This window comes from Haloferax sp. ATCC BAA-644, from assembly GCF_000336975.1.
GTDB classification, from domain to species: domain Archaea; phylum Halobacteriota; class Halobacteria; order Halobacteriales; family Haloferacaceae; genus Haloferax; species Haloferax volcanii.
This window is the reverse complement of the sequence record NZ_AOLF01000003.1, coordinates 115344-169150: the sequence shown is the minus strand read 5'-3', so window position 1 is coordinate 169150 and position 53807 is coordinate 115344. Positions and strand designations below refer to the sequence as shown.

General features: G+C 65.7%; 43 protein-coding genes and 1 pseudogene. 12 read left to right on the top strand and 32 right to left on the bottom strand.

The features are described from left to right. A pseudogene (locus C458_RS03490) lies at positions 1 to 245 on the bottom strand (hypothetical protein); the annotation flags it as partial. A gap of 125 nt (positions 246 to 370) precedes the next feature. On the opposite strand from C458_RS03490, the gene C458_RS03485 reads away from it, so the two are divergent. Then, positions 371 to 685, top strand: a complete 315-nt coding sequence (locus C458_RS03485; protein WP_239638793.1) for a hypothetical protein — start codon at positions 371 to 373, stop codon at positions 683 to 685. 45 nt (positions 686 to 730) lie between these two features. Here the strand turns inward: C458_RS03485 and C458_RS03480 are convergent, their stop codons facing one another. From C458_RS03480 to C458_RS03470, 3 genes are all read right to left on the bottom strand, one after another. Continuing rightward, entirely contained in the window at positions 731 to 1984 is a 1254-nt protein-coding gene (locus C458_RS03480; RefSeq protein ID WP_008573240.1) for a PQQ-binding-like beta-propeller repeat protein, read from the bottom strand. Next, on the bottom strand, positions 1974 to 3164 hold the full coding sequence (locus C458_RS03475; protein ID WP_008573239.1) for a PQQ-binding-like beta-propeller repeat protein: 1191 nt from the start codon (positions 3162 to 3164) through the stop codon (positions 1974 to 1976). Before C458_RS03475 ends, C458_RS03480 begins: the two co-directional genes overlap by 11 nt. 268 nt (positions 3165 to 3432) lie before the next feature. Continuing rightward, positions 3433 to 4191, bottom strand: coding sequence for a helix-turn-helix domain-containing protein (locus tag C458_RS03470; RefSeq protein ID WP_008573238.1), 759 nt, complete (start codon positions 4189 to 4191; stop codon positions 3433 to 3435). Between the two features lie 60 nt (positions 4192 to 4251). Here C458_RS03470 and C458_RS03465 point away from each other — a divergent pair, with 60 nt between their 5' ends. The 4 genes from C458_RS03465 (at position 4252) to C458_RS03450 (ending at position 8576) form a co-directional block, all read left to right on the top strand. Continuing rightward, positions 4252 to 5070 carry an alpha/beta fold hydrolase gene (locus C458_RS03465; protein WP_008573237.1) on the top strand — a complete coding sequence of 273 codons (819 nt, stop codon included), beginning with the start codon at positions 4252 to 4254 and terminating at the stop codon, positions 5068 to 5070. A gap of 154 nt (positions 5071 to 5224) precedes the next feature. Continuing rightward, positions 5225 to 6091, top strand: coding sequence for a hypothetical protein (locus C458_RS03460; protein WP_049897098.1), 867 nt, complete (start codon positions 5225 to 5227; stop codon positions 6089 to 6091). 86 nt (positions 6092 to 6177) lie between these two features. Beyond that, positions 6178 to 6954 (top strand): ABC transporter ATP-binding protein, encoded by a 777-nt coding sequence (locus C458_RS03455; protein WP_008573234.1) that lies wholly within the window; start codon positions 6178 to 6180, stop codon positions 6952 to 6954. Next, complete coding sequence (locus C458_RS03450) at positions 6951 to 8576, top strand: hypothetical protein (protein ID WP_008573232.1); 1626 nt, start codon at positions 6951 to 6953, stop codon at positions 8574 to 8576. The genes C458_RS03455 and C458_RS03450 overlap by 4 nt, the downstream gene beginning before the upstream one ends. A 57-nt stretch (positions 8577 to 8633) precedes the next feature. Here the strand turns inward: C458_RS03450 and C458_RS03445 are convergent, their stop codons facing one another. Together C458_RS03445 and C458_RS03440 are read right to left on the bottom strand one after the other, a co-directional pair. After that, complete coding sequence (locus tag C458_RS03445; protein WP_008573229.1) at positions 8634 to 9863, bottom strand: PQQ-binding-like beta-propeller repeat protein; 1230 nt, start codon at positions 9861 to 9863, stop codon at positions 8634 to 8636. A 118-nt stretch (positions 9864 to 9981) separates the two neighbouring features. After that, positions 9982 to 10845, bottom strand: a complete 864-nt coding sequence (locus tag C458_RS03440) for a DUF6293 family protein (RefSeq protein ID WP_008573227.1) — start codon at positions 10843 to 10845, stop codon at positions 9982 to 9984. Between the two features lie 726 nt (positions 10846 to 11571). On the opposite strand from C458_RS03440, the gene C458_RS03435 reads away from it, so the two are divergent. Next, entirely contained in the window at positions 11572 to 14418 is a 2847-nt protein-coding gene (locus C458_RS03435; RefSeq protein ID WP_008573225.1) for a TIM-barrel domain-containing protein, read from the top strand. Between the two features lie 595 nt (positions 14419 to 15013). Here C458_RS03435 and C458_RS03430 read toward each other — a convergent pair. Together C458_RS03430 and C458_RS03425 are read right to left on the bottom strand one after the other, a co-directional pair. Then, entirely contained in the window at positions 15014 to 15421 is a 408-nt protein-coding gene (locus tag C458_RS03430; protein ID WP_008573223.1) for a PPC domain-containing DNA-binding protein, read from the bottom strand. 575 nt (positions 15422 to 15996) lie between these two features. Continuing rightward, a complete protein-coding gene (locus C458_RS03425; protein ID WP_008578674.1) occupies positions 15997 to 16722 on the bottom strand; it encodes an SDR family NAD(P)-dependent oxidoreductase in 726 nt (241 codons plus the stop codon). 120 nt (positions 16723 to 16842) lie between these two features. Here C458_RS03425 and C458_RS03420 point away from each other — a divergent pair, with 120 nt between their 5' ends. Then, positions 16843 to 17796 carry an LLM class flavin-dependent oxidoreductase gene (locus C458_RS03420; protein ID WP_008573221.1) on the top strand — a complete coding sequence of 318 codons (954 nt, stop codon included), beginning with the start codon at positions 16843 to 16845 and terminating at the stop codon, positions 17794 to 17796. Positions 17797 to 17877: 81 nt separating this feature from the next. Continuing rightward, positions 17878 to 18702, top strand: a complete 825-nt coding sequence (locus tag C458_RS03415) for a polysaccharide deacetylase (RefSeq protein WP_008573220.1) — start codon at positions 17878 to 17880, stop codon at positions 18700 to 18702. Positions 18703 to 18729: 27 nt separating this feature from the next. Here C458_RS03415 and C458_RS18830 read toward each other — a convergent pair whose 3' ends face one another. From C458_RS18830 to C458_RS03395, 4 genes are all read right to left on the bottom strand, one after another. After that, positions 18730 to 21315: an ABC transporter ATP-binding protein gene (locus tag C458_RS18830; RefSeq protein ID WP_008573219.1), complete on the bottom strand. Its 2586-nt coding sequence runs from the start codon at positions 21313 to 21315 to the stop codon at positions 18730 to 18732. A gap of 180 nt (positions 21316 to 21495) precedes the next feature. Continuing rightward, the gene (locus C458_RS03405) at positions 21496 to 22476 is read right to left on the bottom strand and encodes an ABC transporter permease (protein ID WP_008573218.1); all 981 of its coding nucleotides are present in this window, start codon (positions 22474 to 22476) and stop codon (positions 21496 to 21498) included. Continuing rightward, positions 22469 to 23476 (bottom strand): ABC transporter permease, encoded by a 1008-nt coding sequence (locus tag C458_RS03400; protein WP_008573217.1) that lies wholly within the window; start codon positions 23474 to 23476, stop codon positions 22469 to 22471. Before C458_RS03400 ends, C458_RS03405 begins: the two co-directional genes overlap by 8 nt. 60 nt (positions 23477 to 23536) lie before the next feature. After that, the gene (locus tag C458_RS03395) at positions 23537 to 25123 is read right to left on the bottom strand and encodes an ABC transporter substrate-binding protein (RefSeq protein ID WP_008573215.1); all 1587 of its coding nucleotides are present in this window, start codon (positions 25121 to 25123) and stop codon (positions 23537 to 23539) included. A 221-nt stretch (positions 25124 to 25344) separates the two neighbouring features. On the opposite strand from C458_RS03395, the gene C458_RS03390 reads away from it, so the two are divergent. Then, positions 25345 to 26049 carry a creatininase family protein gene (locus C458_RS03390; protein WP_008573214.1) on the top strand — a complete coding sequence of 235 codons (705 nt, stop codon included), beginning with the start codon at positions 25345 to 25347 and terminating at the stop codon, positions 26047 to 26049. Positions 26050 to 26133: 84 nt separating this feature from the next. On the opposite strand, the gene C458_RS03385 is transcribed toward C458_RS03390, so the two are convergent. Further along, a complete protein-coding gene (locus C458_RS03385; protein WP_008573213.1) occupies positions 26134 to 27546 on the bottom strand; it encodes an amidohydrolase in 1413 nt (470 codons plus the stop codon). A 364-nt stretch (positions 27547 to 27910) separates the two neighbouring features. On the opposite strand from C458_RS03385, the gene C458_RS03380 reads away from it, so the two are divergent. Beyond that, positions 27911 to 28675 (top strand): IclR family transcriptional regulator, encoded by a 765-nt coding sequence (locus C458_RS03380; protein WP_008573211.1) that lies wholly within the window; start codon positions 27911 to 27913, stop codon positions 28673 to 28675. Positions 28676 to 28809: 134 nt separating this feature from the next. On the opposite strand, the gene C458_RS03375 is transcribed toward C458_RS03380, so the two are convergent. The 13 genes from C458_RS03375 to rhcC all read right to left on the bottom strand — a co-directional run bounded on the left by C458_RS03375 (position 28810) and on the right by rhcC (position 44249). After that, positions 28810 to 30759: an archaea-specific SMC-related protein gene (locus C458_RS03375; protein ID WP_008573209.1), complete on the bottom strand. Its 1950-nt coding sequence runs from the start codon at positions 30757 to 30759 to the stop codon at positions 28810 to 28812. A 79-nt stretch (positions 30760 to 30838) separates the two neighbouring features. Continuing rightward, positions 30839 to 31462, bottom strand: a complete 624-nt coding sequence (gene rdfA / locus C458_RS03370) for a rod-determining factor RdfA (protein ID WP_008573207.1) — start codon at positions 31460 to 31462, stop codon at positions 30839 to 30841. 782 nt (positions 31463 to 32244) lie between these two features. Beyond that, a complete protein-coding gene (gene rhcB / locus C458_RS03365; protein ID WP_049897096.1) occupies positions 32245 to 33042 on the bottom strand; it encodes an L-rhamnose 1-dehydrogenase in 798 nt (265 codons plus the stop codon). 51 nt (positions 33043 to 33093) lie between these two features. Next, positions 33094 to 33945, bottom strand: coding sequence for a 2,4-diketo-3-deoxy-L-rhamnonate hydrolase (gene rhcF, locus C458_RS03360; RefSeq protein WP_008573203.1), 852 nt, complete (start codon positions 33943 to 33945; stop codon positions 33094 to 33096). Positions 33946 to 34044: 99 nt separating this feature from the next. Further along, positions 34045 to 34803: an IclR family transcriptional regulator gene (locus tag C458_RS03355; RefSeq protein ID WP_008573200.1), complete on the bottom strand. Its 759-nt coding sequence runs from the start codon at positions 34801 to 34803 to the stop codon at positions 34045 to 34047. A gap of 223 nt (positions 34804 to 35026) precedes the next feature. Then, complete coding sequence (locus C458_RS03350) at positions 35027 to 36055, bottom strand: TIGR03560 family F420-dependent LLM class oxidoreductase (protein WP_008578673.1); 1029 nt, start codon at positions 36053 to 36055, stop codon at positions 35027 to 35029. 2 nt (positions 36056 to 36057) lie between these two features. After that, positions 36058 to 37263, bottom strand: coding sequence for an L-rhamnonate dehydratase (gene rhcD, locus C458_RS03345; RefSeq protein ID WP_008573197.1), 1206 nt, complete (start codon positions 37261 to 37263; stop codon positions 36058 to 36060). An 87-nt stretch (positions 37264 to 37350) separates the two neighbouring features. Further along, complete coding sequence (rhcE, locus tag C458_RS03340) at positions 37351 to 38385, bottom strand: 2-keto-3-deoxy-L-rhamnonate dehydrogenase (protein WP_008573196.1); 1035 nt, start codon at positions 38383 to 38385, stop codon at positions 37351 to 37353. Between the two features lie 169 nt (positions 38386 to 38554). Beyond that, on the bottom strand, positions 38555 to 39742 hold the full coding sequence (locus tag C458_RS03335; RefSeq protein WP_008573194.1) for an ABC transporter ATP-binding protein: 1188 nt from the start codon (positions 39740 to 39742) through the stop codon (positions 38555 to 38557). Between the two features lie 94 nt (positions 39743 to 39836). Beyond that, positions 39837 to 40808 carry a carbohydrate ABC transporter permease gene (locus C458_RS03330; protein ID WP_008573193.1) on the bottom strand — a complete coding sequence of 324 codons (972 nt, stop codon included), beginning with the start codon at positions 40806 to 40808 and terminating at the stop codon, positions 39837 to 39839. After that, complete coding sequence (locus C458_RS03325) at positions 40808 to 41734, bottom strand: carbohydrate ABC transporter permease (protein WP_008573192.1); 927 nt, start codon at positions 41732 to 41734, stop codon at positions 40808 to 40810. The genes C458_RS03330 and C458_RS03325 overlap by 1 nt, the downstream gene beginning before the upstream one ends. 58 nt (positions 41735 to 41792) lie before the next feature. Continuing rightward, positions 41793 to 43166, bottom strand: a complete 1374-nt coding sequence (locus tag C458_RS03320; RefSeq protein WP_008573191.1) for an ABC transporter substrate-binding protein — start codon at positions 43164 to 43166, stop codon at positions 41793 to 41795. A 213-nt stretch (positions 43167 to 43379) separates the two neighbouring features. Continuing rightward, on the bottom strand, positions 43380 to 44249 hold the full coding sequence (rhcC, locus tag C458_RS03315) for an L-rhamnono-1,4-lactonase (protein ID WP_008573190.1): 870 nt from the start codon (positions 44247 to 44249) through the stop codon (positions 43380 to 43382). 79 nt (positions 44250 to 44328) lie between these two features. On the opposite strand from rhcC, the gene C458_RS03310 reads away from it, so the two are divergent. Then, a complete protein-coding gene (locus C458_RS03310; RefSeq protein ID WP_008573189.1) occupies positions 44329 to 44631 on the top strand; it encodes an L-rhamnose mutarotase in 303 nt (100 codons plus the stop codon). Positions 44632 to 45174: 543 nt separating this feature from the next. Here C458_RS03310 and C458_RS03305 read toward each other — a convergent pair. Next, entirely contained in the window at positions 45175 to 46272 is a 1098-nt protein-coding gene (locus C458_RS03305; protein ID WP_008573187.1) for a Gfo/Idh/MocA family protein, read from the bottom strand. 101 nt (positions 46273 to 46373) lie between these two features. Beyond that, complete coding sequence (locus C458_RS03300; RefSeq protein WP_008573186.1) at positions 46374 to 47441, bottom strand: glycoside hydrolase family 105 protein; 1068 nt, start codon at positions 47439 to 47441, stop codon at positions 46374 to 46376. Positions 47442 to 47628: 187 nt separating this feature from the next. Here C458_RS03300 and C458_RS03295 point away from each other — a divergent pair, with 187 nt between their 5' ends. After that, a complete protein-coding gene (locus C458_RS03295) occupies positions 47629 to 48402 on the top strand; it encodes an IclR family transcriptional regulator (RefSeq protein ID WP_008573184.1) in 774 nt (257 codons plus the stop codon). Positions 48403 to 48423: 21 nt separating this feature from the next. Here the strand turns inward: C458_RS03295 and C458_RS03290 are convergent, their stop codons facing one another. The 4 genes from C458_RS03290 to C458_RS03275 form a co-directional block, all read right to left on the bottom strand. Beyond that, positions 48424 to 49875, bottom strand: coding sequence for an aldehyde dehydrogenase family protein (locus tag C458_RS03290; RefSeq protein ID WP_008573183.1), 1452 nt, complete (start codon positions 49873 to 49875; stop codon positions 48424 to 48426). A 140-nt stretch (positions 49876 to 50015) separates the two neighbouring features. After that, positions 50016 to 50924: an AEC family transporter gene (locus C458_RS03285; RefSeq protein WP_008573181.1), complete on the bottom strand. Its 909-nt coding sequence runs from the start codon at positions 50922 to 50924 to the stop codon at positions 50016 to 50018. Positions 50925 to 51022: 98 nt separating this feature from the next. Then, complete coding sequence (locus C458_RS03280; protein WP_008573179.1) at positions 51023 to 52057, bottom strand: SGNH/GDSL hydrolase family protein; 1035 nt, start codon at positions 52055 to 52057, stop codon at positions 51023 to 51025. 644 nt (positions 52058 to 52701) lie between these two features. Beyond that, entirely contained in the window at positions 52702 to 53640 is a 939-nt protein-coding gene (locus tag C458_RS03275) for a dihydrodipicolinate synthase family protein (protein WP_081603286.1), read from the bottom strand. Between the last annotated feature and the right edge of the window lie 167 nt (positions 53641 to 53807).

The following is a 53807-nucleotide window of genomic DNA, read 5'->3' as shown; positions in this document are numbered from 1 at the left end:
GTATAAGAGACAGGTCGGACGGCGCGGTCATCGTCGGTGAGAAACGGCGTGACGGCGGGGAGGAACGACTCGAACGCAGTCGGGCGGTCGTCGGCGAGGCGTCGAAGCTCTCGGAGCGCCTGTTTTCGGTCCTCGGCCGACGCCGTTCGGAGCTCCACGAGCGACCCGCTCACCGCCTCGTAGGCGCGGTTTTCGACTGATTCGACGAGGCGCTCCAGCGGGGGCGCGTGACGTGTGTCGTCCATCGGTTCGTGCTCCTCGTTAGCGAAGTATCTCCTCGGTACGTCAATAAGTTGGTGGGAGACCGCGTCGTCGACACCGAACAGAACAGACAAAAAGACTACATTTTTTGCGGAGCGACGACAGAACCGTGAGCCCGATTACACTTGCCGTGGCGGCGCTCCTTGGGAGTGTGGCCGCGGCCGCGACGTATCGACACGCGAGACGCCGCGACCGAAACCCGACGAGGTGGAGCGCGGAGGTCGGAGCGACGTTCCTGCTCGCGCCGCTTCTCGCGGCCGAAGTGGGACTCGACGCCGTCCGAACAACGCTGGTCGCCACGTCCTCGGCTGGGGTCGTCGAGGCGGTCCCTCCGGTGGCGTTCCACGGCGTGACTATCGCTGTTGGGCTGGTCGCCGGTGCGGCGGCACTCGTCCACTACCGGCGTGCCGCGGTGGCCGCGTAGCCGAGCCGAAGCGACGCGAGGCGACGAACCGCGTCGTCCTCGCGGTCACTCCAGCGGGAACCGCGCGACTGCGCCGTCGTCGACGTACGAGGCGAACACCGACGCCGACTCGACGCGGAACGAGAGCCGACTGGATGATTCCGGTTCGTACGACCACCGCGACGCGCCGGTGTCTCGGGCCAGCACCTCGAAGCCGCGGTCCCAGACGGCGACGACACGAGAGTCAGTGACGCCGAGCGAGTCGACGGACGGGAGTCCGGTCACGGTCTGCCACCGCCGCGTCCCGTCGAGGTCGAAGCAGTCGATTTGACCGAGAACCCCGCCGTCGGGGTCGTCGACGCGGGTCCCGACGAACACCGCGTCGTCCGTGGCCTCGACCGCCCGAATCTGGTAGCCGGTGGGGTTCGCCCACAGATGCTCGCCGGTCTCGCGGTCGAACGCGAGCAGTTCCTGCCGCCCGTCCCCACGGCGGATGAGGTACGCCTGCGACCCGAGCACTATCGTCCGACCCACGTCGCCGATGGGGACGCGCCACCGAGCGCTCCCGTCTGACGGCTCGTAGGCTGCCAGCGTCCCGTCTCTCGCGGCGACGACGAGCCGAGAGTCCACGACTACGTTGGAATACCACCGTCGGGGCTCGGTTCGCCACCGGACGCTCCCGTCCGCCGGCGAAAGCGAGACGACGCGCGAGTCGCTCCCGCCCACCGGCACGGGAACCACGACCGAGTCGTCGGTGACGCCGTTGAGGAAGTGCGAGGAAACAGCCCGGTCGAAGCGTCGGTCACCGGTCTGGGGGTCGTAGCCCGTGAGCGTGTTCTCGGGGCCGGCGAAGTCGAGTTCAGCGACGAGCGAGTCGGTGCGGACGAGTCGCGCCCGGCGCGCCGTGCCCTCGTCGCGCCACAGTTCGTCGCCCGCCGCATCGACGGCGTAGAGGTCGCCGTCGGTGCTGTGGACGTGGTACGGGCCGCCGGACGAAGGGGCGACGGGTCGCGTCTCTATCGGGCCGCCCGTTTCGAACCGGACGGCGGTCGACCCGTCTTCGCGTCGCAGGCCGTACAGCGCCTTGTCCTGCATCCCGACGAGAACCAGTTCGTCGGTGATGGCGGGCGGGCCGGCCATGTACGAGCCGTCGATGTCGCGTCGCCAGACGGGCCGTCTCCCGCCGAACCCGGGAATCGAACCGCAGCCGGCGACCGCGAGCGAACCGACGGCCGCGAGCCCGCCGAGCACCGCGCGGCGGGAGACGTGTCGGTTCCGATTCCCGGCCGAACCCGTCCGTTCCGGCGGCTCACTCGGCATCGAGCACCTCCGGGGCGAGGCGAGCGAGTTGCCATTCCTGTCCGACGTAGACGCCGCCGCCCGCGGCGACAGCCCAGTTCACTCTGCCGCCATCGGGAGTTCGCTCGAACAGCTGTTCGTCGACGAGCGTCCCATCGGTCGCGTGGACGTACAGCGCGGTCGGGTCGAACGGGACGGTCCCGCTGTGCCCCCGGACGAGGATGTTCGACCCCGCGACGGTCACCAAGCGGTTGCCGACGCGGGTCGGCCCACGGGTCACGGGGGCGGCGAGCTCGTCCCGCCACAGTCGGGTGCCGGACGCGGCGTCGAAGGCGTAGAGGAAGTAGTCCGCGCCGCCGACGTACACGCGGCCGTCGGAGACGAGCGGCCGGGCGAACGCGGTGTTTCGGAGCGGCGCGCGCCACCGAATCTCGCCGGTCGCCGCGTCGAGCGCCAACAGTTCCTCGGTCGCGCTCCCGACGAAGACGGTGTCGCCGGCGACCGTCACCGACGACGGCGACGGGCCCACGTCGACGCGCCACGATTCGGAGCCGTCAGTCGCGAACCGGCGAAGCGTCCCGTCGAGGACGGGCGCGACGACGCCGGCATCGGAGCCGTCGCCGGCGGATGCAGAGGCGGGCGCGCCGGCGAGCGACGCCGGCAGGTCGGCGCGGAAGCGTCGGTCGCCCTCCTCGCGGGACAGCCCGAGCAGCCGGTCCACAACGTCGTGTTCCACGCCCGAGATGGGGAAGACGACGGTGTCGCCGGCGGCGACCGGCGGGTACTGAACGACGCCCGGGTCGGCTCTATCGACGCCCGTCAGTTCGGTGGTCCACGCTCGCTCGCCCGCCTCGTAGTCGACCGCCGTGGCCCGCTCCGCCCTCGAAAACAGGTAGGCGTGGCGGTCGTCGAAGCCGAGGGGCGACCGGCGGCCTTTGCCACCGGTCACCGCCCAGCGCTCCTCACCGGTCGCGGGGTCGAGAGCGGACACCATCGGGTCGCCACGAAACGAGCTCTCAGTCCCGACGAGCAGGGGGCCGGACGGCGGTCGAACGGCGCGGGTCGGAGTCCGCACGTCCACCGTCCACGCGGTCGGCATCGGAAGCGAGTCGTCGCGGCCCGTGAGACTCGCACAGCCGGCGAGACCGGCGGCGAGCGCCGGAATCGTCTTCAGCGCGTCGCGTCTCGAATAGGAGGGCATCGCGGGGACGTGTGTACCGATTGATAATACTCCTGTTGGTTCCGACGGCGGCGCGGTCGGCCGTGGCCGGCGTGTCTCCGAGTCGGGAGCCACGAAACCTTTTATGCCGCGCCGAGACGGCGGACGTATGCTCTCCAGACGAGAGGTGCTGGCCGCGGGTGGAGCCGCGCTCGTGAGCGGGGTCGCTGGCTGCGGCGGTTCGTCGACGGACGCGACTCGGTCGGTTGGGTGGTCGAGCGGGTAGTCGGGCGGTCCGTTCCGCGGTTCGTCAGTTCGGAAGCGGCGGCCACGTCGTCGCGACCGTCTCGGCGATGAGCCGGGTCTGCGCCCGCCGGAGTCGCTCGGAGGCCGAGGACGCGGTGATGCCGAGTTCGGCGGCGACCTCCCGCAGGGTGGCCCCGCGGGGGATGTCGAAGTAGCCCAGTTCGTACGCCGTCCGGAGCGCCTCGTTCTGTCGGTCGGTGAGTCCCTCGCCCGGCGGTTCGGGGTCGCCGTCGCGGGCGAGTCGTCGGAGTTCGAAACCGGCGTTCCGCCGCCAAAACGACGCGAATCGCCCGAATTCGTCGCGGTCCGCGAACCACCCGGTCTGCCGCCAGCCCGCCGGTCTGACCTCGATGCGCTCGATGATGGCGTCGGCGGTGGCGAGGGCCTCCAGTCCGGCGAGGTCGTCGAGGCTGTCTCCGAGCTGTTCTTCGAAGCTCCGCGCCGGGGCAGCCTGATACCGGCGCGTCTCGCCCGACTCACCGATTCGCGTCCAATCGGCCACGTCGAAGGCGTCGTCCACGGCGCTTTCGAGCGCCCGCGTCTCTCCCCCGGTGACCGTCACGATGAACATCGGCCGCTCGCCGTGGTTGTACTGGAGTTCCAGCGCGAGCGTCGCCTCCGGGACCGCCGCCGCGACCCCGGTCAGCGGGAGCGCGTCGCAGTCGATGTCGAACTCGGCGATGAGCCCCATACGTCCGCTCTCTCGGCGGTCGGTCATGGGCGTGTCGAAGCGGCCGAGGCGGTCTCCGTCTTCAGCCCCCATGTAAACGGCCGCACGGCTGAGAGTGCGACTTAGCCGACGCCGGCGATAAGTGAGGGTGCGATGCAACCGATTCGATTCGAACCCGGAGCCGAACTGTCCGACGAACGATTCGGAGACGACACGCCGCTTCTGTGCTGTCACGGCGGGATGGCACCGCCGGCGTTCTGGGACCCGGTCGTCCCGCATCTCGGGGACTACGAGGTCGTCGTCCCGGAGCGCCCCGGTTTCGGCACCCGTCTGGACGACGCCGAGACGACGCCCGCCGAGGCGGTGCTGGAGCGCGAGGCCGAGTGCGTCCGCGAACTCGTCGACGAGATTCGCGCGGCGACCGGGCGCGACCCGGTGCTGTTCGGTCACTCCTACGGCGCGCTCACTGCCCTCGAAGCGGCGACCGACGCGCGGGTGGCCGCCGTCGCCGCCTACGAACCGGCGGTGCTCCCGGAAGCGAACCGAACCGAGGCGAACCTCTCGGAGCGCATGGCCGCGCTCGTGGAGGCGGGACAGCGGCGCGAGGCGGTCAAACGCTACGTCGAGCAGGTGCTCCACCCCGACGGCATCGACGACCTCGACGCGTGGCTCGACGAATGGCCCGTCTGGCCCGACTGCGTCGCCCTCGCCGAGGAGGTCGTCCGGATGAACCGCGCGGTCGAGCAGTACCGGCTTCCGGCCCGCTTGGACGTGGACGCGCCCGCCGTGGTCTTGGCCGGCACCGACGGTCCCGACTTCCTCCGCGAGAGCGCCCGAAACGTCCACGACGCCCTCCCGACCAGTCGGTTCGTCGAGTTCGACGCGCTCGGCCACGGCGGCCCCGGCGACGACCCCGAGCGGGTGACGGCCGCGGTCGACGCGTTCCTTCGTGACCGAGTCGGTCTCGCGTGAAAGCGCCGATTACACGGGTACACGCGTAATCGCGGTCTCGGCAACACGGGCCGCCTCCCGTTCGTCAACGACCGAGTTGTGGGTCGGAGACCGGATGCGGGAGAGACGACCTGTCAACCCAACATTCTTTGTGCGGTACCGCGACGTGGGCGGTATGGCAGCCCTCCAATCCATCGGTACAGCCGCCGGGTCCCTCAGACGGAACCCGATACTGTTCGTCGTCGCCATGGCGTTCAGCCTCGTCCAACTCCCGTCGCTGTTCGCACAGGCGGTCGCCCCGCTCGTCGGCGGCATCGTCTCGCTGGTCTTCAGCGGGGTCACGATATTCGTCATCCCGTTTTTCCTCGGCGGGGTCCTCGGCATGGCCAACGAGGCCATCGACGGTCGCACCTCGCTCGGCACGCTCGTCAGCGAGGGGAAGTCGCACTACGTCTCGCTGCTCGTCGTCTACTTCGGCCTGCTCGTCGTCAACCTCGTGTTGTCGTTCGTCGGCGGCTTCGCCGCGGTGTTCGTCGGCATCGCCGTCCTCGGGAGCGGAATCGAGTTGGGCACGGTCGGGCTCGCGATTCTGGCCATCGTCGTCCTCGTCGTCGTGCTCACCTACCTCGCCGTGGCGTTCGTCGTGCAGTTCTTCGGCCACGCCATCGTCATCGACGACCTCGGCGCGGTCGACGGCGTCAAGCGGAGCGTCGCCTGCGTCAGAAACAACCTCGTATCGGTCTTCGGCTACTCGGTCATCGTCGGCCTCGGCGGCCTCGTCGCCGGCGCGTTCGGCGGCGTAGCCTCGCTCCTTCTCACCCCGTCGCTCCGGCATCAGGGGACCGCGGTGGCCGGCGCGGGAAGCGGTGCGCCCGCCGCGTCGGCGTTTTCGAGCCTCCCGGCAATCGGCGTCGTCGGCATGGTCGCCGTCGCGGTCGGACTCGTGCTCGTCAGCGGCCTCATCGGCGGCTTCTTCGCCGCGTACTCGACCGCGTTCTATCGGTCGATTCGCCCGGCGAACCCCGAGGCGACGACTCCCTGAGACGGCGGGCGAATCGACGCGTTTCTGTTGCCCGTGTATCAAGTCGCAACCATTACGCGTCCGGAGAGTGAATCGGGGGTCGTCCCATGCCCTCCACGAACGCGGACGCCGCGGTCGAAGCGACCGACCTCAGGAAGGCCTACGGCTCCGAGGTCGCGCTCGACGGCGTCTCGCTGTCGATTCCGAGCGGAACGGTGTACGGCTTTCTCGGGCCGAACGGCGCGGGGAAGACGACGACGATGCGAATCCTGACGGGACTTTCACAGCCCACCTCGGGGTCGGTCCGCATCTGCGGCCTCGGCGTGAGCGACCGCGGGAAACTCGCGCCGCACGTCGGCTACCTCCCGGAGACGCCCCCGCTGTACGACGAGTTCAGCGCCCGCGAGCAGCTCGACTACGTCGCTGACCTCCGCGACATCCCGTCGGAGACCGCCGAGGCGCGCATCGACGACCTGCTCGATACGTTCGGCCTCGTCGGCGACGCGAACAAGCGCATCGGCACGTACTCCAAGGGGATGAAACAGAAGACCGCGTTCATCCAGAGCGTGCTCCACGACCCGGACGTGCTGTTTCTCGACGAGCCGACCTCGGGGCTGGACCCCCGCGCAGCGCGGCAGATTCGGACCTCCATCGGCGACGTGGCCGACTCGGGGGCGACCGTCTTCCTCTCGACGCACATTCTGCCCGTGGTCGAGGCCGTCGCCGACGAGGTCGGCGTCCTGTTCGACGGCCGCGTCGTCGCCGAGGGGACGCCCGACGAGGTGAAATCGCGCGCCCAGACGGGCGGCGAAGGCTCGCTCGAAGACGCGTTCCTCGCGGTCACGAGCGACGAACCGCAGCTGTCGGGTGCCACCGACGAATGAGCCTCCGACGAGACGTTCGCCACGGACTCCGAATCGGGCGCGCCGAGTTCGTTCGGAGTATCCGGGGGTACACCTCCGAGACGCGCCGAGTCGTCGGCCTCTTGTTGCTCCTGTTGTTCTTCGGGAGCAGCCTCCTGTTTTCGCTCCCGGCCGTCTACGTCGCCGGTCGGAGCGCGCAGTCCGTGACCGAGATTCCCCTCTTCGGCCTCGTCGCCACCGCGGTACCCGTTGTGCTCACGCTCCTCGCGACGTTCCGAACGCTCGAACGAATCGGCCGCGTCGAACACGAGTCGCTCGTACTGACCACGGTTCACCCGCGGGCCGTCGTCATCGGACTCATCACGGCCGAAATCGCCCGACTCGCCCTTTGGTTCGGACTCCCGATTGCGGTCGTCGCCGCGACGTTCACGGCCGGGCTCGGCGCGCCGTCGCTGCTGCTCACGACGACTGTCGTCGTCGTCCCGCTCGCGTGCTGTACGACCGTCTGGGGCTACGCCGCCGGCGTTGCCGTACTCCGCGGCTTCAAGCGTCTGCCCGGCGTCCGGCGCGTTCTCAAGGTCGTCGGCTTCGTCGCGATGGCCGCGTTCGTCCTCGTCTCGCAGGCGTTCGGCCGGTTGCTGGGCGATGGGTCGCTTCCGGTTGACACGCTGGCGGCGACGCTGACGTTCGGTCCGCTCACCGACTACCTCGCGCTCGCATTCGTCGGCACCCCGCTCGCCCGACCGTTCTCGGCGGCCGCCGTCGCCACCTTCGCGGCCATCGTCGCGCTCACGCCTCTCGGCCTCGTCGTCGCCACCCGGCAGGCGAGCGCGCTCTGGTTCACCGACCGCGCGCCCGGGGGCGACCGAGGCTCGGCGGCGAGCGCAAAGGCCGACGGGTCTGCCGGCGGCTTCTCGACGCCGAAGCCGCTCGCGGGGACGAACGGCGGCAACGTCGCGTGGGGCCTGCTCGTCCGCGGCGTCCGCCACCCCCAGCAGTTCACGCACCTCGTCATGCTGGTGTTCTTCCTCGGCCCGCTCGGGACGACCATCGTCCAGTCCTCGGCCGACGGCCTCGGACCGATACTCGCCGCGAGCGGTGCCGGCCTCGGAACCTATCTCGCGGGCGCGACGTTCGGCCTCAACCCCGTCGGCGACGACCGCCCGCAGTTCCCGATGTTGCTGTTGACCGCGACTGCGCCGCGAACGCTGGTCCGCGGACGCGTCCTCGCCGGTGTGCTTCTCGGCGCTCCGGTCGCGGCGGCGCTCCCGCTGGTGACCGTCGCCCTCGGTACGTCGCCGCTGTCCGCGGTCGGCTTCGCGCTCGTCGGCGTGTGCATGTGCCTCGCCGCGGCGGCCTTCTCGGTCGGCATCGGCGCGGCGTACCCGATATACGAGGAACGCGAGTTCTGGGGTGCGACCACGGTCGTCCCCTCGACGCTCGTGCTGATGGCGTTCATGTTCGTCGTCGGCCCCGGAACCGTCATCGGCCTCGTCGCGACGTGGTTCGGCGTCACCGGGCACCTCGCTCCGACGCCGCTTCTCGCCGCCGGAGTCGGGCTGTACCTCCTGGTGACCGTCGGCGTCTCCTACGGCTCGTACCGCTACGCGATTCGACGATACCGGACGTACACGTTCGACTGACGGGAGGTGGCATCGTCGGTCGGCGCGGAACGCAATCGCGGCGGCGACGAGTGGGCGTCAGTCCGCCACGCGGAACACGCCGGGGTTCCGACCCATCCCGGCGAAGTAGAGTTCAGACCCGCGGACCGACAGGCCGCCCGACGGTCGGGCGTCGAGCGCCGTCGACCACAGGTTCTCACCGGACGCCGCCGAAACCGCGTAGAGACGGTCGTCGCTCCCCACGAAGCGGGTGTCGCCGGCGACGACCGGCGGTCGGGCGAACGTATCCGCATCGAGCGACAGCGTCCATTTCGTCGCGCCGTCGGCGGCGTCGAACGCGGCGAGGCTCCCCCGCGAGGTCTGGGCGTGGACCGTGTCGCCCGCGACGGCGGTCCGCGGGCTGCCGTTCTCCGGGAGCGGAATCGACGCCTGCCACTGCGTCGACCCGTCTTCGAGGGCGAGAGCGAACACGTTCCCGCGGTGGGCGTTGTAGTACAGGTGAGAGTCGCCCACCGCGAGCGGGACGCCGCTCTGCGGGAGGTCCTCGCGCCGCCACCGCTCCTCGCCGGTGGCGGCATCGAGCGCGGCGACGCCGGTCTGTTCGTGGTCGACGCCGATTGGCGTGTAGACGACGCCGTCGCGGGCGACGAGTCCGGGATACGCCTCGCCGGCGTCGTAGCTCCATTGCTCCGCCCCAGTCGCGGGGTCACGCCCGAAGACGGGCGCGCTCCCGCCGTCGACGAGCGTCTCCGCGGCGAGCACCGGCGCGTTTTCGGGGGTCCCGTAGCCACCGTTGCTCGTCCGCCAGCACCGCTCGCCGGTCCGGGCGTCGTAGGCCGCGACGAACTCCGCGGTCGAGACGAACATCGCGTCGCCGGCGAGCGTGGGCGTGGACTTACCGTACGCGTAATCGATGGTCCACGCGTCGTCGGACTCGGCGGGGGCGGTTTCGGAATCGAGGTCGAGCGCGCGGTAGACGCCGTCCTCGCCGTCGCCGTCGCTGTGGCCGAGCACGCCGCGCCCGTCGGCGAGGGCGACCGACGTGGCGAGCGCGGCGTCGCCCGACGCGATTCGTTCGACGCTCGCGTCAGCCGAGGGGCCGGAGTCGGTCGTGTAACCGGTGTTGGCGAAGTCGTGCTGGGCGGTCGGCCACGCGCCCGTCACGTCGCCGACGGGCGCGTCGCGTCGGTAGTCTCGCTCAAGGTCGAGGGCACCGAGCGCGCGGCCGACACAGCCAGAGAGCGACGCCAGAGCGGTCGCCCCGCCGGCCGCGAGAACGGCTCTGCGCGTGTGCATGTTGGAGGGCATACATATCTGTCTCTCGTCGCGACCGTACTAACAGTTCCCCTCGAAGCGGCGGGGGCGGCCGGGGAGCGGCGGGGGCGGCCGGGGAGCGGCGGAGGCGCAACCGCGAGGGTAACTCGCCCTACCGATTCTCCACGAGGGCGTCGACCGGGTTGTCGAGGGCGAAATCGACGCTCTCGGACGGGTCGTCGGTCCGCGCTTCGAGGTCCGAGACGACCGATTCGGCCCGGTGGCGGAACGCGCGGAGCGTCTGTCGCCCCTCCTCCGTGAGTTCGAGGTAGCGGCGAGTACCGCGCTGGGTGACCGTGACGTAGCCCTGATGTTCGAGCGTCGCGGTGACGCGGTTGTCGAGAACGTTGTAGTCGCCGGTGACGGGGTCGTAGTCGTCGGCGTCGCCGTCGACGCGGCCGCGCATGAAGTCGAGGCCGTAGCGGGCCGCCTCGGTGATGAGCGTCTTCTTCTTCGCGTGCTTGGCGTCGGTGTCGTGGGCCTCGATGATGGCGAGCGCGGCGACCTGGTCGGGGGACGGCGAGTCGATTTGGTAGGTCGTCAGGAGCGACGCCTGCGCGAAGCCCTCCGTGACCGGCGCATCGAGGCCGTGCGGCCGGACCTCGGGGTCGACGACGTACGGTTCGGCGTCGGTGTGTTCGTCCATGCAGGCCATCGTCGCGCCGACGGCCGCGCGCTTGGTGCCGGCGGTGACGTTGACACGGACGAAGTCGTCGGGGTGCCAGTCGGCGATGGTCGTAATCGCGCCCATCACCTCGTACATATCGAAGAGGTCCAAGTATTCGACGTCCGGCGGAGAACCGACCACGTCGGCGATGCGGTCGACGACCGCCTCGTGGTAGGTCGGGCGCTCGACCGCGGAGTCCTCGTGTTCGAGGAGGTAGACCTTGTCCGGTCGGTCGTCCTCGATGGGACCGACGATGCGGTCGTGTTCGCGCCACAGGGGGACGATGTGAACGCGGAGGTGTCGTTTCATCTATCACTCTCGGCCACGACCCCCCGCGTCGAAAGTCATTCGATTGGGGGACGTGGCCACGAGTCGGGATTACCGCTGACGTTTTTTGGCTGACTGGGTCCTCGAGCGAGCCAGAATGTCGGGGCGAGCTACTGGAGTAGAAACTATTCGTGACCCCAGAAGGTTTTACAGGTCCGTGCGGACCCCTGTCACATGTACGATCACGGCGAATCCGGCAGCGCGGCGTAGAGCGTACGAGGACGATTACGAGCGACTGGGGCACCCTCTTCTGCGTTCACACAGCGACGCCCCTCTAACGTCCCCACCTCGATAGCAATCTCACGACGCCCGGCGTTGGCATCGGCTGTCTAACACCACTCGCAAGGCCGGCGAACCTCGTCGTCGACTACCAACGAGAAATCGGCGCTGGTCGCCATTATTCCGTTGAGCGTGCGTTTTTCACAGGGGGAATCATCAACAGTTATTGGTTTTAAATCGATTACCCGCTCGATTTTATCATCATTATATCGGCCAGAAATTTATTGTCATCCGAGTAACTAGTCGAGGCCGAAATGTGTGATGAACATAAGATTCAAAGATTCTATGGTTGCAGTGGTAGCTAGTCACATGCCAAATGACACGTACAGAGTCCTAGATCGAATCCCGGAGTCTGTGCGATGAACCACGCCCGACCTCGACTCATCGAACTGCCTTCCGAACGCATACGACTACCCACCAACACACTCAATGTTTGACGACAACTCAAACGACTCCGGATTCCTTCCGGTTGGACGCCGCAAAGTCTTGAAATCCGCGGCTGCCCTCCTCGCGGGCAGCGCGCTCACATCAACCCCCGCATCGGCCCACCACTACGATTCGAAGATTCACTACGAACCGCAGGTCGACGAGGACAAGCTCATGCAGTTGTCCGTCGAGGGTCACGAAGTTCTCGATGACGGAGTGAAACTCGACCTCGGGAGCCACGAAGGGTATATTCGCCTGTTCAGCGACTCCCTCGCTCGCGTTGCCATCGTGGACCCCGACGAGGAAGAGTACGAATCTCGGGGAATCAAGAACGGTCGCGACGACTGGGACACCCCTGACTTCAGCGTCGAGGCGGGTTCCGAAACAATCGCCATCGAAACCGACACCATCACCGTCGAAATCAACACTGAACTCTTCGGCGTCCGGTTCCTCGACGAGGACGGGAACGTCGTCAACGAGGACTACCTAGACAACGGGTCGTCGGGATACGTACCATCTCCCGAGCGCGACGGGACAGCGTCCGACTCGACGATACGAGCGACATCGTCGTACGTGAGTGACGAGAACGAGACCGACTCGGAGTCGGAGTCGTCGGGGTACGCCTCAAGCCCGCAGAACGACGTCGAGATGACCGATCCGACCCCGAACGAGCCGCTCCCCTACGTGTACAAGAAGGCCGACGAAGACGAGGCCTTCTACGGGTTCGGTGAACAGCCCGAGCTTACCCTCAACCAGCGCGGGAAGAAACTCGAAAACTGGAACACAGACCAGTACGGGTACTTCTACACGAGCGACTACGTCTACGCTTCGATTCCGTTCTTCGTCGGCCTGAAGGACGCTGGTGCCTACGGCATCTTCTTCGACAACCCGCACCACACGGTGTTCCACACGCCGAAAGTGGCGGATGCCGACGGCGTCGAAGAGACCTACGACACCGACGCCGGCGAGGACTACTACTACTTCGTCGGCGACGGTGGCCAGTTGACGTACTACTTCGCCTACGGGCCGGAAATCGGCGACGTGCTCGACAGCTACACGAGTCTGACTGGGACGATTAACCTGCCCCCCAAGTGGGCAATGGGCTTCCACCAGAGCAAGTGGGAGTACAGCCCCGACGAACTCGTCGAAGTGCCACACCGGTACCGCGAAGAGGGAATACCACTGGATGCGATGCACTTTGACATCGGCTACATGGACAACTACCGCGTCTTCAGTATTCAGGACTCCCATCGGGATGCGCTGCAGTCGCTCAGCGAAGAGCTACCAGAGCTCAAGACGGTCGCGGTCAACGATCCGGGTGTCGCGGTAGACGAGGAAGTTGACGTCGACGGAGACGGAGAGCTAGAACCGTACGACCCCTACCTCGAAGGGACTGCCAACGACTACTGGACCAAGGACGCAACCGGCCAGACGTTCAAAGCGAGCGTCTGGCCCGACGTCACAGTGTGGCCCGACTTCTCCCGCTCGGAGGTTCGAAGTTGGTGGGCCGAACAACACGACGTGTTGTTCGACGCGGGCTTCGACGGGGTAAAAAACGATATGGGTGAACCGGCGGTGTTCCAGAACAACGGTAGTTACGACTGGACGATGCCGGTGGATAACATCCACGGGACGGGCGACGACACGATGCTGCACGAGGAGTACCACAACATGTACGGGTTCGACTACGCTCGGGCGGCGCGCGAGTCGTTCGACCTCTTCAAGCCCGACGACCGTCCGTTCCTGTTGAACCGGAACCTCTACGCTGGCGGTCAGCGATACGCGGCTATCTGGACCGGCGACTGCGTGAGTATCTGGCCCCACCTTCAGATGCAGATACCGATGATGATGAACATGGGGCTGTCCGGGCTGGCATTCTGCGGGCACGACGTCGGCGGGTTCGCCGGGCGGCCGTCTCCCGAACTATTCAAGCGTTGGATGGAGGTGGGTGCGTTCATCCCGTACTTCCGGAACCACACGGACACCCACGAGAAGCAAGACCCGGACCTCCCACGCAATCAACATCCGTGGACGTTCGGCGAGGAAGCGGTGGATATCACGAAGAAGTACACCGAACTGCGATACAAACTGCTTCCGTACCTCTACAACGAGTTCCGAGACTCCTCCGAGAGCGGAAAGCCCATCTTCCAACCGCTCGTCTACCAGTTCCAGGACGACGACGAGGTCCGCGACATCGCAGACCAGTTCCTCTTCGGTGACGACATGCTACTCGCACCAGTCGTCGAAGCGGGCGCGGCTGAGCGCGACGTCTACCTCCCTGACGGTGAGACGTGGGTCGACTTCTGGACGAACGAGGCGTACGACGGCGGCCAGTGGATGACCGTCGACGCGCCGATTGACCACCTGCCAATCTACGTTCGTACGGACTCGGTCATCCCGATGCGCGAAGTGCAACAGTACACTGGCGAAAAGCCACTGACGACGCTTCGACTGAACACCTATCTCGACGAAGCGGCGTCCTACTCGTTCTACGAGGACGACGGGACGACCAACGGTTTCGAGGACGGCGAGTACAACGTGACGGATTTCACCGTCACGGAGACGGAAGGCGGCGTCGTCACCTTCGACTCGCAGGCAACAGTCCGGAACTACGACGACTCGCAACTGTCGTCGTATCTGTTGCGACTCAACCGTTCGAAAGCGCCGAGGAAAGTCCAAGCAGGGCCGACAAAGTACGACGAGGTCACCGCCGACACGGTCGAAGAGACGCCGAACTCGTTCGCCTACAGCGAAGATGAAGGCGCCGTGTTGGTTCACATCCCCGCCGACGAGGAGCACAGCGTGAAGCTCTATTTCAACGGAAACAGTCGGGGACGCAGACAGCAGTAGGCGACCGCTTCTACTGCATCGTTTATCAACGAACGAGTCAACACCAACGGCCTCGAAATGGTGTTGTTGATCTCAGTCAAGAGATTACTAAACCATCACACGAGTGGCTAACAGAGAGTTGTCAGTAGACGATAACCGAGTCGCGCTATTCACGCTACGCACGTAAGTAACGGTAGTAACCGAGGAACCGACAATATGGGATGTCGACTACGAATAGTTGCCGCCGGCCGCGCCCTCCAACGCACCGGCGGTTGCGACCCGCCGACGGCGGCGCGACCAGCGGTCCCCGGTCGCGTCTCCGCGGCGGAACCCGCGTCGGCGGACACCCCCCGGAACCCTCGTTCGGTGCGCTCGGGGCGTCGGCCAGTCCGCCGACACACGCTCTCGCCCTCCAGCCCCCCTCGCTTCGGCCCTCCACCACCGGCCGACGCCCCGACAGCGCCGTCTTTTCTTTCTCCGAACGTCTCACGCCAGCCGACGGACGCGACGCTCTCGACTCACGCAGGCGTGGGAAAAAGCGACCGAGCGTCCGCACCGCGACGCGCTCGGTCCGATTCAGTTCGGCTCAGTCCGGCTCAGTTCGGTCCGGGCCAGCTCAGATGTCGAACACGTCGAGGCCGGTCCGCTCGTCGAGGTGGTGGGTCAGCGGCGTCTCGCCGAGGTGGATGACTACCTCGAACGTCCCGGAGACGCGCGCGCCGGAACAGTGGCCGCCGAGCGTCTCGAAGTCGCGGGTGCCGACTTGGATGTGCGTGTGAATCTTGTCGGGGCCGATGTTGCCGAGGAAGCTCGTCACCTCGAACTGGCCCGTGAACTCCTCTTCGAGGTACTCCTGGTCGTCCACGTCGTAGTGGCCGAGCGTGACGGCGTCGACCGCGCCGATACCCGTGAGAAAGCCGTGTTCGATGTCGAACTCGTCGCGCACCGTCGCGAGCGAGTCGAGGACCTGTTCGCCGGGGTCCAGCCTGACGACGACCGTGTCGCCTTCGTTGACGTAGTCCATGGTTGTGCCCGAGCGTCCGGTACACCGGCGGTGGCGTAATATGTTTTGAAAGACTCAACGTTGCGGGACGAACGCGGATGCTAAAAATATTGTTTTGTCGATAGTTTCTCGATTTATTAAAATATCGGGTAAAATACGAAATCGAGAACGACGATGACTCGACCGGTAGTGACACCGATCACGCGCTCACACCCGGAGGCGGTTCAGGAGACAAGGGTCGAAAATTTCAAGCGGTCAGTCGCACCGGCACGTACCGGAACGCACCGGCACGCACAGGGCACGGCGACGCGCGACGACGCGCGACGATTCGGTGACGCAGTTCGGTGCCGAGTTCGTCATCGAGTCGTGACGGCGCTACAAGTCGGTTGAAGACGCTGTACTAGCCGTTTTCGTCATAGACGCGCTGGTTGGTCCGGAGACGGCCGAGTGAGCAGCGCCGAGACAGTGCTGGTCGGAGAATGCGAGAGAATAGGCGCTAAACTATCAAATAAAAATACTATCTTTGAATTTGGTATGTTTCGGTCGGTTCGCGGGTACTGGCTGTTCGCTCGGCGCCCGGCGACCGGCGGCCTCGGTCACCGGAGCATCGACCCACCGTCGACCGTCAGCACCGTCCCCGTCACGTAGCTCGCGCCGTCGCAGAGGAACGCGACCACGTCAGCGACTTCTCCGGGCGTCCCGATGCGTTCGAGCGGGAGGTCGGCGGCGTACTCGGCGAGCGCCGCTTCCGTCCAGAGGTCCGACTCGGTGAGAAGCGGCGTCTCGACGAGTCCCGGCGCGACGCAGTTGACGCGCACCTCGGGGCCGAGCTGTTTCGCCAGACCCTTGGTCAGCCCGAAGACGCCCGCCTTCGACGAGGAGTAGTGAACGCCGCCGGTGGCGCTCCCGCGGAGGCCGGCGACGCTCGACACGTTGACGATGGCACCCTCGCCGCGCTCGACCATGCCCGGGGCGACGGCGCGGGCGACGACGTACTGCCCTTTGAGGTTCACGTCGAGGACGCGGTCCCACTCGTCGGGGTCGAGGTCCGCGAGGGAGACGGCCCGCGAGATACCCGCGTTGTTCACGAGCGCCGCCACGTCGGCGACCGATTCGACCGCCGCCACCGCGTCCGCGACCGCGTCGGGGTCGCGAACGTCGACCGCGAACTCGTGGACGCCTTCGTCCTCCCAGTCGGTCTCGCCGGTCTCGATATCGAAGCAAGCGACGTAGTCGTAGTCCGCTCGGAGTCGTTCGACGACCGCCCGGCCGATACCGCTGGACGCACCGGTCACGATTGCCGCACGCTGGTGATCCGTCATATGATACCGAACGGCCCGGATTGTAGTACGTGTTGGGATGGCGGCGAGTGAGAAAGCGAGTGGGAGTGAGAAAGCGAGTGGAGTGGGAACTGTTTTCGTGGTCGCGCGTGAGTCGTTCGTATGCAGTTCGCAGTCAACGTTCCGACCAGCGCCGGCGACTCCGTTCACTCCCAGTTGGCGTTCTGCGACGAGATTTCGTGGGACGCGCAGGTGGAGTTCGCCGTGGCGATGGAGGACCTCGGCTTCGACGGCGTCGCCGTCCCCGACCACGTCATGACCGGCACCGGCCCCACGACGGAGTGTTTCGTCACGCTGGCCGCCATCGCCCGCGAGACGGAGGACGTGTACCTCTACCCGAAGACGGTGAACAACCACTTCCGAAACCCCGCGCTCCTCGCCAAGCAGGCCGCGACGCTCGACGCCGTGAGCGACGGCCGACTGAAACTCGGCATGGGCGCCGGCTGGAAGGAGAGCGAGGCGCGGGCCTACGGCTACGACTGGCCGGACGCGCCGACTCGCCTTCGGATGCTGGAGGAGTCGATTCGAATGCTCAAGCGCCTGTGGACCGAGGAGACGGTCAGCTTCGACGGCGACTACTACACCCTCGACGAGGCGATGTGCCAGCCGCATCCCGTCCGAGACCCGCACCCGACCATCATGGTCGGCGGCGGCGGCGAGTCGTTCACGCTCCGAATCACCGCCCAGTACGCCGACTCGTGGAACTTCTGGGGGCCGCCGGAGGTGATGCAACACAAACTGGACGTGCTCGAACGCCACTGCGAGGGGTACGGCCGGCCGTTCGAGGAGATAGAGCGCTCGTGGTTCGCGCGGTGTCTGATACGCGAGGACGAGGCGGAACTCGACGCCCTCCTCGACGAACACTTCCCGCGGTTCAAGCCCGAGAACGTCGCCGAGGGCGAGTACCCGCTCGTCGGTACGCCCGAACAGGTCCGCGAGCGACTGGCGACGTTCGTCGAGATGGGCTTCGACGAGGTCGTCGTGGAGTTCGTCGACTTCCCCGAGGCGACGAGCGCCGAACTGTTCGCCGGGCGCGTCGCGCCGGCGTTTCGGTAGCTCGCAGGCGGGAGACGAGAGGTCGCCTGCTTGGAGTGCGGTATGGAAACAGCTATCACGACGATTTTCGTACGTCGAAGCGTGACTCACCACAGCGTCTGCCTCACGTTCGACTTCGACGGCGTCTCCTCGTGGATACACTCCTTCGAGTCGCCGGACAGCCCGACGAAACTGTCGAGAGGACTCTTCGGCGTCGACGTGGGCGCGCCCCGCGTCCTCGACCGCTTGGACGAGTTCGGCGTCGAGACTACGTGGTTCACCCCGGGCCACACCATCGACAGCTTCCCGGAGGCCGCCGAGGAGGTGTGGAGCCGCGGCCACGACATCCAACACCACGGCTGGTCGCACACCCGCCCGCGACAGTACGAGTCGCGGGAGGCGGAGTACGACGACGTGAAACGCGGCGTCGAGAGCATCGTCGACCTCACGGGCCGGCGGCCGACCGGCTACCGCTCGCCGTCGTGGGATTTCTCAACCCACACGCTCGGCATCCTCGACGAACTCGGCTTCGAGTGGGACTCAAGCCAGATGGCGACCGACTTCGAGCCGTACCGCGTCCGCGAGGGGTGGGCCGCGCCCGCCGACGCCCCCTTCGAGCGTGGCACCGAGACCGACATCGTCGAGGTGCCCGTCTCGTGGCAACGCGACGACTTCCCGGCGTTCGCCTTCAACCGCAAGCGGGGCTACGCGAACGAGAAAGCGGTGTTCCGCCAGTGGCGCGAGCAGTTCGACTGGATGGTCGACAACGTCGATGACGGCGTCTTCGTCCTCACGATGCACCCGCAGGTCATCGGGCAGTCACACCGGCTCGCCCGGCTCGAATCGTTCGTCGAACACGTCGCCGACACGCCGGGCGTCGTCTTCGAAACCGTGGCCGAAGTCGCAGACCGATTCCGGTCGGCGTGAGGGCGAAATAAGGACGGCGACGCTTTTTCAGGAGTAGTGGTGACAGCTGACGAGACGGTCGAGTTCGTCGGGCGACTCCAGCGCCGGCACCTCGGAGGTGCAGACGCTCGGCTCGACGAACGTCTCCGTCAGGAGCGACGCGGCGTCGCGCCACGCACCCTCGGCTGCGAGCGAGAGCGCGCGCTCGACGGCTTCTCCGGCGTCGCCAACGGGGAGGCCGTGGGGGAAGTAGGTCGCTCTCGCGTCGGCGGCGGCCGCGTCGGGGGACTCGCGCTGGACGGCTCTGACGAACCGGCGCACGCGGTCCCACTCGTCGTCACTGAGGTCGAGTTCCGCCGGGGCGACGAGACTCGGACACCGGGTGTGGAACCGGCAGCCGCTCGGCGGGTGAATCGGCGACGGCACGTCGCCGGACAGCGGGACGGTCTCGCGGGACACCCGCGGGTCGGGTACCGGAATCGACGAGAGGAGCGCCCGGGTGTAGGGGTGCTTCGGGGACTCGAACAGGTCGTCCTTGTCGGCGAGTTCGACCAGTTCGCCGAGGTACATCACGGCCACGCGGTCGCAGACGTGGCGGATGACGCTCAGGTCGTGGCTGATAAACAGGTACGTCAGCCCGAACTCGTCTTGGAGCTCTTTCATCGTGTTGAGCACCTGCGCCTGCACCGACGCGTCGAGCGCCGAGGTCGGCTCGTCGCAGACGATGAAGTCGGGGTCAACCGAGAGCGCCCGCGCGAGGTTGACCCGCTGGCGCTGGCCGCCGGAGAACTGGTGCGGGTAGCGGTTGTAGTGGTCGGCGTCGAGGCCGACCGTCTCCAGCAGTTCGCGCGCCCGCGCCTCGCGGCCGCCCTCGTAGAGCCCGTGGGCCCGCATCGGCTCCTCGACGATTTCTCCGACGGTCATCCGCGGGTCGAGCGACGCCTGCGGGTCCTGAAAGACGAACTGCATGCGCTTGCGGCGCTTCCGAAGCTCCTCTTTCGACAGTTCGGCGAGGTTCTCCCCGTCGAAGACGATGTCGCCGGAGGTCGGGTCGACCAGTCGGAGGAGCGTCCGCGCGAGCGTGGACTTCCCGCAGCCGGACTCGCCGACGAGGCCGAGCGTCTCGCCGGGCAGGATGTCGAACGAGACGCCGTCGACCGCGCGGACGTGCTCGCGGTCGACCGAGAAGGGGAGCAGTCCCGCGTCGCGGTCGAACCGGAGGCGGTCGAGGAAGCCGTCGCTCGCGTCGAAGTACTTCCGCAGGTCGCGCACGCTGAGCAGCGGGTCGGCGTCGGGGTCGAAGGTGGACCCGGTGGCGGTGTCGGCGGCGTTTGCGGTGTCGGCGGCGTTTGCGGTGACGGCGGCATTTGCGGTGACGGCGGCGTTTGCGGTGACGGCGTCGGCGGTGTCACCTGCGGAGGCGGACGCCGATTCCGACTCCGACTCTGACTCTGACTCTGATTCCGGAACTGACTCCCACTCGGCGTCGTCGAGCGGGGCGCTCTCCCAGTAGCCGGCCTCCGCGAACGCGTCGTTCCGCAGACACGCCGCTCGGTGGGACGAGGCGGCGGCGACTTCCGCGTCCGCGAGGGTCGTCCCGTCGGCAGTCTGCATCTGCATCGCCACGTCACCGTCTTCGTCACCGCCGCCGTCGACGCGCCGAGCGTCGGGGTGGGAGTGCAGACACGCCTCTCGGGCGTGCGGACACCGCGTGTGGAAGCGACAGCCCTGCGGCGGGTTGATGGCTTCCGGCATGATGCCCTCGATTGGCGACAGGCCGTCCACGTCGCGGTCGGGCCGCGGAATCGACCCGAGAAGCGCCTCGGTGTAGGGGTGTTTCGTGTCGTGAAACAGGTCGTCGACGGTCGCCTGCTCGACGATTTCGCCGAGGTACATCACGGCCACGCGGTCGCATATCTCGGCGACGACGCCCATGTCGTGGGTGACCCAGACGAACGACGTGTCGTAGCGCGCCGCGAGGTCCTTCACGAGGTCGAGAATCTGCGCCTCGACGGTCACGTCGAGCGCGGTGGTCGGCTCGTCGGCGATGACGAGGCTCGGTTCGCACGCGAACGCCATGGCGATGAGGACGCGCTGGCGCATCCCCCCGGAGAACTCGTGGGGGTAGTCGTCCATCCGGCGTTCGGCCTCGGGGATGCCGACCTCGCGGAGGCGCTCGACGGCGATGGCCTCGGCTTCGGCCGCCGACACGTCGCGGTTGAGCCCGATAATCTCGCTCAACTGCTCGCCGACGGTGAACACCGGGTTGAGGCTCTCCGTGGGGTCCTGAAATATCATCGCGATTTCGCGGCCCCGGATGCGCTCGCGTATCTCGCGGCTCGACAGCATCTCGGGGTCCTGTCGGGGTTCGCCGTCGGGGCCGTCGCCGCGCTCGACGCCGACGAGTAGGTCGTCTTCGAAGCGGACCTCGCCGTTGACGATGACGCCCGGCGAGTCGATGAGGCGCATGATGCTCCGCGCCGCGACGCTCTTTCCCGCGCCGCTTTCGCCGACGATGCCGAGCACTTCGCCGCGCTGTACCTCGAACGAGATACCGTCGACGGCCCGAACGGTCCCCGCGTCGGTGCGGAAGTGGGTGTGCAGGTCGCGGACGGTGAGTAGCGTATCAGACATTGGTCGTGGAATCGTGGGGGGCGTCGGTGCGTGAGATGGGTGCCTCTGCAGAACCGCGAGAGCGAGTGCTGACGCCGCCCCGAGGGGGGAGCGATAGTTCGGCGGGCGAGCGACTGACGCCGGCCGGGCGACTCCCGGCCCCGGGGCGAACGGTCGGTGAGAGGTGTCGTCCGTTCATCGTCAGTCGTTCGACCGCGGGTCGATTGCGTCGCGCAGGCCGTCGCCCAGCAGATTGAAGCCGACGACCGTCGCGAGAATCGCGAGGCCGGGCCAGAGACTGAACCACGGGTTGACGATCATGTACTGCCGCGAGTTGGCGAGCATCTGCCCCCACGACGGCGTCGGGGGCTGGACCCCGAAGCCGAGGAACGACAGCGACGCGACGATGAGGATGTTCACGCCGACCTGCAGCGTCGACTGGACGAGCACCGGCGCGAAGCTGTTGGGGATGATGTGGCGGAAGATGATGTGCCGGTCGCGCACGCCGGCGGCCTTCGCGGCCTCGACGTACTCCATCTCCCGGACGCTCAGCACCTGCGAGCGAATCAGGCGCGTGAACACCGGAATCGTCGTGATGGAGACGCCGATGATGGCGATACCGAGCTCGCGGCCGAACGCGGACATGATTGCGATGACGAGGATGAGGAACGGAATCGCGTACAGCGATTCGACGAACCGCTGGAGCACGTCGTCGACCCAGCCGCCGTAGTAGCCGGAGACCGCGCCGACGACCGTCCCGATGGTCATCCCGATGCCCGTCGCGATGAGACCCACCTGAACGGCGATGCGGGTGCCGTACACCAGCCTGACGAGTACGTCGCGCCCGCGGTGGTCCGTCCCGAGCGGATGCGCCCACGTCCCCGTCCCGAAGCTGTTTTCGATGCCGACCGGCGGGAGCAAGATGGTGCTCCCCGACGGGTCGTTCTCCGGGTGGTACCAGAACGTCGCCGCGAACTGGTAGTCGAACAGGTCGGCGTCGATAGTCGTCACCAGCGCGACGAGCGTCACGAGCCCGATGACGTAGAGACCGACGCGCGACGCCGAGTTGCGCTTGAGCTGTCGAAGCACCTGCGAGGTGCGCGAGACGGCGGAGCGCTCGTCGGCGTCCGCGACGCCGCCCGTGCGGGCCGAGTCGCCGGCGGCGGCCGTCGAATCACTCACCGGCACCACCCCCGTAGGAGATGCGCGGGTCGATGACCGCGTACAGCACGTCCACGACGAGCACGCCGAGGACGAACACGATGGCGAAGAATATCGTCGTGCCCATGATGAGCTGGTAGTCCTGCGCCCGGACCGCGGTGATGATGAGGTTCCCCATCCCGTTGATGTTGAAGACCGTCTCGGTCAGCACCGCGCCGCCGAGAGCGGTCGTCATCTGGATGCCGATGACCGTGAGCACCGGGAGTTGCGCGTTCCTGAACGCCTGTTTTCGGAGAATCGTCCGCTCGGAGACGCCGTACGCGCGGGCGAGCTGGACGTAGTCCTTGTTGAGCACTTCGAGCATCGACGACCGCTCGATGCGCGTGATAGCCGCCATCTGAAGCGTCCCCAGCGTGATAGAGGGGAGTATCAGATGCGACGCGGCGGTCGCGAGCACGTCCAGTCTCGACGCCGCCCCCTCGACCGACGCGGGGTCGGCCCACGGCATGACAAGCCCGCTCGGCGGCAGGAGGTCGCCGTAGTACGCGAACACGATGATGAGCAGCAGGCCGACCCAGAAGCTCGGCGTGCTGACGCCGATGAGCGACGTGATGCGGGCGAGGTGGTCGTAGCCGTTGTTACGGTTCTTGGCGGCGAAGATACCCAGCGGAATCGCCGAGCCGATGGCGAGGGTGAAACTCGACGCGAGCAGCAGCAGCGTCACCGGAAGCCGCTCGAAGATTTTCTCCGTCACCGCGACTCCACCGTAGTGGATGCTCGTCCCGAAGTCGCCCGTCGCGACCGCCGCGAGGTACCTGACGTACCGGACGTACAACGGTTGGTCGAGGCCGTACTTCGCGCGGGCGGCCTCGATAGCCGCCGCGTCGGCCGCCGGCCCGACCAAGATGCGAACCGGGTCGCCGGGTATCGAGTTGATGAGGACGAACGTGACCGTAACGACGAACAGCAAGACCGGAACGATTTGGAGTAATCGCCGTCCGATGTAACCGGTTGTCGTCATGAGTGGAGTGGATGGGGAGTGAGCATATAACGTTTGGTAACTGTTACCGACGGGGTACCGTCATCTGTCGACGGAGACGTTGTTGTAGCCGGTGAGGAGCCGCGGGTTCTGCGGCGAGACCGGGTGGACCTGGAAGTCGCTGACGGTGGACTTCACGCCGTAGGAGTTCTTGTAGTTGAACGCCGGGAGGTGGACCTTCTCCTCCAGGAGCGTCGAGATGGCCGACTGGTAGAGCTGTTGGCGCTCGTCGCGGTCGGTCGACTCCCGCGCGCCCTGAATCTGCTCCATCACCTCGTCGTTCTTGTAGTAGACGCCCTGGTTCACGCCCTCTGAGTCCTCGTGGAACAGGTTGTAGATGAAGTCGTCGGGGTCGGGGTAGCGGACCCACCCGAGGACGTAGATGTTGTAGTCCGAGGCGTTGCCGGTGTAGGCGCGGCTGAGCATCGCGCCCCAGTCGAGCCGTTCGACGTGGGCCTCGTAGCCGGCCTCCTTGATGCCGTTGGCGATAGAGAGGCCGATGTTCTCGCGGTTGTCGTCCGGCGGGACGATAATCTTCGCGTCCCAGTCGGCGGGGACGCCGGCCTCCTCGAACAGCGCCGTCGCCTGCTCGACGTCCTTGTCGTTCGGAATCTCCATCCACTCTTCGAGCGGCATCTCCCACTCTTCGACCATCGGCCCCGGAAGCGGGCCGTACTGGCGGAGTCCGGCCGGGTCGATGTAGCGGTCGACCGCGTCGTCCATCGAGAAACTGTAATCGATGGCCTCGCGGACGCGCTTGTCGGCTGTCGGCCCCTCGTTGCAGTTGAACGCGACGTAGAAGTAGCCGACGCTCTCCACCTCGGAGATGCTCGTGTCTTCGGTGCTCTCGACGGTCTCCCAAAGTCGGGGCGGAATCGTCTCGATAACGTCCACGTCGCCCGTCCGGAGGTTGGTGACGCGCGTCGTCGACTCCGTGATGGGCGTGAACTCGACGCCCGCGACGTTGGGCAGTTCGTCGCCCCAGTAGTCGTCCCAGCGTTCGAGCGTGACGTAGTTGCTCTCTTCCCACTCGACGAACTTGAACGGCCCCGAGCCGATGGGCTGTTGGGTGCTGAACGCCTCTTTGTCCTCCTCGCGGACGGCCTCCGGCACGACCTGATGGGTGAGGACGTGCTGGAACATCGCGTAGGGGTTCGAGAGGTCGAACTGGACGGTCGTCTCGTCGATGGCCTCGACGGAGTCGATGACGCTGAAGATGCCCAAGAGGGGCGTCTCCTCCTCGATGGGCGCGCGGAACGAGTAGGCCACGTCCTCGGCGGTGACCGGGTCGCCGTTGTGGAACATCGCGTTATCGACGATTTCGACGATGTATCGGGTGTTGTCCCGCTCGATGGTCGGCATACTCGTCGCCAGATTCGGGACCACGTCGGTCCCCTCGCCGTAGGTGTACAGCTGGCTGAACACCCGGTTCGCGACGAGCGCGTCGGGGTTCGAAAGCTGCGTTATCGGGTCGAATCGGACGGGGTTCAGCGCCTGGCCGATGTGTATCGTCGCGTCGGAACCGCCGGCGGCCGTTTCGGTCGCGCCGCCCGCGGTCGTTTCGCCGCCACCGCCGTCGCCCTCGCTCGTCGTTTCGGACCCGGAGTCGGACGTACAGCCGGCGAGCAAGACGGGTATCGACGCACCCGTCGTTTTCAGTATATCTCTACGTGAGACACTCTCTCTCATCATTGACGCCGAATCATTTCGGCATCACCGACTTAAGCGTTTGCATACCGTGTGTTCGTTTCCCGTTGTCTGCTAAAAAACCCGGTTCAAAAAGTATTATATATGGGTGCTGTGCGTATCTCCCTATGGACTCAACGGAGTCACAGTCGCTCCTAGCGGAGATGACGTGGCAGGAAGCCGAAACCGCGTTCGACGAGGCGGACTTCGTCGTGCTCCCCTGCGGGGCAACCGAACAGCACTCGACGCACCTCCCGACCTCGGTCGACTCCATCCGAGCGGAGAACCTGACCGCGGAGCTCGCCGCGGCGGCCCCGGAACACGACTTGAATCTCCTCGTGCTGCCGGTGCTCCCGTACGGCTACTCGGAGCACCACATCAACTACGCGGGGACGATCTCGCTCGGAGCCGACACGTACCAGGAGATAATCATCGACGTGGGCCGGTCGGTCCAGCGCCACGGCGGGACCCGGTTTCTCGTCGCCAACTTCCACGGGGGGAACATCGAACCGCACAAACTCGCGCTCGACCGACTCCAGCGCGACCACGGCCTCGACTCGTACTACGCCCATTGGACCGACTTCGCCCGCGACCAGTTAGAGGCGCGGTTCGGCACCGAATGGGGCCACGCCGGCGAGTACGAGACGAGCGTCATCGAGCACTACTGTCCCGACCTCGTCCACGGCGACCGCAAGACGCCGCAGACGAAGAAGAACCGCTACGAGGTCCGCCAGTACGCCCACTTCGACGACCTGACCGTCGAGGGCGGCCTCGGCGACCCGACGCAGTCCGACCCGGAGTTCCTCGAAGAAGTCATCGAGTCGACGACCGACCGCATCCTGACGCATCTCCGGTCGGAACTGGAGTAACGCGAGCCTCGGCGACGGGGAGACAGACGAAAGCGAGCGAAACTGCAAACCGAAACGAGAGCTGATTTTCCCGACGCTCGCCGCCTACAACGTGAGGTGGAACGGCGGCTCCGTCCCCTCCGGCAGCGCACACTCGTAGTCGCCGGGGACGGACGCTTCGAACTCCTCGCGGGCCGCCGCCACCAGCGCCTCGTCCGAAAACAGATCGAGCGTCGTCGCCGCGAGGACCTTCGCGGCGTACACCGCGGCCTTCGACCCGAAGCTCCCGTTGGCCGCGACGGCCTGCCACGTGTGCGAGGGCGTCCCCACCGGCCACGACGCCGCCCAGAACTGCGCGGTCGGCGTAATCCAGCTCACGTCGCCGACGTCCGTCGAGCCGTTGAGGACGGTCCCCACGTCGTAAGAGGGCTGGGCGTCCGGATACAGCACCGACGAGCGCGCCGCCTCGCGCCGCTCCTCGGGGAGTTGCGCCGTCCGCGCCTCGATTGTCTCCGCCGAGAGCGTCTCCTGAAGCTCCGCGGCGAACTCGCGGTCCTCGTCGGTGTACGGGATGGGGCCGGCGAGTCGCATGTTCTCCAGCAGTGCATCGGACAGCGCGTGGTTCGCCACGTAGTCGTAACAGCCGGTGTGGAACCGCCGGGAGACCGTCGTCTGGGTCATGAGCGCCGCGCCCTCGGCCACGTCGTCGAGCCAGTCGGTGATGCGGTCGACCTCGTCGCGGGTCGGCGCGCGGACGTAGAACCACGCCGTCGCCTCCGCGGGGACGACGTTCGGCGCGCCGCCGCCGTCGGGGATGGTGTAGTGGATGCGGGCGTCGTCGGAGACGTGCTCGCGCATGAACTCCGACCCGGTGTTCAGCAGTTCGACGGCGTCGAGCGCGCTCCGACCCGACTGCGGGCTGTCGGCGGCGTGCGCCGACTCGCCGTGGAACGTGTACTCGACGGAGTTCATCGCGAGCGTCTGCGCCATGAACGGCGCGCTGAGATGGCTCGGGTGCCACGTGAGTGCGGCGTCGAGGTCGTCGAACGCCCCGTCGCGGGCCATGAACACTTTGCCGACGAGTATCTCCTCGGCGGGACAGCCGAAGAACGTGACCGTTCCCTCGGCCCGCCCGTCGTCGATGGCGCGCTTCGCGGCGAGGGCGGCCCCGACGCCGGCGACGCCGAACAGGTTGTGTCCGCAGCCGTGTCCCGGTGCGCCGGCCTCGACAGGGTCCCTGTTCGACGACACCGTCTGCGACAGTCCGGGCAGCGCGTCGTACTCCCCGAGGATGCCGACGTGCGGTTCGCCCTCGCCGTAGGTCGCGCTGAACGCCGTCGGCATCCCGCCGATGCCCTCGGTGATGTCGAATCCCGCGTCGCGGAGGACCGACGAGAGCAACTCGGCGGATTCGGTCTCGTGAAGGCCGAGCTCCGGCTGCGCCCAGAGCGACTCGGTGAGTGAGACGAGTTCCGCCTCCAGCGACTCGACCGTCTCGAACGTCTCGTTGTGGTTCATTGCGTCTCGTGCGATTGGACTGGAGAAACGATAATAACACTTCCGGAGCGGTGAACGTTCGGGCTTCGAATCACCCACTGAACGCACGATTCACGAGGAACGAATCCAAACACCGGGAGACGCCGAAATCTGACGAGCGTCGTTACTCCCGCGTTTTGGACGCTTCCGGACCGCTCTCTGCCGGTTTTCGCCCGTTGACCTCGCCGTCTTCGAGGCGGGGCGTCGCACCCCAATCCAGCCGCAAACCATGCACATAGTTCACAAACAGCTCGTTTCGGCGTCAGCGTGGCCCGTATTCGTTAGCGGACAACTGGTATTCGGGAGCAGCGAAAATACTATGTGCAATGATGACCACCCGCAGGTAATGACCGAAAATGCGAACGACCGCTCGCTCAAAACCACGGTCACAACCCTCAGAATCGTCGAATTACTCAGGGAACGCGACGGGGCCGGCGTGACCGAAATCGCCCGCGAACTCGACATCGCGCCGAGCACCGCACACACCCACGTAACGACCCTCGAAGCGCAGGAATACGTGGTTAAAGAGGGTGATACGTATCATCTCGGGCTTCGCTTCCTCGGTCTCGGGAACTTCGTGCGGACGCGGAAACGCCGATTCGGGAAGGCCGAACACTACACCAACGTCCTTTCGGAGGAGTCAGAGCGGCGCTCGATTTTCACCGTCGAGGAACACGGGCGAGGCGTGTACGTCCACACCGCACCCGGAAAACACGGCGTCTGGACGCAGTCGACGGTGGGAAAGCGCGTCTATCTCCACTCGACGGCGAGCGGGAAAGCCATCCTCGCCAACATGCCGCGAGAACGGGTCCGAGAAATCGTCGACCGAATCGGCCTCCCGAAGGAGACCGAACAGACGATTCACGACGAGGCGGCGCTGTTCGACGAACTCGACGAGATTAGAGAGCGCGGCTACGCGCTGAACGTCGAAGAGCAGATAAGCGGGGTTCGCGCGGTCGGTGCACCCGTCATGGGGCCGGACGGAGACGTGTTCGGCGCGCTGAGCGTCGCCGGTCCCTCCAACCGGATGAAAGGCGAGCAGTTCGACCGTCTCACCGAAGTCCTCCTCGGCATCGCAGAGGAGTTGGAACTGAGCATCGCGCTCTCCTGAGCGCGTCGCCCTGTCGCCGTCAATACCCAGTTCGTGACACACCTAATAGTGTAACTCGAAACGAGATGCGCCGTTCGCGACGCGACTCGACGCGGGGGATGAAAAACGAGAAAAACGAAGCGCTGTCGGCGTCGTTACGCCGGCGAGTAGCGCGGGTACGCGCTGTCGACGGCCTGTGCGTCCTCTTCGAGGAGGGCGACGGCGAGGAAGTCGGCGTAGTCCGCGAAGTAGTCCACGAGCCGCGAGATGCGGTTCGAGTCGATGGCTTCGAGCGAGTCGAGGACCATGAACGGCACCGTCTCGTAGACGTCGTGGATGAGGTAGCCCGCGAGCGCGAACACGAGGCCGGTCACCTCGCGCTCGGACTCCGAGAGGTGGGCGACGGAGTCCTCGTAGCTCACGCCGTCTTCGTTCGTCCGGATGACGTGGAGGTCGAACACCGATTTCGTGACCTTCCTTCGGCCCTCCCGAACCCGCTTTTCGGTGCGCTCGATCCAGATGCGTTCGAGGTTGTCGTATTCGAGCACGTCGAGGACGTCGTCCATGTGGGTGTTGAACTCCTCGACGGCCTCGGATTCGAGGCGCTTGATGCGCGTCCGAAGCTCTTCGAGTTCGTCTTCGATGTCCTCGCGGGCCGCTTCGAGTTCGTCGCGCTCGTCGAGTTTGCGCTCGATGTCGGCGATTTCGTCTTCGACGTCTTCGAGGTCGCTGCGGAGTCGGCCGAGGTCGTATTCGAGCTGGTTCGCCTCGCGGTGGAGGTCGAGCAGGTCGCCGTGTTCCTCGCTTTCGAGTTCGTCGACGGTCTGTTCGAGCGAGTCGATTTCGGCTTCGAGGTCCGAGCGGTCGGATTTGAGCTCCTCGATGCGCTCTTGGCGGGTCTCGCGCTCGCTTTCGATTTCGGAGAGGCGGCGCTCGATGCGGTCGCGCTCGCGCTGGCGGCGCTCGTAGGTGGACTTCTCGTCTTCGAGTTCGGAGAGCTGTTCGCGGTGGTCGCGGTTGTCTTCGAGCTTCTCCTCGCGGAGCGACCGAAGGCGTTCGAGCGTTCCTTCGATTTCGGACTTGTCGACCTCGGAACCGCACGTCCAGCAGACGACCTGGTCGTCACCGAGCAGTTGGTCGGTGACGCTCCCGCCGGCGTCGTCGGCGTCGCGGAGCGCGTCCACGACATCCGAGGAGGTGCCCGAGAGCATCTCTTCGTTGAACTGAATCACGGACTGAAGCTCGTTGACGGTCGACTGAATCTCCTGCCGACGCGTCCGGAGCCGGCTGATTTCGGACTCGATTTCGTCGAGTTTGCCCCCTGCGACCTCCGGGAGGTCCTCGGCGTCGTCCTCAAGCTCCGCTTCCTCGGATTCGAGCGCGTCGAGGCTCTGTTTTTCGGTCTCGATGCGGCGGTCCACGTCGTTGATGTCGCGGCGCTTGCTCCGAAGGTCACCGAGCTTGGATTCGAGTTCGCTCTCGACTTCCTGGCGCTCGCTCACGCTGGCGTCGTACTCCTCGACCTCCTGTTCTTTCTCCGCGAGTTCGTCTTCCTTCTCCTCGATTTGGTCTTCGAGCTTCGTCCGCCGGCGTTCGAGCTGCGGCAGGCGGTCGGAGAGGTTGCTGAGCGTCGAGAGCTCGTCGGCGATATCGCGTTTCTCCTGCTGGAGCGACTCGATCTGCTCGTTGATGGACTCGACGTCGACCGGGCGCATGATGAGGTCGCGGAGGTCGTCGCCGCGGGCGACCGCCTGTCGGGCGTCGTTCGTTTCGAGCAGGAACGCAAAGAGGTCCGCGAGGTCCGGGTCCTCGAGGACGGGGTTCCCGCCGGAGATGACCGTGTCGCCCTGCCGCTCGAACGTCCGAGTGTACGTCTCGTCGCCGATAGTGAGTTCGACGGAGCCCTCGTCGGCGTCGCCTTTGAGCGCCACGTCGTCGCTCCCGTGGGCGGCCATGATAGACCGCAAGAGCGACGTTCGGTTCGTGGCGTTTCGACCCGCCAAGACGGTCACGCCCGGCTCGAACGACGTTGACAGATTGTCGATGCCACCGATGTTCTCGACCGAAAGGTGGACTTTGGATTTTGACACTTGTTCTGAGCTCATACCTTGACCCAACAGGTACACCAATATAAAATCACCCGTTGAGTCGAGGATAATGTGACAGCGCTAAGTATGTAATCGGTTAGTTCGATTCCCTTTCGTCGCAGTCGCACCCGCCGCGCTGGAGCAGTTCGACGACCTCGTACTGCGTCCCGCAGTCGCGGCAGTACACTTGCGTGTCCACGAGGACATCGAAGTCCCCGAGTCGGAGTTTGCTCGTGTTGCGGAGCGAACTCAGACTCTGCTCGATGACCGCGACCAGTCGGCCGCGGAGTCGCTGGATGGACTCGATGACGTTGTCGATTCTGTTTCCTGACGAGGAGTCCTTCGAGACGCCGCGAATATCCGTCAGGTAGGTGTAGACCGCCTGATGAGAGACGAAATCCGAGAGCAGTTGGTCGACGTCGACGCCGCGGGACTGGAGCGTGTTCTTCGCCTGAACGCGCATCCCCTCCGTGGTCTCGTCGCCGGTGAGAAGCGTGTACAGGTTCTCGACCTCGCCTTCGAGGACGTCCTCGCCAGCCTTGCGGAGCGCGGCGTCGAGCACCTTCTCGTTCATCAGATCCGCGAGGTCCCGGAGGCTGTCGCTGTCCTCGGGAGCCGTCCAGCGGTCGGCGAGCTGCTCGCCGAATCCGTCCAAGTCGTACGTCTCGATGACCCGCTCTACCTTGCTTAGGCGACGGTTCGTGCTTTGGTCGGTACCCATTACTCGTTTTTCACACGGTGGCGTGAAATATCTTCAGGTTTGGAGAGCGATTCGTCACACTCGGTGAGGCGCGTTCGTCGGAATCGAACCAGTAATATCCGGCAATGTCGGATGAGATAGGTGGGGTTCGACGACTCACGCGGAGACTGGGCAGTAACGCGGGGCTGGAGTCGGGAATGCAGACGCTACGTAGGACGGGAGACGACCGAAAAATAGAGCATCAATGGGACGTTGTGCTCGGTCGGTAGCCGCGCCACGTGTTCACGAGTATCAGTTGGGCAGGCGTACTCGGTGGGGGCTACCGTGCGTACAGTATGACTGAGTACTGATGGCTATCGTGCTGGGTGCACGGGATGCTGATTACACATGGGTCGGACTGCTCCAACCACATGCTATTACACGGCACACCAATATGTGAATTATGTTTATGACTATTATTGCCACGGAGGCGAAATCCGGTGCGCAAAGCCACGAGCCTGTCGCTGAGTGTCAGCGGTGAATTGGACGAGTCACGGACGGCGACGACAGGCCACCAACTGCGACGACGCGAGGCGATGCGGACATCTCCGAGTCGCTTGATTTCGCTCCTCACGGCGGTCGCGTGCGCCGCGACGGGCACGCCGCGGTTCAGTTCGCCCGGCCGCCAGATGCTACACAATCAATATCCGATAATACCGGACTGCGTGTGAGTGCTGTGGCCGAACGCTCGGGGTCGGGCTCGGGCAGTCGAAAGCGCCGATTTCGGACGCTTCGGGCGACTCTCGAAGTCGTCGCGGCGAACACTAGTGTTTGAGGTAGCCGCCGTCGACGGCGATGGACTCGCCGGTTATCCAGTCGCCCTCCTCGGAGAGGAGCAGGACCGCGACGTGGCCGACTTCTTCGGGTTGGCCGATTCGGTCGAGGATGTGCGCGTCGAGCGTCTCCGCGAGGATTTCGTCCGGCGACTTACCCGACTGCTCGGCGTGCTCGTCGAGCCACGCCTCGACCATCGGCGTCTCGACGGTGCCGGGCTTGAGCGCGTTGACGGTGACGCCGTGGTCGCTGAGTTCCTTCGCCAGTACGGTCGTGAAAGCGAGGACGGCCGCCTTGGAGGCGCCGTACGCGCCCTGTCCGGCGAACGGCCGCTCCGCGCCGACCGAGGAGATGTTGACGATGCTGCCCTCGACATCACCGTCGACCATCCGGGCGGCGACGGCCTTGGAGACGAGGAACGTCCCCTTGGCGTTCACCTCGAAGTGGAGGTCCCAGTCGTCTTCGGTCGTTTCGAGGAGCGGGACGGCCTGCTGAACGCCCGCGTTGTTCACGAGGCCGTGGATGTCACCGAGCGAGTCGATAGCGGCGTCGACGGCGGTTTCGACGGCCTCGGCGTCCGTCACGTCGACCTCGTACACCGCGGCCTCGCCGCCCTCCTCGCGGACGAGGTCGGCCGTCTCGGCGGCCACCTCGGGCTTCGTGTCGAAAATCGATACGTCGGCCCCGGCGCGGGCGCAGCGGACCGCGATGCCGCGGCCGATGCCGCGCGCGCCGCCGGTCACGACGATATGCCTGTCTCTCAGTCGGGTGTCTGTGTGCGTGCTCATAGTCGGTAGTTCCGGGATATCCTATAAATAATTGTGCTGTACGGCGGTCGATTACTCGTCGCGCTCGGCAACGACGGGGTTCGTGAGCGTGCCGATGCCCTCGATTTCCACGTCGACGCTGTCGCCCGGTTCGAGCAGTTCCGGCGGGTCGCGGAAGATGCCGACGCCGCCGGGCGTGCCGGTGGAGATGACGTCGCCGGGTCGGAGCGTCGTGATGCCGCTGATGTACTCGACGACCTCGTCGACGCCGAAGATGAACTCGGAGGTGTTGGACTCCTGTTTCGTCTCGCCGTTGACGCGGCAGGCCACGTCGAGGTCGTGCGGGTCGAGGTCGGCCTCGGGGACGAACGTCGGCCCCATCGGGGCGAACGTGTCGTAGCTCTTGCCGCGGAAGAACTGACCGTCGTCGAACTGCGCGTCGCGGCCGCTCACGTCGTTGATGGCGGTGTAGCCCGCGACGTAGTCGAAAGCGTCCTCGGCGTCGACGTTCTTGGCCGTTTGGCCGATAACGACGCCGAGTTCGACCTCGTAGTCGACCTCGTCGATGGCCGCCGGGTGGACGATGGGGTCGCCGGGGTTCGTGACGGACGTGCCGGCCTTGCCGAACAGGAGCGGGCGTTCGGGGACCTCCTCGTCCTGTTCTTCGGCGTGGTCGTGGTAGTTGAGGCCGACGCAGACGATTTTGCCGGGGCGCGGGACGGGCGCGAGGAGCTTCACGTCCTCGACGGGGACCGACTGGTCCTCGGCGGCGTCCGCGGCGTCCTCGACGACGGTGAGGAAGCCGGGGCTGTTGAGGTTCTGGACGGTTACGTCTTCGCGGAGGCCGGAAAGCGGGACGACATCGTCGTCGCGGCGGACGCCCCACTCGGGAGCACCGCCCGCGGTGTATCGAACGAGTTGCATCGTTACACTCTGCCACACCGTGATACGTAACTGTTGCGCTCTACGCAGCATTGCGACGACGGGAGCGAGGCGGGCGACCCGAGGCCGCCGACCCGCCGACTACGAGTACGTCAGGTTCACCTCGATGACGTTCGCGCTCTTGAGAATCTGGTTCGGCAGTTCCTCGGTGAATCGCTCCTCGCGCATCCGGCTTTTCGGCCCCGAGACGCTCACGGCGGCGATGGCGTAGTCGTCCTCGTTGAGTATCGGCGCGGCCACACAGCGCATGCCCTTGACGCGCTCTTCGTCGTCGTAGGAGTAGCCGCGCTCGCGGACCTGCTCCAACACGTCGAACAGTTCCTCGCGGTCCGTGATAGAGCGGTCCGTCACCGACTCCAGTCCGTGGCGGTCCAAGATGCGCTCGATTTCCTCCCGCGGCCGGTTCGCCATGATGGACTTCCCGAGCGCCGTCGTCTGCAACGGGACGCGCATCCCGGCGTGGGTGTCCAGACGAACGGCGTCGGGACCCCGCGAGCGGTACAGAAAGACGCCGATACCGTGTTCCTCGATCATCAGATTCGCGTGCTCGCCGGTCACCTGCGCGAGTTCGTTTATCTCGGGGCGGGCGATGTTGAACACCTTCTGTCGAGAGCGCGCGTGCGCGCCCAACTGGAGGAACCGCGTGCTGACGTAGTAGGTGTCGCCCTCCTTGACGAGGTATTCCTGTTGCTCCAGCGTCCGCAGGTGGTCGTGAATCGTGCTGGTCGGCTTGTCCAGTCGCTTGGCTACCTCCGAGACGCCCGCCCCGTCGAGTTCCCGCAGGAGGTCGACGAGTTCGAGCGAGATTTTGACCGCGTTGACCGGGACGTCCTTCGTCATAGTTGGGTATGAACCCTCGTCCCTCAAATGTCTTTCCGCTATTGCCGGAAACGATGGCGAAGAGACGAGCGACGACCTCGGGTGGGGTGCGAGGATATTTTGAATAATTTAAATAACCCAAATTCCGTGTCTATCGAGGAGACAACTGACGAGAGGATGCGAAAAAAGAAAGCGAGTGCGCGAGGGCGACGCGAGCGCGAGGCGCTCAATCCGCGGGAGCACCTCAGTTGAACTGCGGGATGACTTCGTCCGCGAACAGTTCCATGCCGTCGGTGTCGGGGAAGTCGATGAACCAGCCCTGGAACTTCGTCACGCCGGCGTCGATGCGACGCTCGATAGCCTCCGCGCACTCCTCGGGCGTCCCCATGATGAAGTACTCGCGGGCGTCCTCCTCCGTCACGATGGGCGCTTGGTCCTGATACTCTTCTTCGAACTGGATGGGCGTCATCAGGTCGAGCAGGCGGTCGAACTTCTCCTCGTCGCGGGTGCAGATGACGTGGCCGTCCCACGAGTACTCGATTTCGTCGGGGTCGCGGCCGACGGTCTCGCAGTGGTCTTCGATGACGCCGATTTTGTGTTCGAGCGTCTCCACGTCACCGTTGAACACGTCGGTGTTCCACACGTCGGCGTGTTTGGCGACGAGTTTGAGCGTGACCTCCTCGCCCTGCCCGCCGACGAGGATGGGCGGGTGGGGGTCTTGGACGGGCCCGGGGACGCAGTAGGCGTCCTCTACCTGGTAGTGCTTCCCGTCGAAGCTCGCGCCGTCGGTGCCGGCGGCCCACATGCGCTTCATGAGACGGATTGACTCGTCGAGCCGCATCAGGCGCTCGAAGCCGTCGCGGTACTCCCAGCCGTAGGCGTCGTACTCCGGCTCGTGCCAGCCCGCGCCGAGACCGAGTTCCAGCCGCCCGTCGGAAATCACGTCGAGCGTGGCCGCCATCTTGGCGACGAGCGCCGGGTTGCGGTAGTCGTTACAGAGGACGAGCGAGCCAAGGTTGATGTCCTCGGTGAAGCCGGCGATGGCCGACAGCAGCGTCCAGCACTCGTACTCGGCGTGGTCGCGGCCCAACAGCAGGTGGTCGGGTGCCCACGCCGCGTCGAAGCCGAGTTCCTCCGCCGTCTGGACGCCCATCTTGGTCGTCTCCCAGTCGAGCGCCTCGTACTGCGGCGTGTCGCGGTGCGTCGGCTCGGTCCCCTCGTCGGGCGCGCCGGCGAAGACGGGAACGTTGTACTCGAAGCTGATGTCCGACATCGTCACTCGATGGCGAAGTGTTCGAGCGCCTCGCGGTTCAGTTGCGTGCTGACGCCGGGCTCGTCGGGGAGCGGAATCGACCCGTTTTCGGGCGACGGCGGGTTCTGGAAGATGGCGTCGGCGTAGGTCGACTCGCGTTTCTCCTGTCGCTCCTCGAACCACTCGGGGGTCGGGAAGTACTCCGCCATCGGCATGTTCGTGTGCCCGGCGATGGCGTGCAGCGTCGGGTTCGTGCCGGCGTGCGGGATGACGGGCACGTCGTGGACTTCGGCCATGTCGGCGACCTTCTGGAGCTCCGTGATGCCGCCGACGCGACCCACGTCGGGCTGGAGGATGTCGACCGCGCCTTCTTCGAGGAGGTCCTCGTGGCCCCAGCGGGTGAACTCGTGTTCGCCGCCCGAAATCGGCATCGGCGCGGCCTCGCGGACCTCGGCGTAGCCGGAGATGTCGTCGGCGATGACCGGCTCCTCGACCCACGCCATGTCGTACTTGCCGAGGCGTTGGGTCATCTCCTTGGCGTACTTGACCGACCAGCCCATGTAGGCGTCGCCCGCGATTTCGATGTCGTCGCCGACGGCGTCGCGGACGGTGGCGACGATTTCCTCGTTTTTCTTCATCCCCTCGCGGCCATCTTCGGGGCCGTGGAGGAAGCGGAGTTTCATCGCGTCGAAGCCCTCCTCGACGTACTGGATGGCCTCGCGCTCGAGTTTCTCCATGTCGACGGGGTGGAGGTTCGACGCGTAGGCGGGAATCTCGTCTTTGGTGGGGCCGCCGAGCAGTTCGTACACCGGCTTGCCGGCGTCCTTCCCGGCGATGTCCCACAGCGCCTGGTCGACCGCGCTGATTGCCATGACGGCGACTCCCTTCCGGCCGAACGGGAGCGTGGCGCGGTACATCTGTTCCCAGAGAAGCTCGCGCTGTGTCGGGTCTTCCCCGACCACGATTTTCGACAGCGTCTCCTCGACGACGGTGGCGATGGCTCCGGTACCCCAGTTACCGACGCCGACGCCGGTTATGCCCGCGTCCGTCTCGACCTCGACGACCACGTCGCCCACCGGGCCCATCCACTCGCGGCGGGCCTGCGGGTTCTCCCCGTCGACGTTGCGGTACTCGTCGTACTTCGACATGATGGTGACGAGCGGGAATTCGATGAACTCGCCCCACGACTCGTTGCTGATTTTCGTCGCTGAGATGTCTGTAATCTCCATGATTTGTTTGGTACGACCTCACATCCAATCGGCACGGGTAAAATAGTTTCTGTCGTTGGGCGGTTCGCGGCCGGAACGCGGGGCCGTTCAGCCGTCGAACTGGAAGACCGGCTTGCAGGTCTCCGAACCGAGGAACGCTTCGAACGCCGCGGCGGGGTCGTCGACGCTGTAAGAGGTGTCGAGAATCTTCTCGACCGCGATTTCGCCGCGCTCCATCAGGCGAAGCGCCTGCTCGAAGTTCGTCCACGTCGAGCCGTAGGAGGTGTTGATGTCGACCTCGCCGCGGACGGTCGAGGTGAGGCTGAGTTCGCTCGCCGAGTTCGGGATGCCGACGACGACGATTTGGCCGCCCTTGCGGACCACGTCGTTCCCGGAGACGACGCCGCTGTGGTGGCCCGTGGCGTCGAAGACCACGTCGAAGCCGATGCCGTCGGTCTGCGACTCGACCCGCCCGTCGAGGCCGCCTTCTTCTTCGAGGTTCACCGTGTCGATACCGAGGTCTTCGAGCAGCGGGAGGCGATACGCCGCGTCCTGACCGAGGCCGGAGACGACGACGTTCGCGCCGAGGGAGTCGGCGACGGCGGCGACGAGCACGCCGATCGGGCCCGGCCCCTCGACGAGGACGTTGTCGCCGGGCGTCGTCACCGACTGGTCGAGGACCGCGCGGGTGGCGATGCTCGTCGGCTCCGTGATGGCGGCGTGCCGGAGGGGAACGCCCTCGGGCACCGCGTGGACGTGCTCGGGCGCGACGGTGACGTACTCCGTGTACGCGCCGTCGCGGTGCATACCGGTGATGGAGAAGTTCTGACAGACGTTGGGCTGACCGTTCTGACACTGGAAGCAGTGACCGCAGTCGTGAATCGGCTCCTCGACGACCGTGTCGCCGACCTCGAACGTCTCGACGTTCGCGCCGACCTCCGTGACCGTCCCGGAGTACTCGTGGCCCATGATTCGCGGGATGGGAATCCACTCGTAGCCGCCGTCGTACTTGTAGGCGTGAGCGTCGCTCCCGCAGAGTCCCGCGGTGTGGACCTTGATGAGCAGTTCGTCTGCGCCGGGAGTGGGAACCTCCCGCTCTTGTGTCTCTACCGATCGCGGCCCGGTCTGAATAATGGCTTTCATAGTTGCGAATAACCGTGTGGGTTCGTCTCGTTTTACACCATGTGAACACACCGATTAATATGTTTGGGTGCGGGCGGGGGATTTCGGCCGTAGCGCGGCTGAAGCCGCGGCTAAGAGGGCTTCGAAAGCCCGTCCGATAGGCGAAGGTGATGTCTCCCGGACGCTCGGCTCAGATTTCGACGCCGTCGGACTCGGACGACTGGGACTGCGACTGGACGGAGGCTCGGTTCTCGATACGCCGTCCCTTGCGCAGCGCCTCCGTCTGGGCGTCGAACAAGTAAACGTGTTCGGGCGCGATAGAAAGCGACAGCGTGTCGCCGGACGACAGTCCGTGGAACTCACCGATTTCGGCAGTAACGTCGCCCATCGGTCCGTTTCCGTGAACGATTGCTTTCGTGCCGACCGGCTCGACGACGCGGACCGCCACGTCGAACGTTAGCCCGTCGGCGCGGCGCTTGCTCGTCTGGTAGAAGTCCTGCGGGCGAAACCCGACGTTGACGCGCCCGGGCGGCACCTCCGTGTCGAGGGCATCGCTCGGCAGTTCGAAGTTCACGCCGTCGAGTTCGACGCGAGCGCCGCCGTCAGCGTCGGCGTCGGCGACGACGCCGTCGTAGATGTTCATGTCCGGGCTGCCGACGAACTGCGCGACGAAGAGGTTCGCGGGCTCGTTGAACACTTCTTCCGGGCGTCCCAGTTGCTGGAGCGCGCCGTCGTTGAGAACGGCGATTTTATCGGCAATCGTCATCGCCTCCTCCTGATTGTGGGTGACGTACGCGGACGTGATTCCGACCTCGGACTGCAGTTCGTCGATTTCGGTCCGCATCGTCTTGCGAAGCTTGGCGTCGAGGTTCGCAAGCGGCTCGTCGAACAGGAACAGCCGCGGCTCGCGGATGATAGCCCGGCCGAGCGCGACGCGCTGTTTCTGCCCGCCCGAGAGCTGTGCGGGCTTGTTGTTCAGGAGCTGTTCGATTTCGAGCATCGTCGCGACCTCCTCGACGCGCTCGTCGATGTCCGCCTTCGACATCCCGTTGTCCTCCCGCTTGAGGCCGAACCCGAGGTTCTCCCGGACGGTCATATGCGGATAGAGCGCGAAGTCCTGGAAAACCATCGCCACGTCGCGGTTGCGGGCTTTGATGTCGTTGACGACGACGTCGTCGAAGCGAATCTCCCCGGAGGTTGGCGTCTCCAGCCCGCCGATCATCCGGAGCGTCGTCGTCTTCCCGCACCCGCTCGGTCCGAGCAGAACGAGGAACTCCCCGTCTTCGACGTCGATGTCGAGGCTATCGACCGCGACGACTCCGTCCTTGTCGGGGTCGCCGAAAATCTTCGTGACACCGTCTACTGTGAGGTGTGTCATTGTAAAACATTACCGTAGAACGCCCCTTAAAGCTAGCGACTGAATACGAGAATTGGCCGCGGTGTGCGGCACCGAAAGACGGCGGCTGAGGGTGTTATCCCTTGATAGCGCCGCCGGTGAGTCCCTGCACGAAGTAGCGCTGGATGTAGGCCAGTCCGAGCAGGACGGGAAGCGAGATGATAATCGAGGCCGCGGCGACGACGTTCCACTGGGTGTTGAACCCCTGCACGAACGTCAGGAGCCCCGGCGGAACCGTGTACCGGGAGTTGTCGAGGAGCGTCAGCGCGAACACCAACTCGTTCCAGGCGAGGAGGAACGCGAAGATGAACGACGCGATGAGCGAGTTCCGCGCCATCGGCACGATGACGTACCAGAACGTCTCTATCGAGCTACACTGGTCGATGCGGGAGGCCTCGATAATCGAGTCCGGGAAGTCGTCGAAGAAGCCCTTCATCAGCCAGACGACGAACGGCGCGGTCATCGCGCCGTAGATGAGAATCAACACGAGGTGCGTGTTGAACAGGCCGAGCGCGGAGACGAGTTCCCACTCGGGGACCATGATGGCGGTCCCCGGGAACATCAGCGACGCGAGGAAGATGCTCATGAGGGCGTTCTTCCCAACGAAGTCGCGGCGCGAGAGCACGTACGACGCGGCCGTCCCGAGGACGAGCGCAATTGCGCCCGCGCCGACCGCGACCTTCAGGCTGTTCAACACGAGCGACAGGATATCGATATCGATAGCCGACGACGCCTGCCAGCCGAACAGGTTGGCGAACAGCGAGGTGTAGCCGCCCGCCTGAATCGACGACTCGACGACGAGCCGGAACCCCTCCAACGAGAAGTCGTTCGGGAACACCGTCGGCGGAATCTGCTGAATCTCCGCGGTGGTCTTGAACGCCGTCACGACCATCCAGTACAGCGGGAAGAGGACGAACGCGAAGACGACGAGCGTCAGGAGCGCGACCGCCGTCTTGCGAACGTACGCACCCGCCGTGGTGTCGAACAGCCACGACTCGTTCCGCCGGAACTCGGCGGCCGGGTCGGGGTCGGAGTCTTGTGCCGCCATCAGACGTCACCCCGCACTTGGTCGTACACCTGTATGTAGTAGTACGAGAACACGAGCAGGACGACGAACAGGATGAGCGACAGCGCCGAGGCCAGCCCCACGTCGAAGTCGACGAACGCCGTCCGGTAGATCATGACCGGGAGCGTGCTGCTGGAGACGCCGGGGCCGCCCTTCGTCATCACCCAAATCATCGAGAAGTTCCTGATGTTGTAGATGAGCATCAGGAGGAAGCCGATGGCGAGGTTGTACCGCATCATCGGGATGGTGATGAACCGGAACTGCTCCCACGGCGTCGCACCGTCCATCCGCGCGGCCTCGTAGAGATGCTCGTCGATTCCCTGCAAGGACGTGAGCGTCAACAGCGCGAACAGGGGCGCGAGCCGCCAAATCATCCCGATGATGGGCGGCCACAGCGAGAGTTCCGTCGAGCCGAGCATGACGATGTACTCGTCGATGACACCGAGTTGGACGAGCAGTTCGTTGATGATGCCCTGCGACCCGCCGAACATGAACTGCCAGATGGACGCGCCGACGACCCGCGGGAGGACCCACGGGATGAGCACGATTGCGCTCGCGACGCTCGTGTACGGGAGCTTCTCGTGGAGGAGCCAGCCCATCAGGAATCCGAGGACGATCGCGGCGGAGCTGCCGACGACGACCCACACGAGCGTGTTCCACAGGACCTGATGGATGGTCGGACTCGACCAGATTTCGGCGTAGTTGGCCAGTCCGATGAACTCGGCCTCGCTGGGCGCGAGCAAGTCCTTGTTGAAGAAACTCGAGTAGATGGCCTGCGCGATGGGGTAGAGGATGAACAGTCCGACGAGCGCCGTCACCGGTAGGACCGGGAGGTACACCTTGACCCCTTCGGGAATCCGTTCGGAGACGCTCTCGAACGACCCTCTCGCCTGCTTCGAGTAGCTCATGGCCTCGTCTCACCACCGCGGGCCCGCGGTCGTTCGAGCGACGATTCGAGTCGCATGGTCAGGCCAACTCCTCGTCGATGACTTCCTGAACCGATTCGTTCGCGGCGCTACAGGCCTCCTCGGCCGTCGCGTTGCCGAGGACGACCGGCTGGATGACCTCGGTGTTGATGATGCTCTGGACCGACGCGATGCCCGAGAACGACGGGAACCGCGAGGTTCGCGTGAACAGGTCGTCGTTCTCGTACAGCGTCACGAGGTCGCCGAACTGGCTCCGGAAGAGGTCGCTCGGGTCCTCGAAGGCGCTTTCGAGCGTCGGGACGCGCCCGCGGATACCCACGTCGTTTTCGGCGTCGTAGGTCCACGGCGCGAGCTGTTCTTCGGAGTTCCACCACTCGGTGAAGTCGAACGCGGCCTGCAGTTCGGCCTCCGAGTCGGTGCCGTTGCCGAGCATGAACCCCTGCGCGTTCTGCAGGAGCAGGTCGCGGGGTTCGAAGCTCCCCGACGGGCTGTCCGGCAGCGGCGCGCGGGTGACCGTGTGGCCCTCGCCGTCGAGCCACTCCTGCGGCGCGCCGGTCGTCTGGTAGACCGCGTTGGCGTGGGAGTACGTGATGAAGATGCCGGACTCGCCCTCGCGGAGGAGCCGCCCCGCGCCGATGTGGTCGTTCTCGGCCATCGAGTCGGGGAACAGTCCGGCCTCGGCGATGTCCTGATAGAGCCTGACGGCGTCGACGAAGCCGGGTTGGTCGACCGTCGCCTCCAGCGTCTCGGGGTCGAAGTACCGACCGCCGTTGGCGTAGACGAAGCCGATGAAGTAGCCGGTCGTCAGCCCGAAGTCGGTCCCCGGCGCGGTAATCGCCGCCGACACCTCGTCTAGCTCCTGCATCTCCTCGCCGAGTTGGATGAGTTCCTCCCAGTTGCGCGGCGGGCTGTCGAAGCTCGTCTGTTCGAGATAGTCGGTTCGGATGTCCACGAACGGGCCGAGGTCGGCGTAGCCGCCGGGGAGCCCCCACTGCCGCTCCCCGTCGGTGTCACCGAGACTGTCGTAGATTTGCGTATCGACGTTCGCCTGAATGAACCGGCTGTTTATCTCCTCTAGCTCGTCGGCGAACTGCTCTTGGTCGAGCGGTTGGATGGCGCTCGCGCCGACGTAGTCGGGAATCTGCTGCGTCTGGCCGGCCATCACGTCCGGGAGGTTGTTGTTCGCCGCCGCGGAGGCGATAATCTGGTACTTCTGTCCCCACTCTTGGTGCTGGTAGGTGACGTCGTGCTCGCCGTAACTGCCGTAGTGGTTACTGATGTACTCCCGTTCGGCGGGGATGCCGCCGAACAGCCAGAAGTCGAGAGACTGGGAGCCCGAACCGCCGCCGGAGCCGCCGGAGCCGTCGCCTCCGCCGGAACCCCCATCGTTGCCACCGTCGTTTCCGCCACCCATACAACCTGCCAACGCCGCGGTGAGACCCGCTCCGAGCCCAGTCACGTATCGCCGCCTGCTGAGCCGGTTCGATGAACTACTGTTTGCCATGGTGTACCATTACAAACCACTATAATTCATTATAATAAATATACCGGTGCCATCTAGAGCGAGAATAGCAGCCACCGAATCGACGATGGTGCGGGCGAGGCACGTTGTGACGACCGATTACACTCACCCGAGGTCGACGTGCCGCCGGAACGACTTCTCGGTCAGCCACGACCGATCGGCCTTCGACAACGAGTCGACCTGTTTGAGCCAGTTGCACGCCTCGGCGTAGCTGGCAACGTCGCTGACGTTGGGGTAGTCGGAGCCCCAGACGACCCGCTCGCGCCCGAAGGTGTCGAGGAGCCACCGGACGTGGTCGTGCATGTCGGCGTAGGGGAACGCCGAGTCGGACATATGGACGATTTCGGAGACCTTCACCGCGACCGAGTCGTGTTCCGCGAGGTCGGCAAACCGGGCGAACGTCCCCTCGTCGGTGGGGGTGTCCGGGCCCGCGTGGGCGAAGTGGTCGAACAGGTACGTGAGGTCGGGGTACGCCTCGACGAGTTCGAGCGCCTGGTCGAGTTGGCCGTGGTCGCAGAGAATCTGAACCGTGGCGTCGTGCTCGACCGCGGCCTCCCAGAACGCGGTCTCCTCGACGCTCTCTCCGAGCCACGTCACGCTCGGGTCGAACGTCTCCCACATGCGGTCGTACGGACAGGCCGCGCCGAGACGAAAGCCGAGGACGCCGTCGGTCTCCATGCAGCGGTCGAGGCGCTCGACGGCGTCGGCGGCGAAGGGGTCGAGCATCACGATTCCGTGGAGTCGGTCGTACTCGGATGCGACCCGGCGGGTGTACCAGTTGTCCGTCCAGTCGCAGATGGGGTAGCCCACGACGACCGCCTCGTCAACGCCGTTTCGGTCCATGTCGGCGAGCAGGCGGTCGGCGGTGTAGACGGTGTGCACGTCGAAGCTGTCGACGAGGTCCAAGATGGGGCCGTTGGTCCACGGGTGGTCCGGGCTCGCGGCACCCCACGCGTGGGTGTGGGCATCTATCATTACAGTCGACGACGGGCGTTCCCGTACTAAATCTTACCCGCCGAAAAGCTAAGACGGGTGCCGTCGAATCGGGGGTCGTATGGCGCGAATCGCATTCCACCTTGAGATAAAGGACGGCAAGCGAGAGGAGTACCGAACGAAACACGAGAACGTCCCCGAGGCGCTCGAATCCGCCTACCTGGACTCCGACGCCGGGCTACAGACCTACAGCGTCTTCGAGAAAGACGGCCACGTTTTCGGCTTCATGGAAGTCGACGACCCGGAGGCCATCCAAGAAGTCATGGACGACAGCGAGGCGCAGGCCGACTGGGCCGAGGTCATGAGCGGCATCACCGTCGAGACCGACGACAGTTGGATGGACGAAGTCTACCGGATGGTCTGACGCCCGAAAAACGAGAATTGTCCGGGCATGGCGGACGAAACGCCGTCCCGACCGAACATATCGAGATCAACAGTATCGAATAAATACCCATTGACTCTCGTTTTCGACCGTCTCAATCCCCACATCGGGGCGATTCCAGAATATTCCTGCGGCTCCGGTTCTACCGGATAGTTGTCCGGCGATAGCGGAAGTCCGCCCGGGGCGGAATCGACCAGTTGCGGTTGTCCGTCGAGGCGAGGGCGCAAGGGCGAATTGCGTGCTCTCGCCGGCAACGTGGATTGTACGCCGCAAATAATTACGCACATAGAACTGTAATTCAGAGTTAACTCCACTTAAATTGATTCAGGAATAATATCGTGACCGGACGTGAGTCAGTAACGCTGATGTCCGCCAGGGGAGAACGTGACGAAACGGCGCTACTCTGTACCGACAGCGCGTCTATCACGAATATTTAGGGCGTTGTCAGTGACCCACGACAGGAATCCAGTGTCCGGTGATGCCGGATAGTTACGCGTGGTGGGCGACAAACCGACCGCCCGCGGGCTACCAGGACGTAATAGGAACTTCGCGGAGCGGCCCCGGAAGCGGGACATCGACGGTCGAGTCGGTGTAGTGCGAGAGGTAGAACCCGACGATGATTTCGAGCGAGCGAGTCGCCGCGACGCCGGATGAGTAGTTCTCGGCGTCGCCGTCGAGGAGGTCTTGAACGTGGGCCGCCGCGTTTGCGAAGGAGCCCTTGTAGTCGTCCTCCCACGTCCACGCGCCCTCGATACCGGGGAGCGGTCGCTCGACGTGTTCGCCGTCTTCGAGCGACCAGTAGCGCCACTCGCCGTCGTCGTTGTTCATGTAGAGTTTGCCCTCGGTGCCGATGAAACTCAGCGTCATCGAGGAGACGTCGCGCGGAATCGTGCAGTCCACGGTGACGAACGTGCCGTCGTCCATGACGACGTGCCCGCCGCCGCCGGCGTCGACGACCGACTCCGTGGCGTCCAGCGCGTCGAGCACCTCGTTCTCGCCGGTGATGTGGCCGCTCACCCGCGAAGCCCGCGCGTCGAGGAGGTAGACGAGGGTGTCGAGGACGTGCGTGGAGTTCCGCATGAGTTCCATGCGGTACTGCGCGCTCACGGACTTCACGTCGCCGAGAATGTCTTCCTCGCGGACGAGGTCGCGGAGCCGACGGAGCTTGTCCGTGAACCGGAACGAGTGGTTGACGACGAGTTCCGTGTCGGCCTCCTCGCAGACGGCGACCATCTCCTCGGCGTCGCTGACGGCCGACGCGATGGGTTTCTCGCACCAGATGACCGAGGGGTCGGCGGCGGAGCGCGCGGCGTCGACGACGTGGTCGCGGTGGAGGAACGACGGCGTGCAGACCGACACCGCGTCGAGGTCCTCGGCTTCGAGCATCGCCTCGTGTCCGACGTACCGGCGGTCGGCGGGGATATCCCACGCCTCGCCGAACGTGTCCAGTTTCGACTCGTCCACGTCGGCGACGGCGACGAGTTCGATGTCGTCGGTCGCGGCGTAGCCGCCCGCGTGGCTCGCGTCGATTTTCTCTCTGCCGATGGCCGCCTCGTCGTGCATGCCGAGGATGCCCATCCCTGCGATGCCGCCCGTGCCGATGATGCCTGCGTGGTAGGTCATAGTGTCTCCTGTCGCCGGAGTTCGTCCGTCAATGTGCGCCGGAGCGCATAACTGTGGTGCCGGGCCGAAAGCGTCGAAAAGAACGCTGGGGGGCGAAGGTCTCAGTCGAGCGCGGCCGCGGCCATCAGGAACCAGCCCTGCCCGTAAGGCGTGTCCGTCAGCGGGGCCTCGGGGCCGCCCGGCGGGCCGGCGACACGGTTGACCGCGCCCTCCTCGCTGACGACGCGGGAGACGGCCGCGAGCCCGTCTTCGGCGGGTTGGCGGTAGGTCTCCGCATCGAGGATGCCGAGGTCGATGCCGCGGGCGAACGCGTAGGCGAACATGAGCGTCCCCGACGATTCGAGCGGCGTGTGCGGGTCGTCGACGAGGTTGTGCCAGAAACCGCTACCGTCTTGGAGCGGAAGGAGCGCCTCGCAGTGCGACCGGAACAGGTCGAGGAGGTCGTTGCGCTTCGGGTGGTCCTCGGGGAGTCGTTCGAGCACGTCCACCGAGGCGGCGGCGGCCCACCCGTTGCCGCGCGCCCAGAACGCGCCCTGCGGGTAGTGGTTCGGCTGTTCGACCCAGATGTGTCGGAACAGGCCCGTGTGGCCGTCGCGGAGGTGCGCGGCGTGAATCAGAATCTGCTCGACCGCCTCGTCGAAGGCGTCGTCGTCGCCGGCGGCCGCGCCGTAGCGGGCGAGGAAGGGACACATCATGTAGACGGAGTCTATCCACAGCGACTTGATGCCCGCGAGGTCGGGGTCGTGGTGGGGGATACCGCCGTCTTCGGTCCGCTCGAAGGACAGAAGCGACTCGTAGGCGCGCTCGGCCGCGTCGAGGTAGCGGTCCTCGCCCGTCTCGTCGTAGAAATCGAGAACACCGTGCCCGATGGCGGTGCTGTTGTTCGTGTTCATGCACTTCTTGACGGTCAGCTCCCAGCTCGCCTCGTACTCGCGGCCGTGGCTGAACACCTCTATGGGGTAGCTCGGGCCGTAGCTCAACTGCCCGGCGTCGTTCTGTGTCGCCACCGCGGTTTCGACGAGGTGCTTCGCTCGCTCGACCGATTCGGCTCCCCCCTCGGCGAGCAGGCCGTTGATGGCGACGCCGGTAATCCACGACTGACCGTCGATGTCCAGCGACCTGAGGTACGAGGCGGCGCGCTGGACTGGTGTAAGCTCGTCTGCTGGCATGGGTACAGTACCCACACGAAGACGTGCTGGGATGAAAAATGTATCCCATGGCGTCGCGCCACCGCGGGACGGCGGCCGTGCGCGCCGGTCGGTCAGCCAGTTCGGAGCCGAGAGTACTCGTTCGTCGCAGCCGATACGTTCCCCAGGCGGGAACAGATATATACGGCCCGGGGTCGACTACCACACCATGAGCCCCCCACCGAACAACCGCCCCGGCCGGACCATCCGCTCGGTCCAGATAACGTTCAACATCATCGACCTGCTGCAGGAGGAGGCGGGCATCGGCGTGACGCGAATTGCCGACGAGCTCGGCCACTCGAAGAGCACCGTCCACAGCCACCTCCGAACGCTCGAAGAGCGGCGCGTCATCGTGCGCGAGGGCGACGGCTACCGCCTCGGACTGCGCTTTCTCGACGTGGCTTCGCACGTCCGCGACCAGATAGGCAACTTCGACATCGTGCAAAAAGAGGTCGACTCGCTGGCCGACGAGACGGGCGAAATCGTCCAGTTCGGCGTCGAGGAGTACGGGAAGGTGTCGTACCTCCACAAGGCGCAGGGCGAACACGCCGTCGAGACGCTGTCGCGGGTGGGGACCCAACAGCCGATGTACTCCACGTCGCTCGGCAAGACGATTCTCGCGTACCTGCCGCCCGAGCGCATCGAGGAAATCGCGGCGGCGATGGAGTACGAGCCCAAAACGGCGAACACCATCACCGGGCCCGAAGAGCTGTTCGAGGAACTCGAGACCATCCGCGAGCAGGGGTACGGCATCGACGACGAGGAGAACATCAACGGCCTGCGCTGCGTCTCCGCGCCGGTCAAGAACGACGAGGTGATCCTCGGCGCGATTAGCATCACCGGCCCGTCGAGTCGGTTCACCGAGGACCGCCTGCACGGCGAACTCGCGGACTACGTGCAGAGCGCCGCGAACGTCATCGAACTGAACACGAAGTTCTCCTGAGCGCGCGGGGCGACGCGCCGCTCAGTAGTTCTCGTAGATGGTCTTCACCGACGAGAAGAAGTCGAGCCCGGCGTCGCCCTGCTCGCGGTACGTGTTGGTCGAGGAGTCCTTGTAGCCGCCGAAGGGGACGTGGAGTTCGAGGCCGGTCGTCTTCTCGTTGATTTTCGCGACGCCCGCTTCGACCTCGTTGACGAAGCGCTTGCCCTCGCTGAGGTCCTGCGTGACGATGCTGGCCGACAGGCCGTAGTCGACGTCGTTGGCGAGGGCGAGCGCGTCCTCGAACGAGTCGGCCTCGACGACCGCGAGCACGGGGCCGAAAATCTCCTCTTGGGCGATGCGAGCGTCGTTTTCGACGTCGGAAAACACGGTGGGTTCGACGAAGTAGCCGTCGTCGTAGTCGTCGCCGGTGAGCCGGCTGCCGCCGGCTTCGAGCGTCGCGCCCTCCGAGGCACCGATGTCGATGTATTCGAGCGTCGAAGACAGTTCGTTCTCGGAGACGTGCGGACCCATGTCGGGGTCGTCGAGGCCGTCGCCGACGACGAGCGAGTCTGCGTAGTCGGAGACGGCCGCGACGAACTCGTCGTACACGTCCTCGTGGACGATGGCGCGCGAGGTGGCCGTACACGACTGGCCGGTCGTGCCGAACGCGCCGACGCCGACGGTTTCGGCGGCCGCCTCGATGTCCGCGCTGGGCATCACGACGGTCGGGTTCTTGCCGCCCATCTCACACTGGACGCGCTTGAGGTCGACCGCGGCCGTCTCGGCGACCATCGTCCCCACGGCGGTGCTGCCGGTAAAGGAGACGCCGTCGATGCGCTCACTCTCGATGAGCGGGCCGCCGACCTCGCTCCCGGAGCCGGTGATGGTGTTCGCCACGCCGGCCGGGAGTCCCGCGTCGTCGAGACATTCGAGGACGATGGCGACGACGCCCGGCGCTTCGGACGCCGGCTTGAGGACCGCGGTGTTGCCGGCGGCGAGCGCCGGGGCGAGCTTCCAGACCGGGATGGCGATGGGGTAGTTCCACGGCGTGATGAGCGCGACCGTGCCGAGGGGTTCGTGCTTCGTGTAGAGGTCCTTCCCGGGGGCGCTCGCGGACTTGACGGTGCCGCCGAAATCCCGCGCTTTCGCGCCGTAGTAGTGGAAGATGTCGATGGCGCGCTGTACCTCGCCGCCCGCCTCGGAGCGCGTCTTGCCCTCCTCGCGGACGAGCACCTCGGTCGTCTCTTCCTTGCGCGCTTCGAGGTTGTTGCCGGCCTCGCGGAGCACCGCGCCGCGGGACGGACCGGGCGTCGATGCCCACTCGTCCTGTGCGGCGACGGCCGCGTCGAGCGCCGCCTCGACGTCCGCCTCGGTGGACGCCGGGTGGACGCTGACGACTTCGCCGGCCGCCGCGGGGTTCGTCACTTCGAACGTCGCTCCGGAGTGGGAGGCTGTCCATTCGCCGTCGATGAAGTTACCGTAGGTTCTCGACATTCGACCTAGCCATGCACATCCATCACCAAGTAAGCTTCTCATGGCGAGCGCGGATGACCGCCGCGCGCTCGTGACCGTCGCAAGGTGTGAGCGAAGCGAATTCGCGAGGTTCGGATTGGTATCGACGAGTTGCCGCCGCCTCAAAGGAGGAACTGGAGGACGACGAACAAGGTGGCGACCGAGACGGCGGTGGTCGCGAACACGTTCATCGACGCGAGGTCGGCGTCGCCGCCGAGTTCGTTCGCGTAGATGAACGACGAGACGGCGGTCGGCGTCGCGAGCATCGTCACGCCGGCTTGGACCGTCGACCAACTCGACGCGAACGTCGAGAAGACGGCGAAGGCGAGAAGCGGCATCAGGACGACTTTGCTGCCGACGACGGCCCCGACGGTGCGAAAGTCGAACGACTCGGTGGAAATCGTGAGCGACGCGCCGATGGAGAGCAGCGCCACGGGGAGCGCGAGCGAGGAGAGCGCGTCCAGCCCCGTCAGAAGGACGCCGGGGACGCCGAGGCCGAGCCCGGAGAAGGCGAGCCCCAACACGAGCGCCGGAATGACCGGCGTCTTGAGCACGCCGACGAACTCCTCTTTGAACGATACGTCAGCGCCGTTGACGAGCACGAGGACCGTGATAGTGAGCGGGACGTGGGTGAGCGCGCCGATGCCGAGGATGACGGCCGCCTTCGCCGACGCCAGCGAACCGAACGTCGAATCGACGAGCGGGAGCCCGAGGAAGCCGAGGTTCGAGTAGTACGACTGGACGATGGCGACACTGCGAACCGAGTCGGGCGACACCCGCCGGTGGACGACCCAGCCGACGGCGAGCATCGTAAAGAGGACGAGCCAAAAGCCCAACACGAGCGTCGGCTCGATGACTTCGCGAATCGGCTGGTCGTACGTCGAGGTGAACACGAGCGCGGGGAGCGCGAAGGCGAACGCGAAGAACGTGAGTCTGTCGCGGCGGCCGCTATCGAGGAGGCCGAGACGCTTCGCTAGCGCCCCGAGGCAGAGCACCCCGAGCATGTAGCCCAGATTTGCGGCGACGGTCATACACGTCCATCGAACAGGGGGGTTCTTCCGTGTTACGCTCGCGGAGATTTCGTTCGGAAAATTCGATTACGAGAGCGCCTGAGACCGGCGTATTCCGGTTAATCGTCCATGAGAGATTCGAGCTCGCGCGCGAGGCGCTCGCCGATGCGAATCATCGCGTCGTCGCCGGGGTGAACGAGGTCGGTCGTCATCCCGCTGGCGGTCGGCAGGAGGTCGGGACCCTCGACGAGGTGGACGTTATCGTAGCCGCACTCGACGACCACGTCGCGGAGCTGGTCGCGGAACGTCTCGGAGAGCGTCGCTTCCTCGTGGTCACGCTTGTACTCGCGCACGTGCGGGAACAGCGTGATGCAGGCGACGGGTTTGGTCGGGTTCGCCGCGGCGACGGTTTCGACCATGTCCGCGGCCCGCTCGCGGAACTCGTCGGGCGAGAATCGGCCGACCATGTTCACCGACAGCGAGAGCGTCGCCACGTCCCAGTCGTCTCGGGCGGCGATATGCTCGGCTATCGCGGGGTCGCAGTAGGCGGTCCCGCAGGAGCCGAGGTTTATCGGGTCCGCGCCGAGTCTCCGGGCCGTCTGGTTAACGTACGTGAGCATCTCTGCCGACGGGTCCTCGCCCTCGGTAATCGACGTGCCGTACGCGAGATATCGGAGGCTCGGAACCTCGTCGGCGGTCGGCGGCCGCCGCGCGCCCTCGACGCCGTGGTAGTAGATGTGGCCGCCGCGGTGGTCGCCGGGGAAGACGAGTCGGCACACCTCGGGCGCGTAACGCATCTCGCCGGTGGCATCGGGGTCGAGGTCGGAAAGCGACTCCGGGGGAGACAGTTCGACCGTCTTCGGTTCCGGCCCGAGCGTGAACTCCTCGCCCGTCGCCTGAAAGTCCCCCCAGAACGGTCGAACGAGGCTGTCTCGCTCCTCGGAGGAGAGCGTGATTCGAACCGTCTCATCGGGGACGAGTCGAATCTCGGTTCCCGCCGGGTGAGACATCCGCGTCTGCGCGCCGGTGTTCAGGCCGCTCCTGACGGCCTCCGGAACGCGGAGCAGTCGAAGTCCCTCGTGCGGTCTGACCCGCTGGAGCGCCCTGACGTTGTGGAACTGAACGTCGTCGTGCTGGATATCGTCGTGCTGCATACCGTGTGAGTCACGCACACACCACACCTACTTATCGCTACCTCCGACGACCGACACGCGGCGACGGGCGCGCCGGTGCTGGACGGAGACAGACGCCGAAGTGGCATCATCGGTTCCCGAGGCGGGAAAATTACAGTCATACGCTTGTAATATATGGATGAATATAGCGTCGAATTCGCGCGTTCGTCGTGAGTGACGCACAGCCGACCAAAACGTCAACCTCCCTAAACCCAATCCAGAGCCCACAGAGAGGCTTAAATCCGGATATTCGCCACCGGGGAACGCAAAACCCATCCAGAGTGAATAATTGGGCACGATTCGCCTGATGTTCGTTCCCCACCGGCGAACAAAATGGAGTATAACGCTGCCCTCGTGCGGTCAGTCTGGGGATGTAGCCGCTCAACTACCGGAGCTGAAGGTGTGTTATGATTGGTGCGGGCCGGGAGTCCGGTGGGAGACGAGCGGGCCGGTGAGACGTGAAAACGGCTCAACGGCGGAGCGAGGGAACGTCGAGGCGGCGAAAAACGGGGTGGGGTGCTTCCGACGGCTGCCGTCGGGTAGCGTCAGGCAGGTGCGGTGAGCGTGGTCAGTCGATATCGGTGCGGTCGGAGTCGTCGGTGCGCGCTCGGGTCGATGTCGGTGAGTCAGTCGATGACACGGGCGATGCCGTCGTCGAGTTCCTCGTACAGTTCCTCGGCGCGGTGCTCGTCGTCAGCCGACAGCGACCGAATCGGTTCGCGGACCGACCCGCCGTGCAGGCCGGCCAGTTCGAGGCCCTTCTTCACTATCGGGACGCTTATCGCGCCGGGAAGGTCGTTGTCGGTTCCCGTCTCGCCGCGGAGGGCTTGGAAGGGGAGCGTCAGGTCGCGAATCTCGCGGGCGCGTTCCCAGTTCTCCTCGGTGAGCGCCTCGAACAGCGCGAGGCCGATCTCCGGGCGGAAATTGCTGACTCCCGCCGAGAACCCCTCGATGCCCTCGTTCCAAAACGAGACGGCGTAGGGTTCCGCGAGGCCGTCCACCCAGACCACGTCGTCGTCCGCGACGGCGACGGCGGAACCGAGTTTGACCGGGTCCTCGATGGCGTACTTGACGCCGACGACGCCCTCGATGCGCGAGAGGTCGCGGAGGAAGGAGACCGAGGGGTCGAAGCCGCGGACGTAGGGAACGAGCGGCGTGTCGGTCGCGGCGTCGAGTTTCTCGTAGTAGCGGATGAGTCCCCGTTCGTGGACGTAGGTGTGGTCCGGCGGCATGACCATCATGGCGTCCACGCCGACGCGGTCGTAGGCGTCTATCAGGTCGGTCGCGGCCTTCGTCGACCCGCCGACGCCGGCGAGGACGCAGGCGCTGTCGGGGAGCGCGTCGACCGCCGTCTCCGTCACGTCGACGCGCTCCTGTTGGGAGAGCGAGTGATATTCGCTGATGTTCGCGGCCGCGAGGAACGACGAGATACCGTCGCCGGAAAGCGACTTCGCGTTCGCTTCGAGTTTTTCGTGTTGAATCTCCAGGTCGTCGTCGAACGGCGTGAGCAAGCCGACGGCGACGCCACGGAGACGACTGCGTACACGGTCGTCTGCGAGTGGCATGGTACAGTCAATCTGAGTCAACCGTGATAAACCCATCGTCAACGCCTGAATCCGCCGTTCGCGCGTGAGAGCGCCCGCGAGTCGTCCATCTGGTGCGCGACAGTCAGGCTTCGTGACCCGAACGGGCGGGCCGAAGCGGTACCCGAAGCGAAGTCGGACTTCGCGGT

What these genes read in the sequence shown, in the direction of transcription:
- C458_RS03385 (WP_008573213.1), bottom strand. Translation starts at nt 27,546, where the DNA reads ATGAACCACAACGAGACGTTCGAGACGGTCGAGTCGCTGGAGGCGGAA.
- C458_RS03380 (WP_008573211.1), top strand. Translation starts at nt 27,911, where the DNA reads ATGACCGAAAATGCGAACGACCGCTCGCTCAAAACCACGGTCACAACC.
- C458_RS03420 (WP_008573221.1), top strand. Translation starts at nt 16,843, where the DNA reads ATGCAGTTCGCAGTCAACGTTCCGACCAGCGCCGGCGACTCCGTTCAC.
- C458_RS03430 (WP_008573223.1), bottom strand. Translation starts at nt 15,421, where the DNA reads ATGGACTACGTCAACGAAGGCGACACGGTCGTCGTCAGGCTGGACCCC.
- C458_RS03290 (WP_008573183.1), bottom strand. Translation starts at nt 49,875, where the DNA reads ATGTCGAGAACCTACGGTAACTTCATCGACGGCGAATGGACAGCCTCC.
- C458_RS03310 (WP_008573189.1), top strand. Translation starts at nt 44,329, where the DNA reads ATGGCGCGAATCGCATTCCACCTTGAGATAAAGGACGGCAAGCGAGAG.
- C458_RS03480 (WP_008573240.1), bottom strand. Translation starts at nt 1,984, where the DNA reads ATGCCGAGTGAGCCGCCGGAACGGACGGGTTCGGCCGGGAATCGGAAC.
- C458_RS03400 (WP_008573217.1), bottom strand. Translation starts at nt 23,476, where the DNA reads ATGACGACAACCGGTTACATCGGACGGCGATTACTCCAAATCGTTCCG.
- C458_RS03460 (WP_049897098.1), top strand. Translation starts at nt 5,225, where the DNA reads ATGGCAGCCCTCCAATCCATCGGTACAGCCGCCGGGTCCCTCAGACGG.
- C458_RS03330 (WP_008573193.1), bottom strand. Translation starts at nt 40,808, where the DNA reads ATGGCGGCACAAGACTCCGACCCCGACCCGGCCGCCGAGTTCCGGCGG.
- C458_RS03450 (WP_008573232.1), top strand. Translation starts at nt 6,951, where the DNA reads ATGAGCCTCCGACGAGACGTTCGCCACGGACTCCGAATCGGGCGCGCC.
- C458_RS03280 (WP_008573179.1), bottom strand. Translation starts at nt 52,057, where the DNA reads ATGCAGCACGACGATATCCAGCACGACGACGTTCAGTTCCACAACGTC.
- rhcF (WP_008573203.1), bottom strand. Translation starts at nt 33,945, where the DNA reads ATGCAACTCGTTCGATACACCGCGGGCGGTGCTCCCGAGTGGGGCGTC.
- C458_RS03470 (WP_008573238.1), bottom strand. Translation starts at nt 4,191, where the DNA reads ATGGGGGCTGAAGACGGAGACCGCCTCGGCCGCTTCGACACGCCCATG.
- C458_RS03300 (WP_008573186.1), bottom strand. Translation starts at nt 47,441, where the DNA reads ATGCCAGCAGACGAGCTTACACCAGTCCAGCGCGCCGCCTCGTACCTC.
- C458_RS03285 (WP_008573181.1), bottom strand. Translation starts at nt 50,924, where the DNA reads ATGACCGTCGCCGCAAATCTGGGCTACATGCTCGGGGTGCTCTGCCTC.
- C458_RS03295 (WP_008573184.1), top strand. Translation starts at nt 47,629, where the DNA reads ATGAGCCCCCCACCGAACAACCGCCCCGGCCGGACCATCCGCTCGGTC.
- C458_RS03305 (WP_008573187.1), bottom strand. Translation starts at nt 46,272, where the DNA reads ATGACCTACCACGCAGGCATCATCGGCACGGGCGGCATCGCAGGGATG.
- C458_RS03455 (WP_008573234.1), top strand. Translation starts at nt 6,178, where the DNA reads ATGCCCTCCACGAACGCGGACGCCGCGGTCGAAGCGACCGACCTCAGG.
- C458_RS03445 (WP_008573229.1), bottom strand. Translation starts at nt 9,863, where the DNA reads ATGCCCTCCAACATGCACACGCGCAGAGCCGTTCTCGCGGCCGGCGGG.
- rhcE (WP_008573196.1), bottom strand. Translation starts at nt 38,385, where the DNA reads ATGAAAGCCATTATTCAGACCGGGCCGCGATCGGTAGAGACACAAGAG.
- C458_RS03440 (WP_008573227.1), bottom strand. Translation starts at nt 10,845, where the DNA reads ATGAAACGACACCTCCGCGTTCACATCGTCCCCCTGTGGCGCGAACAC.
- C458_RS03325 (WP_008573192.1), bottom strand. Translation starts at nt 41,734, where the DNA reads ATGAGCTACTCGAAGCAGGCGAGAGGGTCGTTCGAGAGCGTCTCCGAA.
- rhcC (WP_008573190.1), bottom strand. Translation starts at nt 44,249, where the DNA reads ATGATAGATGCCCACACCCACGCGTGGGGTGCCGCGAGCCCGGACCAC.
- C458_RS03350 (WP_008578673.1), bottom strand. Translation starts at nt 36,055, where the DNA reads ATGTCGGACATCAGCTTCGAGTACAACGTTCCCGTCTTCGCCGGCGCG.
- C458_RS03435 (WP_008573225.1), top strand. Translation starts at nt 11,572, where the DNA reads ATGTTTGACGACAACTCAAACGACTCCGGATTCCTTCCGGTTGGACGC.
- C458_RS03335 (WP_008573194.1), bottom strand. Translation starts at nt 39,742, where the DNA reads ATGACACACCTCACAGTAGACGGTGTCACGAAGATTTTCGGCGACCCC.
- C458_RS03320 (WP_008573191.1), bottom strand. Translation starts at nt 43,166, where the DNA reads ATGGGTGGCGGAAACGACGGTGGCAACGATGGGGGTTCCGGCGGAGGC.
- C458_RS03465 (WP_008573237.1), top strand. Translation starts at nt 4,252, where the DNA reads ATGCAACCGATTCGATTCGAACCCGGAGCCGAACTGTCCGACGAACGA.
- rhcB (WP_049897096.1), bottom strand. Translation starts at nt 33,042, where the DNA reads ATGAGCACGCACACAGACACCCGACTGAGAGACAGGCATATCGTCGTG.
- C458_RS18830 (WP_008573219.1), bottom strand. Translation starts at nt 21,315, where the DNA reads ATGTCTGATACGCTACTCACCGTCCGCGACCTGCACACCCACTTCCGC.
- C458_RS03425 (WP_008578674.1), bottom strand. Translation starts at nt 16,722, where the DNA reads ATGACGGATCACCAGCGTGCGGCAATCGTGACCGGTGCGTCCAGCGGT.
- rdfA (WP_008573207.1), bottom strand. Translation starts at nt 31,462, where the DNA reads ATGGGTACCGACCAAAGCACGAACCGTCGCCTAAGCAAGGTAGAGCGG.
- C458_RS03355 (WP_008573200.1), bottom strand. Translation starts at nt 34,803, where the DNA reads ATGACGAAGGACGTCCCGGTCAACGCGGTCAAAATCTCGCTCGAACTC.
- C458_RS03475 (WP_008573239.1), bottom strand. Translation starts at nt 3,164, where the DNA reads ATGCCCTCCTATTCGAGACGCGACGCGCTGAAGACGATTCCGGCGCTC.
- C458_RS03275 (WP_081603286.1), bottom strand. Translation starts at nt 53,640, where the DNA reads ATGCCACTCGCAGACGACCGTGTACGCAGTCGTCTCCGTGGCGTCGCC.
- C458_RS03375 (WP_008573209.1), bottom strand. Translation starts at nt 30,759, where the DNA reads ATGAGCTCAGAACAAGTGTCAAAATCCAAAGTCCACCTTTCGGTCGAG.
- rhcD (WP_008573197.1), bottom strand. Translation starts at nt 37,263, where the DNA reads ATGGAGATTACAGACATCTCAGCGACGAAAATCAGCAACGAGTCGTGG.
- C458_RS03390 (WP_008573214.1), top strand. Translation starts at nt 25,345, where the DNA reads ATGACGTGGCAGGAAGCCGAAACCGCGTTCGACGAGGCGGACTTCGTC.